The organism is Bradyrhizobium sp. SZCCHNR2028 (assembly GCF_032380995.1).
Classification (GTDB): Bacteria; Pseudomonadota; Alphaproteobacteria; order Rhizobiales; family Xanthobacteraceae; genus Bradyrhizobium.
In genome coordinates this window covers 56,996-113,840 of record NZ_JAUHJF010000006.1, presented here as the reverse complement: position 1 = coordinate 113,840, position 56,845 = coordinate 56,996, and the positions used below count along the sequence as shown (strand labels likewise).

The following is a 56,845-nucleotide window of genomic DNA, read 5'->3' as shown; positions in this document are numbered from 1 at the left end:
GCCTTGCGCCCCGATGGTCTGCTGCTGGCGGCCATGATCGGCGGCGATACGCTGACCGAGCTCCGGCAATCCTTCGCCGCCGCCGAGGCAGAGTGCGAGGGCGGCGTGTCGCCGCGCGTCGCGCCGTTCGCCGATCTGCGCGACATCGGCGGCCTGCTGCAGCGGGCCGGCTTTGCGCTTCCCGTCACCGACCTCGACCGCGTCGTGGTCCGCTATGCCAGCGCGTTCGGCCTGATGCAGGATCTCCGTCGCATGGGTGCCACCAACAGTCTGGTCGAGCGCCGCCGCACGCCGCTGCGCCGCGCGACCCTGCTGCGCATGGCCAAGATCTATGCCGAACGCTTCGCCGACCCCGACGGCCGCATCCGCGCCACCTTCGACATCATCTGGTTATCCGGCTGGGCCCCGCATGAGAGCCAGCAGAAGCCGCTGAAGCCGGGGTCGGCGACAGCGAGCCTCGAGGCGGCAGTGAAGCGAAATGTGCAAGGGCCGTCCAACGTCGAGTGATCACCCGATGATCGTCGGTCTTGACCTTCTGCGATTGCGCGCATAGATTGTACGAGCCTCGCCATGACGGCAGGCTCGTTTTGTAGGGCTGTTCCCTCAGAACGATATCAGCACAGGGCAATGTCCCTTGCGAACCTGGAGACTTAAAATGCAGCTCTCTAAGCTGACCTTTCCGGTTGTCTCGTTCCGGAACCTCGAAGCCCCCGCCCATATTCATAAGCTCGGATACCGCGATTACTTCGCGATGGTTGACGTGCGCGATCTTCCTGATCTTTCGGAATGGCGAAAGATTAACGTTCGCGATCCAAAGCTGACTGGTGCGGTCCCAAACAAGATCCGCGCGAGCGTGAGCGATAATCCCGATCTTTTCGTTTTTATGAACCGCGGGATCGTTGTCTCGGTCGAGTCGGTTCAGTTCGATAACAAGAACGGTAGAGTTACCATCGGCTTGCGCGATCCCGTTCTTCATGGACTGCTCGATGGGGGGCACACCTACAATATTCTTTTGGAAGAGCGGGATGCGCTTGAATCGCCTCAGTATGTAAGAATTGAGATCCTCGAGGGATTTAAGCCTGAAGATATCCCGCAAATGGTGGACGCGCGTAACACTTCGAATCAGGTGCGCGATCAAAGCCTAATGAATCTCAGTGGTGAGTTTGACAGGTTGAAGAAGGCCTTGGCTAAGGCGCCTTATGCGGATTTGATTGCCTATAAGGAGTATGAATTGTTGCCCAACGGTGATCAGAAGCCCATCGACGTAAGGGACATCATCGCAATTCTGACGGCATTCGAACGCGACCATTTCGACGATAAGACTCACCCGATCAATTCGTATCGATCAAAAGCGGCATGCCTGCAGCACTTCAAGGAGAATACCAAGTCGTATCAAAAGATCTATCCGCTGGCAGCCGATATTCTAGAGCTATACGACCTTATCCAGCTTCATCTGCCCGATCTTTACAATAAAGTTCGGGGAGGCAAGTTTGGCCACTTGACGGGAGTTACTACCTACAAGGGGAAGCATAAGGCGCATTTGGACTTCATTGACAAGGAATCGAAGTATGGTGTGCCTGCCGGATTTACCTACCCGATACTTGGTGGTTTCCGCGCGCTCGTGGAAGAAAAGGGGGGGCGCTACGTTTGGGGAAAAAATTTAGATCCCCGGCAAATGCTCCAGAATGGACTTGGAGAGACCCTCGCGGATACGATCGGAAATTTTGCGCTCGACGCTCGTAACCCTTCCAAGACCGGAAAGTCTCCATTGGTTTGGCAGGCCTGCTATCAAGCAGCTCGTGTCGCTTACCTAGAAGCAAACTAGTCAAACTAGTTGACAAGGGTGCTGGGAGCGCTAGCTCCCAGCACTGAAGTCGTTATGACCGTCACATCAGCAAATCCATCAGATGCGGCAGCAGCGGAATATCCGCCGGCGGCATCGGGTAGTCGCGCAGCTTGTTGGGCCGCACCCAGGCTAGTTGCTGGCCCTCGCGCGCGGTCACCAGGCCTTCCCAGCGCCGGCAGATGTAGAGCGGCATCAACAGATGGAACGTCTCATAGGCGTGGCTCGCAAAGGTCAACGGCGCGAGGCAAGCTTCGCGCACGGTGATGCCGAGCTCCTCGTCGAGCTCGCGGATCAGGCTGGCTTCCGGGCGCTCGCCGGGCTCGAGCTTGCCGCCGGGAAATTCCCAGAGGCCCGCGAGCGCCTTGCCGGGCGGCCGCTGCGCCAGCAGCACGCGATTGTCGGCGTCGACGAGCGCGCAGGCGACCACGAGCGTGAGTTTCAGGTCGGGCATGGTCCGATCGGGTTTCGAGAGGGATGGGCCGGTCCGAGAACCAGGCGCGCCTGTTGAGGGAGTTTTAACCTAGGCCGTTTTGAGCCCCGTTTCCACGGTTGAAATAAGCCAACCTTAATGGCCGCCCGCGTATTTTCACGGGTGAACGCCGTGACCCCCTCATGGTTCGTTAGGCATCATTCATGCGAATTGTATCCAGCCTGCTTGCCCGCCTTCGCCGCGACGTCAGCGGCAACGTCGCGGTGACGTTCGCCATCGTCTGCGTTCCGCTGATCACGGCGGTCGGCTGCGGCGTCGACTACAGCCGGGCCAACCAGATGCGCGCCAAGCTGCAGGCGGCGGTCGACGCCGCATCGGTCGGCGCGGTGTCCCGGACGGCGCCGGCCTTCATTGCCGCGGGCGCGATGACCTCGGACGGGGTGATCGCCGCCGGCAATGACGACGCGGCGAAGATCTTCAACGGCAACATGTCCGGCACATCGGGCTATACGCTGACCAGCCTGACGCCGGAGGTGAAGAAGGCCGGCTCGGTGCTGAGCGCCACCGTGTCGTTCTCGGCCACCGTGCCCATGATGTTCATGAACATCGTTGGGTTCAAGACCATGACCCTGAACGGCTCGTCGACGGCGAAGGCCTCGATGCCGCGATACATCGATTTCTACCTGCTGCTCGACAATTCGCCGTCGATGGGTGTGGCGGCGACGCCGGCGGACGTGACCAAGATGGTCAATGCGACCTCCGACAAATGCGCCTTCGCATGCCACGACTACAACGACTCCAACAATTACTATAATCTCGCCAAGACGCTCGGCGTGACCACCCGGATCGACGTGCTGCGCAGCGCCACCCAGCAGCTGATGGACACGGCGCAGCAGACGCAGACCTATACGAACCAGTTCCGCATGGCGATCTACGATTTCGGCGCGGCGTCGAAGACGATCGGATTGCGGGCGCTGTTTTCGCTGTCGTCGAGCCTGTCCAGCGCCAAGAGCGCCGCGGGCAACATCGACCTGATGGGCGTCTACGGCAACAACGACTCCTACACGGCCGACAAGGATACGCCGTTCACCACGGTGTTCCCCGCCATCAACAACGAGATCTCGACGCCGGGCGACGGCACCACCGGCTCACCGTTGAAATACCTGTTCTTCGTCTCCGATGGCGTCGCGGACGAGAGCAACGCCGCCTGCCTGAAGCCAAAGGCCAGCGGCAACCGCTGCCAGTCGCCGATCAATCCGGCGCTCTGCACCACGCTCAAGAACCGCGGCATCAAGATCGCGGTGCTCTACACCACCTATCTGCAGCTGCCGACCAACAGCTGGTACATGAGCTGGATCGATCCTTTCAACAAGGGGCCGTTCGGCCCGTCGCCGAACAGCGAGATCGCGCAGAAGATGCAGGCTTGCGCATCGGACGGGTTCTATTTCGAGGTGTCGCCGACCCAAGGCATCGCGGAGGCGATGAAGGCGCTGTTCCAGAAGGCGGTCGCCGACGCACGGATCGCGAGCTGATCGACTTGGCCCGGAAGCGCGCCGGCCTTGCGCGCTTCCCCGCTGTGGTCGGTTGCGGAATCAGGACCGGTAGTCGCCGTTGATCGCGACATACTCCTTGGTCAGGTCGCAGGTCAGCACGCGGTCGCGGCCCTTGCCGAGGCCGAGCGCCACCTTGATCTGCACCTTCTGCGCCTTCATCGCCTCGGAGACTTCCGTCTCGTCATAGGACGGATCGCGCGCGCCCTTCGATGCGACGCGGATGCCGTTGAAGGAGATCGAGAGCTTGTCGCGGTCGGCCGGCTCGCCGGCCTTGCCGACGGCCATCACGACGCGGCCCCAATTGGCGTCCTCGCCGGCGATCGCGGTCTTGACCAGCGGCGAGTTGGCGATCGACATCGCGATTCTGCGCGCCGACGGCTTGCTCTTGGCGCCCTCGACGATGATCTCGACCAGCTTGCGGGCGCCCTCGCCGTCGCGCGCGACCTGCTCGGCGAGGTCGGCCAGCACGGCATTGAACGCCTTCACGAACGCTTTCGCGCGCGGATCGCTGGCGCGGCTGATCTTCGGTGCGCCCTTCGCCGCGGCGGTCCCGGTGGCGAAGGCGAGCAGCGTGTCGGAGGTCGAGGTGTCGCCGTCGATCGTCACCGCGTTGAAGGTGTCCTCGACGCCGGCCTTGAGCAGGGCCTGCAGCGCGGGTGCCGAAATCGGCGCATCGGTGAAGATGAACGACAGCATCGTCGCCATGTCGGGCGCGATCATGCCGGCGCCCTTGGCCATGCCGTTGATCGTCACCTTGGCCTTGCCGAGCTTGACGGTCGCGGTCGCGACCTTCGGGAAGGTGTCGGTGGTCATGATGGCGCGCGCCGCGCCCATCCAGTCCTCAGGCGCCGCGGTGCCGGCCAACCCTTCGAGCACGCCGTCGAACTTGGTCGCATCCAGCGGCTCGCCGATCACGCCGGTCGAGGCGAGAAAGATCTCGTCCTGCTTGCAGCCGACCGCCTTGGCGGCGATCGCCGCCGTCAGCGCCGTCGACTGCTTGCCGGTCTTGCCGGTGAAGGCGTTGGCGTTGCCGGAGTTGACCACCAGCGCGCGCGCCTTGCCGCCCTTCAGCTTGGCCCGGCACCATTCGACCGGCGCCGACGGGCATTTCGACAGCGTGAACACGCCGGCCACGGCGGTGCCGGGATCGAGCAGCGCCAGCAGCACGTCGGTGCGGTTCTTGTAGCGGATGCCGGCCGCCGCGGTCGCGAGCTTGACGCCCGCAACGGCGGGCATGTCGGGGACATCGGTGGGGGCGAGCGGGGAGACGGCTGAGGACATCGAGAGCTTCCGGCAGAGGATGAGCGGGAAGCGCTCTGTATCATCTCGGTCGTCGTTGTGGGAGTGGATGTCACTGCACCCACTGCTGTCATCCCGGCGAACGCCGGGATCCATAACCACAGGGTCCAGTTGGGAGCCCCGGTTTCGGCCACGTGCCTGTTTCAAACATCACGCGGTATGGGTCCCGGCTTTCGCCGGGACGACACCATTTATGACGCGACCATGTCGCGCCTCAAGCCAAGTAGCCGAGCCGCTTACTTCTTCGCCGGCTCGGCGGCCTTGGCATCAGCGGGCTTCGCCTCCGCCGGCTTGGCAGCGTCGCCAGCGGGCTTGTCCAGGCGCTCGATCTTGGCGGTCTCGCGCAGCTTGCCGACATAGTCGGCCTGGGCCTTGCGGGTGACGTAGGTCTCGATCTGGCTCTTGACCTGGTCGAACTCCGGCGGCTTGCGGCTGCGCTTTTCCTCGACCTTGATCACGTGCCAGCCGAACTGGGTCTTCACCGGGTCCGAGATCTTGCCCGGCTCCATCGCGAAGGCGACGTTGGCGAATTCCGGCACCATCTGCTCCTTGGTGAAGAAACCGAGATCGCCGCCGTCCGAGGCGCCGGGGTCCTTGGACTTCTTCTTGGCGAGTTCTGCGAAATCGGCGCCCTTGGCGAGCTCGGCCTTGACGGCCTTGGCCTCGTCCTCGGTCTCGACCAGGATGTGGCGGGCATGCACCTCCTGCTCGCCGCCGATCTGCTTGGCGGCCTCCTCGTAGACCTTCTTCATCGCGTCCGGCGTGGTCGCGGCCTTGCCCTCGCTGGCAAGCAGGCTGTCCATCAGCAGCCGGTTGCGGGTGAAGGCGAGGCGCTTCTTGAACTCCTCGCTGTCGGCGACCTTCTTGTCCTCGGCCGCCTTGGCGACCAGCTTCATGTCGATCAGGAACGACAGGACGTTCTCGTCCTTGGTCGCCGGATCCATCTGCGCGAGGCTCTGTCCGAGCTCCTCCTCGGCGAGCGTCACGTCGCTCTTGCGGATCTCGGCGCCGTTCACCTTGGCCAGCACCGGGTTGGCATCGTCGGCGGCGCGTGCGGGCGCGGCAAGCAGGGACAACGCGAGACTTCCGGCGAGAGCGGTGGCAAGGCCGAGGCGCAGGCCGGTTTTCGTAACCGGGAACGACGTGGTCATGGAAAATCCTTGTTGAGAAGAGGGGGCTCGAGGGGGGAGGCCTCAGGGCGGCCGGGACACTCGCCCAATCGCCGTGCCTTGGCAACGCGAAAAGTCTGTCAATTTCGTGAAATCGGCGACAGGTGGGCGGCGACGGCCCGGCTGTCGGGCGCCGTTGACAACGTTCCCCCCCAGCCATATCTCTCCCCGGTCGCTTCAAGGGCGATAGCGCTTATTTTGCTGCGTTTTTGGCCGTTGAACCCTGGTTTGCCTGTCTCCCACTCATCTGGCGGACGCCGCCCGGCGCCGAAGGTCGAGGCTGGCGCGGGTGCTGCGGTGCATCACGTCGGGAACAGCAAACCCAAACCATGAGTTACGGCTGCAACGCAGACCCATAGAGGCAGGATTTCAGCAATGATCGGCGCGCTCGCCCGTAAGCTATTCGGCTCCGCCAACGACCGTCGCGTCAAGGGCTATCAGTCCCGTGTCAACGCCATCAATGCGCTGGAGCCGGAGCTCGCAAACCTGACCGACGAGCAGCTCAGGGCGCGCACCGAGGAGTTCAAGAAGCAGCTCGCCGACGGCAAGACGCTCGACGACATCCTGGTCCCGGCCTTCGCCACCGTCCGCGAGGCCTCCAAGCGCACCCTCGGCCAGCGCCATTTCGACGTCCAGCTGATCGGCGGCATGGTGCTTCACGAGGGCGACATCGCCGAGATGAAGACCGGCGAAGGCAAGACGCTGGTGGCGACGCTCGCGGTCTACCTGAACGCGCTGGCCGGCAAGGGCGTCCACGTCGTGACGGTGAACGACTACCTTGCCCGCCGCGACGCCGGCTGGATGAGCCAGATCTACGGCTTCCTCGGCCTGACCACAGGTGTGATCGTGCACGGCCTCGACGATGCCGAGCGCAAGGCGGCCTATGCCTGCGACATCACCTACGGCACCAACAACGAATACGGCTTCGACTATCTGCGCGACAACATGAAGTACCGCCTGGAGGACATGGTCCAGCGCGGACACTTCTTCGCGATCGTCGACGAGGTGGACTCCATCCTGATCGATGAAGCGCGCACGCCGCTGATCATCTCCGGCCCGCTCGACGACCGCTCGGAGTTCTACAACACCATCGACACCTTCGTGCCGAAGCTCGACAAGACCGACTACGAGGTCGACGAGAAGCAGCGCACGGTGACGCTCACCGAAGCCGGCATGGAGAAGATCGAGACCCTGCTGCGCGATGCCGGCCAGCTCAAGGGCGAGTCGCTCTACGACGTCGAGAACGTCTCCGTCGTCCACCACATCAACCAGGCGCTGCGCGCGCACACGCTGTTCACGCGCGACAAGGACTACATCGTCCGCGACGGCGAGGTCGTGATCATCGACGAGTTCACCGGCCGCATGATGCCGGGCCGGCGCTATTCCGAAGGCCTGCACCAGGCGCTCGAGGCCAAGGAGCACCAGCCGGTGCAGCCCGAGAACCAGACGCTGGCCTCGATCACCTTCCAGAACTACTTCCGCATGTATGCCAAGCTCGCCGGCATGACCGGCACGGCCGCCACCGAGGCCGACGAGCTGTTCGACATCTACAAGCTCGAGGTGCTGGAGATCCCGACCAACCTGCCGGTCGCACGTCTCGACGAGGACGACGAGGTCTACCGCACCCAGCAGGAGAAATACGCCGCGATCCTGGCCGAGATCGAGCGGGCGAACTCCCGGTTGCAGCCGGTGCTGGTCGGCACCGCCTCGATCGAGAAGTCGGAAGTGCTGGCCGCCTATCTCAAGCAGCATGGCTACAAGCAGATCGACTTCGGCAGCGAGCGGGCGCTCGACAAGCTCTATGCGGCGGCCCGCGCCGGCAAGCCGGCCAAGCTGTTCGCGGTGCTGAATGCGCGCTTCCACGAGCAGGAAGCCTATATCGTGGCCGAAGCCGGCGTGCCCGGCGCGATCACGATCGCGACCAACATGGCCGGCCGCGGCACCGACATCAAGCTCGGCGGCTCGCTCGAGATGCGCCTGCAGCAGGAGACCGCCGGGATCACCGACGAGGCCGAGAAGGCCGCCAAGATCGAGCAGATCAAGGCCGACATCGCCCGCTTCCGCGAGATCGTGCTGAAGGCCGAGGAGACCGTCGAGATCGAGCCCGCCAAGGGCTCCAAGCCGGCCAAGACCGTGACCAAGCCCGGCGGCCTCTACATCATCGGCTCCGAGCGCCACGAATCCCGCCGCATCGACAACCAGCTGCGCGGCCGCTCCGGCCGCCAGGGCGATCCCGGCCGCTCGAAGTTCTTCCTGTCGCTGGAAGACGATCTGATGCGGATCTTCGGCTCCGACCGGCTCGACAGCATGCTGACCCGCCTCGGCCTCAAGGAAGGCGAGGCCATCATCCACCCCTGGATCAACAAGGCGCTGGAGAAGGCGCAGCAGAAGGTCGAGGCGCGCAACTTCGACATCCGCAAGAACCTCCTGAAGTTCGACAACGTCCAGAACGACCAGCGCAAGGTGATCTTCGACCAGCGCGTCGAGCTGATGCAGGACGAGAGCGTGGTCGAGACGATCACCGACATGCGTCACGCCTTCATCGACGACCTCGTCGCCAAGCACGTGCCCGAGCATGCCTATGCCGAGCAGTGGGACGTCGCCGGCCTGAAGGAGGAGCTGAAGCGTGTGCTCGACATCGACCTGCCGGTCGACGAATGGGCGAAGGAAGAGGGCATCGCCGACGAGGAGCTGCTCAAGCGCATCGAGACCCATGCCGACGAGCGCATGGCCGCCAAGGTCGCGCAATGGGGCCCCGACGTGATGCGCTACGTCGAGAAGACCATCCTGCTGCAGACGCTCGACCACCTCTGGCGCGAGCACTTGGTGATGCTCGACCATCTGCGCCAGGTCATCGGCCTGCGAGGCTACGGCCAGCGCGATCCGCTGCAGGAGTACAAGTCGGAAGCCTTCACGCTGTTCGAGGCCATGATCGCGCATCTGCGCGAGGCCGTCACCGCGCAACTGATGCGCGTCGAGATCGTGCCGCCGGAGGAGCAGCAGCCGGTGCTGCCGCCGATGCAGGCGCACCACGTCGATCCGAACACCGGTGAGGACGAAATGGCCTTCGCCAACGTCTCCGTGGTGCCGTCCTCCGGCGTCGCTCCGGTCCCGGCCGAAGCGCGTAACCCGAACGACCCCACCACCTGGGGCAAGATCGGCCGCAACGAGGACTGCCCCTGCGGCTCGGGGAAGAAGTACAAGCACTGCCACGGCAGGTACGCTTAAGCGCGGACTGAGGCAGTCTCTCCATCGTCATTGCGAGCGCAAGCGAAGCAATTTCAGAGTCTCGCAATCAGCTCTGGATTGCTTAGCTGCGCTCGCGTTGACGAATAATTCGTTCTGGGTTGGAGCGGATGTCGAAACCTGCCTAAGGAATGCGTCATAAGCCCTTGTGAAGGGCCACGAGTAGCGATGCGGCAGCAACCATCAGCGAGATTATTGAAGTAAGAGCTGCGATCCTGAGGGCGGAAGCTTGTTGGGTCTGCTGAGCTGCCTTCTCTGAAACCAAACGAAGAAGAGCGAATAGATCTTCAGTATTGAGCGGGGGGCGTTCCTGCTCTTCGTCAGCAACGACGAATCGAGAATGTCTCAAATGAAGTGAGTAGAGCGGTTCTCCATGATCTCGCGACACGCCTCTCGACTCTCGAAAGAGCCCTTTGAAGGTCCTTAACACACCGCGCACCGCATCGACATTCTCTATCGATAGATCTTTCGCAATGCCTTTCGGTTGGCGAGCTGGCCACTTGTTCACTGCAAGATGGGTGACTACCGCCATTAAAGTTTCGTAGTTCGCCGCGTAGTCGGGTCGTTGCATGATCCGTCAACTCACCAAAAAAGATTACAGAGGCCTCCGCCGAATATTGGCGGAGGGAGTCCGATCGCTGGAATACTGTGCAGTGGGGTCCTGCGGAGCTTGACTTGCCGGCCAACCGTTGGGTCCCAATCGATGCTGCGATCTACACTGCCCAACTCATAAACTCTAACTCTGCCAGCAACAAGTCATGGAAGGTCAACAGTCGCGCTGCTGCGTCGCGTGCTTGCTCGTGGCATCAGCTGAGTTCGGATCAGGCGGCCTTCACCACCTCAACGCGCGCGCCTTCCGCAATCGTCCGCGGCGCCGCGTTCAACTGCTCGATGGCGAATCCCGCGGCCTTCTTGTAACCGGCCATGAACGCCTCGCGCTCGGCCGGTGGGATGACGTCGTCGATGTTGGTGAAGGTGCCGCCGCAGCGCTCGTCGACCAGGTTGAGCAGACCGAACGGGCCGGCGCCACGGTTGCGCAGGATGACTTGCGAGATCGGGCCGCACAGCTTGTCGTCATAGGCCGCGAGCGCGGCCGGCGTGACGCCGTGCGCCAGCAGCGAGGCGCCGAGCACGCGGGCGTCGACGATGGCCTGGCTGGCGCCGTTGGAGCCGGTTGGATACATCGCATGGGCGGCGTCGCCCATCAGCGCCACCGGGCCGTCGACCCAGGTCGGCACGGGATCGCGGTCGATCATCGGGTTCTCATAGGCGCCGTCGGCACCGGCGATCAGCGCGGGCACGTCGAGCCAGTCATAGGTCCAGCCGGCGAAATGATGCGCGAACTCCTTGACCGGCACCTGGCGGAACCAGCCCGTCTGCTTCCAGCCCTCGGTGTTGTCCATCGTCACTTCCGCGATCCAGTTGATCAGCGCCAGCCCCGTTTTCGGGTCGGGATGCGAGATCGGATACACCACGACGCGATGGCGATGGGTGCCGAGCCCGACGAAGGACGATCCGGTGCGCATCGGCTTCGCCCAGGTCACGCCGCGCCACATCACGGCGCCGCCCCAATGAATCGGCGGCTGTGTGGGGTGCATCTGCGCGCGCACCGCCGAGTGGATGCCGTCGGCGCCGATCAGCAGCCGCCCGCGCGTCTCGATGCGCGATCCATCGGCATGCTCGATGCGGGCCGTTACCGATCCGTCCGAGTTCTTCTCGTAGCCCGCAACGCGACTGCCGAGCCGCACGCTTCCAGCGCCGGCGCGTTCCACCAGCCGGCTGTACAGCAGCATGTGCAGCTTGCCGCGATGCACGGCATATTGCGGCCAGCCATAGCCGGCGAGCAGGCCGCGCGGCTCGGAATAGATGTCGTTGCCATTCAGCCCGACCAGCGCCCATTCGCGCGCGGGCACGCCGACCTGGTCGAGATCATCGGCCGAGATGCCGAGGTCATACAATTCCCGCACCGCGTTGGGCTGCAGGTTGATGCCGACCCCGAGCGGCCGCATCTCGCGCACGCTCTCGTAGACGATGCAGGGCACGCCGATCTGCTGCAATGTGAGTGCGGTCGCGAGGCCGCCGATGCCGCCGCCGGCGATGATTACGGGAAGATCGGTCATGGGCATGGTCCGTCGCACGTGAACTCGAAAGCAGAACGCGAAAGGAGGGGCAAAGGGATGCAGGCACGGCGCTGCTGCGCGTGCGGATCGCCTCCCTTCGATCCGTCCTTGGCCAGCGTTGTCGGCTGGTCCGATGGTGAAAGGCCTAGTTCAGATGCCCGGCGGAGACAAGGGGAATGGGCATTCCGCGCTGCCGTGGTAGGCTGGTGCCATGCACCGTCCCACCCTGTTCCTCACCGCCGCTCTGTTGCTGCTCGGGCTTGCGAGCCCTGCCATGGCCTTTGACATCGAGGCCCATCGCGGCGGGCGCGCGCTGTATCCGGAGAACACGCTGCAGGCCTTCAAGATGTCTCTGGCCTTTCATGTCGACACGCTCGAGCTCGACGTCGGCGTCACGAGGGACGGCGTGCTGGTGGTCTCGCATGAGCGACGGCTTAATCCCGATCTCGTCCGCGCCCCCGATGGCAACTACGTTGCGCCGCCCGGGCCGCTCCTGATTGATCTGCCGCTTGCGGAGGTGCAGTCCTACGACGTCGGCCAGATCCGTCCGGGCAGCGACTACGCCAGGCAGTTTCCGGAGCAGCAGGTGATCTCTGGGGACGTCCCGCCGCCGCGCATTCCGACCCTGAAGCAGGTCATCGATCTCGTCAGGGGCTCGGGCAAGGATCGTGTGCGCCTCAACATCGAGACCAAGCTCGATCCAGCGCTCCCGAATGAAGCGCCGGACCCCGATCGGTTCGTATCCCTGCTGCTCGGCCTGATCGAGGCCGAGCACTTCACCGACCGGGTCATGATCCAGTCGTTCGACTGGCGCACCTTGCAACTGGTGCAGCAGCGCGCGCCAAGGATCTCCACCGTCTATCTGTCACGGCAAAGCGGCAAGACGCCCACGGTGTCGCCGACCGAGGCGACGCGCTGGACCGCGGGCTTCAACCCCGCCGATCACGGCGGCTCGCTGCCGCGGACGATTCACGCGGCCGGCGGCAAGGTGTGGTCGCCCTTTTTTACCGATGTCACGCCGGAGCTGATTGCCGAGGCGCATGCGCTTGGCCTGGAGGTCGTGGTCTGGACGGTCAATAAGCCCGCGGACATGGCGCAACTGATCGATGACGGCGTCGACGGCATCATCTCCGACCGGCCGGATGTGCTGCGCAAGGTTGCTGCCGACAAGGGGGTGGCAAATCCGACAGGCGAGCTGCGGCTGCAATCGACGAAGCCAAAGGCGCATCCGGAGTAGCGGAGCCGAGAGTTCTCACGCGTCGGGGTGAGGCGCCGCCGCGCGGGGGATACTTTGTTGTCCGATCTTTCGTCACTCCCCCTGACTGCACGTTCGATGCATCCGGACACCCAAGCACCGTTCGGGTCAGCCTGGTCAAGCCACCAGCCGTTTGGTCATGAAGAGGCTGAGCGGATCGAGTCGGTAGATCCCGAACGGCCCGCAATCCTGATAGCTGGAGCTGCGATAGAGCTGGATCGCCTGCGGCTGTCTGATGCCCACTTCGAGGCTTACGCGGCCAAGCCCGCGACCTTGGGCCTCGTCTTCCAATGTCATGAGGAGCCTGCGTCCGAGCCCACAGCCGCGGGCGGTTTCGCGGACGAACAATCGCTTGATCTCGGCATGTCCTGGGCCAATGAGCCGAAGGGCGATCGATCCGAGCAGCGTCCCGTCACGGCGGGCGGCAAAAAATGCGGCTCCGGGCACCGAGAGCGCGTGGGCATCGACGGGATGATTGCTTTCAGCAGGGTATAGCGTCCGCAGGTAGGCATTGGCCTCCGCGATCAGGTCGGCGACATCAGCCTGTCTGGCATCTTCGATCGCGACGGTGACGTCGGTTGGGTTCATCGTCTCCGGCCTGGCAAACGTGACGAAACGCGTCAGCATCGTGCCAGAGCACCACCGTCCCGATCAAATGCCGAGACGGCTGTCTCACGCGCAATCGCGGCTCACCCCATCACCACCTCGTGCCGGATCACGAACGGCGCCAGCAAGGTGTGCACCTCGTTCTCGACCGCCTCGCGGGTCTCCGCAGGCACGTTGCGCAACGTCACCGTCGCGATGCTGCCGTGGCTGCCGTGCGGGCCGACCTTCACACTGCAATCGATGCCGCGGTCGGTGACCTGCGACAGCACCTTGGTGAACACGCGCGTCGCGGCGTCCCAGCGCAATTGCGGCTTGAACACCTTGCCGACACCCGTGACCGGCATCGGGTCGATCGGGATGATCTGCACCGGCACGGCGGCGCGCTCGGGCGTGCGGGCGCGCACCCAGTCCTCCAGCTCGCCCGGCTGCACGGCAGCCCCCGGCTTGAGCTGGACGTAGCCGATCGGCAGCTCGCCGGCATAGGCGTCGGGTTGGCCGACCACGGCGGCGAAGCCGACCGAGGGATGCTGAAACAAAATCTCCTCGATCGGCGCCGGATCGATGTTGTGGCCGCCGCGGATCACGAGGTCCTTGGCGCGGCCGGTGATCCAGAGGAAGCCGTCGGCATCGAGCCGGCCGAGATCGCCGGAGTTCACCCAATGGCCGTCGATGAACGCGCCCTTGTTGTGGGCGTCGTCGAGATAGCCTGAGAACACGCCGGGCCCGGCCATGATGACGACGCCGATCTCATCCGCCGCGCAATCGCGCTCATAACGGCCGTCGGCATCGAGCTTGACGATCCGCACCTTGGCGTAGGGCAGCGGCAGGCCGACCGAGCCGAGCCGGATCGGCTGGTCCGGATAGGCCATGGTGTGCACGCTCGCAGTCTCGGTCATGCCATAGACTTCGATCACCGGCAGCTTCAGCTTGTCCATGATCGCCTGCCCCACGGCGACCGGAATCGCCGAGCCGCCGCCCGCGGCATAGCGCAGGCTGGAGATGTCGGCCGCGCCTTGCGGCACAGCCAGCGTCGCGGCGAGCACGGTCGGCACGCTCGACAGCGTCTCCGGCTTGAAGCGCTCGACCAGGCCCCAGATGTTGCGCACCGCATTCGGGTTGCGCCAGCCGGCACCGGAGAGCACGACGAGGCTGCCGCCCGCGGAGAGGGTCTGCAGCGCCTGCGTCAGTGATCCCCCGACATGGAATAGCGGCATGCCGAACAGCAGCGTCCCGCCGGGCTTGGCTTTCAGGACCAGGTTGATGCCCCAGGCCTGGTAGACTTGGTTGCCATGGCTGTGCCGCACCAGCTTCGGCGTGCCGGTGGTGCCGCCGGTGTGGAAATAGGCCGCGGTATCGCTGGCCTTGATCTGCCGGCCGCTGACGAGGTGATCGCCCGGCTGCGGCTTGATCAGGTCGTTGAAGGCGTGGATGCCGTTCGCCGGATCACCGCCGCCGCCATGGACCTGCACGATCGCCTTGAGGTGTTTGAGGCCGCCACGGACCTTCTCGACCTTCTGCCAGATGTCGGTGCCGGGCAGGGGGCCCAGCGCCACCAGCACCTTGGTCCTCGCGGCATCGAGAATCTCGGCGATCTGGTGCGGCTCCAGCAGCGGGTTGACCGGGTTCGCGATCCCGGCGGCCTCCGCGCCGAACAGCGTCACGAAGGCGTCGGGCACCAGGGGCAGCATGAAGCTGACGACATCGTTGGGGCCGACGCCGAGCGCATGAAACATGTTCGCGGCCTGCGTCACCCTGGCGACGAAGTCGCGATAGGAGATCACGACCGGCGCGTCGGCCGGGTCGGCATTCTGCAGAAACTGGATCGCCGGCGCGTCCGGGTTGGCTGAGGCACCGCATTTGAGCGCCTCGAAGGTGCTCTGCGCGGCGATCCGTTCATTGTACGGCATCTGTTCGAAGGCGCGGATGTCAGCCGTGCTGGCGAATGTCGGATAATCGCTGCCGATGGCGCGATCGAGCAGATGGATGCCCATGGCCTGTCCTCCCTGTGTCGTGTCCTCGTCCGGTCACGCATGCCCGGTGATCGCGCGCGGGCTCTGTGGTCCGTTCAACGCGATCGTCACAGGACAGGATGAGGGAGGATTCGTCTTGCGTCTATCCCGGCGTTGCCGGGGCGAGCAGACACATTTGCCGCAGGCGGGATGCGGTAGGGTGGGCAAAGGCGCGTCCACCGGTGCTGCTCCGCGGTATGCAGTCAACGCGCCATGCCCACCGTCCATCGGCGTGCTCGGTGTGCAATGGTGGGCACGGCGCGAGAGTCAGTCTTAGTCAAATCAGTAGCTCGGCGCGCCTTTGCCCACCCTACAGCAGCCGCTCAGCTCGCCGCGTCGATCAGATTCTCCAGCAGCCGCTTCAGCTCGCCGGTGGCCTTGTCGCCGTAATTCTCCAGGATGTGCGCCTCCTGGCTGGCGGCGAGCGAGTTCAGCCGCTTGCACAGCGCCTTGCCATGATCGCTGATGAACATCAGCACCTTGCGGCGGTCATGGGCGTCCTGGCGGCGGTAGACCAGCGAGTCCGACACCATGCGGTCGATCATCTTGGTCAGGGTCGGGTGGTTCAGCAGCACCGCGTCGGCGAGATCGCCCATCGAGTGCCCCTCGCCGTCCGAGAGCACCTTGAGGATGCGCCACTGCTCGACGGGCACGCCCTCGGTGCTCAGGCGCGACTCCAACTGCCGGTTGATCTCCCGGTTGGCTTGCGCGAGCAGGTAGGCGAGATGCTCGGTGAGGGGGGTGTTGGGATGGGGCGGTTTGGCCACGGTGAATTTCGCTTGCGGTCCCGACTTGAATGAATGTCCGGCAGTTGCTGCCCGATCTATATGCATCCCAATTCTTGAACATTCAACATTTTCGAATAGGATATTTGCCGAACACGTGCTGATTTTGACGGCGTATGACCGCCGGTCCACAATGGGCCAGACACGGTTGCGGCCAAGGAGTGGGTGTGCTCTCGACAGGATCTGTCACGGCCGGGCGTCTCAGTCTGCCGCCATCCCTGCTGTTCAGGAGCCCGCCCCGGCGGGCCGGCCTTCCCGCACTCGCCCCGTTCGATCCTGACTGTCTCCAGCGGCGCCGCTCCCAGAACAGGCTGCGCATCGGCAACTTCCTCACCTTCTCCGGCTCGCCCGGCATCTGGGGGCCGGCCGCGACCAACAGCGCGCTGCTCGCGGTGTCCGAGATCAACCGCCGCGGCGGCATCCTCGGGCGCGAGATCGAGTTGTCGTTCTACGATTCCGGCGGGCCGGTGGACGAAGTGACCGATCGTGCCAGGGACGCGCTCGAATTCGGCGACATCGACGTCGTCATGGGCTCGCATATCAGCGCCGTCCGGCTGGCGCTGCGCCGGCTCACGCGCGGCCGCACCCCTTATGTGTATACGCCGGTCTATGAAGGCGGCGAGCGCACGCCCGGCGTGATGGCGATCGGCGAGACGCCGCACAGCCAGACCCGCCCCGCGATCCACTGGCTGGCGGAGAACAAGCGCGCCCGGCGCTGGTATCTGATCGGCAGCGACTATGTCTGGCCCTGGCAGTCCCACCTTCAGACCAAGACCTACATCACCGAGGCCGGCGGCCAGGTGGTCGGCGAGGAGTTCGTGCCGGTCGGCGAGGATGATCACGAGGCGCATCTGGCGCGCATCCGCGCCGCCAGGCCCGATGTCGTGCTGATCTCGTTGATCGGCACCGACAGCATCACCTTCAATCGCGCGTTCGGCGAGTCCGGCCTCGCCGCGACCACCCTGCGTCTCGCCGGCGCGGTGGACGAAACGGTGCTGCTCGGCATCGGCGCCGACAACACCGAGAACCTGTATTCGGCCTCCGGCTACTTCAGTTGCATCGGCTCCAAGGCCAATGACGCGTTCATGAGCCGGTACACGGCCATGTTCGGCGCCGATGCGCCGCCGGTCGGATCGGTCGGCCAGTCGAACTACGAGGGCCTGCGTTTTCTCAAGGCGGCCGCCGAGCGCGCCGGCTCGCTGTCGCTGCGCCCGCTCGCCGCCGCCGGCCGCAACATCGTCTATTCCGGCGCGCGCGGTGAGGTGACGATCCGCCAGGGCCGCGCCGGCATGGCGATGCATCTCGCCGCTGCCGACGGACTCGATTTCAAGATCATCCGGACGTTCTGAGTAACGCTGCGCCGAGCTTGGCCGGGCTGCGTGCCGCGGTCACCCTCCCCTGGAGGAGGCGGGGTGGGGTGATCTCTCCTCTGGAGCCGGCGCGCGTGGAGACATCACCCCACCCCGCTCGCCCGCTTCGCGTGCGATCGACCCTCCCCCTCCAGGGGAGGGTGAGCCATCACATTCGCGGCCGCCTGTTCAGTTCAGCCGCAAGGCAATCACGATGACAAGATCTGCCGTCACGCGGCCGCAGCCTTCTTGGCCTGCACGTCGACGGCAGCCGCCGGCGTACCTCCGACCAAACGAATCATCCTGCTGATGGCCTCCTGCGGCATCGGCTTGCCGAACAGGAAGCCCTGTACGCTGGCGCAGCCTTCCTCGCGCAGGAAGGCGAGGTGCTGCTCGGTCTCGACGCCCTCGGCCAGCACGGGAATGTTGAGGCTGCGCCCGAGCAGCCGGGTGGCCTTGATGATGGCTGCGGCGTGCACGCTGGTCTCCACCGACTGGATGAAGCTCTTGTCGACCTTGATCTTGTCGAAGGGAAACACCTGCGGCGACGAGTAGCCGGTGCCGAAATCGTCCATCGCCACGGTGACGCCGATCGCCTTCGGGTTCCTGCAAGGAACTCGGGCATCGTGGCGAAACTCCCAACGCCGGCCGCAGGGCTCGCCGGCACACGGCCTTTTGCGCCCCCGGTGGCCGGAACGGGTTGCCGCTCCGTGACGGAATTAATACGATCGGATGTCAGTCACATGAAAGTTGGAGTGCCCGGATGCATGCGCAGTCGCGAGCCCTGTCGAACCCGGTCGGTCTGTGGTGGGCGATGCTGACGCTCGTCAGCCTCGCCAACATCGTGTTCTGGTTCATCCTGTACCGCCAGCTCAACGGCGGCAGCAATACCCTGGGCCAGGCTTCCCAGACCGGTTCGATGCTGGCGCTATCGGCGGCCTATGTGTTCGGCTGCGCCTTCCGCTCGGTGCTGCCGCGCGCCGACGTGCAGCGCATCTGTCTGGTCGACAGCTGGCTGTCGAGCGTGTTCGTCGGCCGCACCGTGGCGACCATCGCCGAGATCGCCTTCGCGGCGCAATGGGCCATCATCCTGGCGCAGCTCGGCGCGATCGCGGATGCCGAGACCGCGGTCAACATGGCCCGCATCATCGTGCCGCTGATCGTCGTTGCCGAGATCTGTTCCTGGTATGCGGTCGTCACCAGGAATTTCCTCTACAACGCGATCGAGAACTCGCTGTGGGCGGTGGCCTTCCTGTTCGTCGGCATCGGCCTCGGCCGGCTGCTGCCGGAGTTCGACGGCATGGTTCGCGGGCTTCTGATCGCGGGCCTCGTCGGCATCGCCTGCTATCTCGCCTTCCTGGTCGTGATCGACGTCCCGATGTATGTGAAGCGCTGGCGCATCGAGCGCGCCGCCGGCACGCCACTGCTGCATCCGCTCGCCGGTTTGCGCGACTCCGCCACGCGCTGGACCGTCACCCACGAGTTCGAGCACTGGAAGGAAGAGATCGCCTGGATGTCGCTGTATTTCAGCGCCGCTGTCTGGGGCTCGCTGGCGCTGTGTGCGCTCTCGGCGATGAACGATCAGCCGCATGATCGCGCGCAGGCGATCGGCGCGCCGCCGGCCATCGTCCAGCACGACGCCGATCGGTCCTGACGCGACATCCCGCCGTGACGGTCACGGCGGGATGCCTGCCGGCTGAGCGCCGGTGTCTCAGCCATGCATCGCGAAGTGATGCGAATCGTCCATCTGGACGATGTGGCTGTAGTCGGCGTGCGGCGCGTCGTGCACGGCCACCGGCGCGTGGTCGAAATTCGGCGGCACGATGCCGGTGTTGCCCCCATGGCCATGGTCGCCGAAATTGTCGACGATGATCGGGTTGTGCGACGAGCCCTCGCCGTGCAACGGGCCGGGGAAGCCGGGGCCGGGGCCCTGGCCGCCCTGGACGTTGTCGCCGGACTGATGGATCGCCTGCGCGATCGAGTCCCAGAACCCGCCATGGCTGCCGCCGTCCTGTCCCGCATGAGCGATCTGGATGCTGCCGTCGCTGCGCAGGCCGTCCTGGGCCAGCTTGAAGACGTCGCCGATCGCCGCGCCGAGATCGCCATGGCTGAGGTCGTTGACCAGCGAGCCCAGGTCGTGGCCGATCGCGTCGAGCTGCTGCCCCAGCGAGTGGCTCAAATCGCCGGCGGTCTGCGCCAGCCCGTTGAGCCCCTCGCCGACGAAATGGCCGACGCCATCGACGATGCCGGTGCCGACCGCATCGGCGCCGTGGGCGATGCCGGAGATCGCTTCACCGATCGGTCCGCCGATCAGGTGGCCGGCCGCGGAGGCGCTGTCGGTGACCACGCCGATGGCGCCGTCGGCCACCGCCACGCCGGCGTCGAAGCCGCCCTTCACCACCGCGCCTGCGGCGTCGAGCGCGTCCATGCCGACCTCGCCGGCCGTTCCGACGATGGTGCCGGCCATGCCGAGCGCGCCGTGGCCGACCGCGCCGGCCGCCTCCAACCCGGCCTCGCCGAGGCCGACCGCGGTGTGTGCGAGGTCGCCGGCGACGTCGAGGGCGCCATGCGCCACGTCGCCCCCGACCTTGAGTCCACCATCGACGATGTCGCCGCCGATATGCTTGACGTCGTTGATGACGCCGTCGATGTCACCATGCACCAGATGGCCGACCCCGGACGCCACGTCGCCGGCGACGTTGATCCCGGTATGGAGGACGTCGCCGCCGACATGGACCACGGTCGAAGCCACGTCGCCTACGGTGTGAAGCAGCCCGCCGCCGATCGCCTCGGCACCGTGCCCGATCGCGCCGAGCACGCCGCCCACGGTATGGATGGCCTCGCCGCCGAGCGCACCGATGCCATGCACCACGCTGCCCACGGCATGGGCCGCATCGCCGGCGACGTGCTCGACCGTGTGGACCACGGCGCCCGCCGCGCCACCGACCGCACCCGCCACATCCTTCGCGACGTCCTTCACGTCGTCCACGGCGAAACTGACGGCATCTCCGATATCATCCCAAAAGCTCATGACCTGCTCCTCTCGGTTGCGTCACCTCGCCTCGGGTGACGCGCCGTTTGTCGCAGATCGCGTCCCGGCGCTCCGTGCGCGACATCACGCAAGCTGAGACGTGGCAGGGCTCCGGCGCGAAGCCTGTCCGTAAGCCGAGTCATCCACCTCTTCGGGGGCCGCAGGGAGGGACATGCGCGGATGCCGGCGCAGGCCGGGCAACTAATTAGCAGGCTCTGATCGCGATCGTTCGGGGAGCATAGGTGTGATGCTCGGCGGCGGTTCAGGCGTGACCGATCCAGCCATGCCAGGTCAGCGCCGTGAAGAATGGACGAACATCGCGAAAGCCGCCGTCACGCAGGATGGCTTCATCCTCCCCTGGGCTCAGCATGTTGACGCTGGCATCGACGGTCGCGCGCATCGTCTTGGCCCTCTCGGGGTCCGTGCCGGACGCAACGGCATAGGCCGCGTACCGATCCAGCCACAGCGACCTCTCGACTGGCTCGTTGGGCAGGCAGCTATGGGCCACCACGAAAGGCGCTCCAGGGTGGAGCCGGTCGTGCACGGCGCGGACTGTCCGCAAACGTTCCGATGCTGCCAGAAAATGCAGCGTCAGCAGGCATGTCGCCGCGTCAAACGGGCCGGCCGGCGCATCGTCGATGGTGCCCTCGATCAGTTCGACCCGGCTCGTCCGCGCGCCGAGCGTGCGTTCGGCGAGTCGCAGCATCTGCGGTGCCGGATCGACGCCGACGAAGGTCCACGATGGTTGCGCTTCCGCCAACGCATTGAGCTCGAGCCCGCCGCCCGCGCCCAGCACGAGCACCCTCGCATGTTCGGGCGCCCGCTCGGCCAGCAGGACCGCCGTCATGCGGTGCAGCCCGTCGAGACCGGGCACGAAGCGACGCGGACCATCCGTGTAGCGCGCGACGAATTCGGGATCGGAAAACGCGCGGATGAACTGCTGGGCGCCGTCGGCAATGTCAGCCGGCATGACAAATGTCTCCTTTGCGAGGTCGCTTCCGTCGTTCGAGGCGGTCGTGGAAATCAGCGCTCAGCACCGCCAGCGTGATGGCGCCGAGACGCGACAGCAGCAAGGTCTCGGCGGCCCGGATGGAGGTGTCGAGCGCCGCATTGACCGCCTGCTCGACGAGGCAGTCGGGAGTCTCGCTCCGATGGCCGATGGCGAACAGCGACGGGCGCCCGAGTGAATCGTAGACGTCGCGCAGGGTGACGGTCGCCAGATCGCAGGCGAGCGTCCAGCCGCCGCCATGGCCTTTCTCGGAGCGCACATAGCCGCTGTCCCGGAGGCCGGCCATGATCCTGCGGATCACGACCGGATTGGTCTGCATCATCGCTGCGAGCGCCTCGGACGTGACCGGACCGTCGTGCTCCGCCATGTGGAGCAGGACGTGCAGGATGCCGGACAACTGGCTGTTGGGTCTCATGTAACTTTTAATATGGCATGATATTCCAGCCGTCAACCGGCCGGCCCAGCCATGAAGGCTTGGGCGACGACGCCGGCGCCTCTGCCCGTCGGGCGATTCGGTCCTGCGTCCCGCGTGCGGCGGGCGGGTCCATGCCTCGCAGCGATGAGAAATGTGCCGCGCGTAAAAACTGAATTTTCCTGCGCGTTCAAGCTGATTTCGGCTGTCCAGTCCCCTTAGCAAAAATATGCCGCTTCTCGTTTTCGGAATTTCGTGATTTATTCCGTTCGTCCCGCCTCATCGACGAGGGGCGCTGCGCGGTCGTCACGAAGCGTGGAGTGCGGGATGCGATGGGCGGGCCGGTTTGCAGCGTGATCATTCGCGCGGACGAACAACATCGGCTCGCACGGTCAAGTCGCGTGGTCCTGGCCTCCCGATGCTGAGGTCAAGTCGGCTGATGATGCCCCGCGCATCTCGCCGGTGATGGGGGCAAGACAGCCCGGTCCCCAGGGAGATCGCGAAGCAGCCGTTAAGACTATCGCGCAGGGAGGGCCGGGTCGTCCGGCTGGACCTGTGGTACCTGCCGCCTGCATTTTTTTCGCAGGCGGGCCACGGGCCTCAGTCGAGGTCCGGCCTTCCCTGCACCCTCGCTTCGGAGGAGGGTGAGATCGATGCATCACTCAGACGCCAAGAGCGCCGCGAGGACAATGACGCGCATCCCCAAATGCAGTTTGAGATTGCTGACCACGACGGCACCACAAACGCGGTGCTCACCCTCCCCTGGAGGGGGAGGGTCGCCTCACGAGGAGCGAAGCGAAACGTGAGGCGGGGTGGGGTGATGTCTCCGCGCGCAAAAGCATGCGTGGAGAGATCACCCCACCCCGCTCGCCCGCTTCGCGTGCGATCGACCCTCCCCCTCCAGGGGAGGGTGGCACCGAGCGCGCGGCTAGCTTGCGCGCGTCCGGCGGCCCTCGGTGTCTCGCAAAAAAGCGGCGCTCGATGGACGGCTTACTACTTGAATCCCGAGAACCGGCTGTCGAACGAGTTCGACTGCAGCACCGGGACGGCGCCGGAGACCAGTGCGGTCTGGGTCTGTGCCGGCGCCGACGCCGTGGTGGTAGGCGCGTCGCTGCTGGCGGGCTTGAACGGCGGCCGCGCGGCAGCCTGCCTGGCCTCGGCCGGCTTGGCCGCGACCGGCTTGGGCGCAGGTTTGATCTCGGCGGGCTTGATCTCCGAGGGCCTGGCCTCCGCGGTCCTGGTCTCGGGCTTCGCCGTCGCAGCCTTGGTGTCGGCCGCCGCATTGCCGCCGATCCCAACCTTGCGGGCGAGGCTCGACATGAAGCTCGGCTTCTCCGGCGCACTGACGGCTGCCACGCGGGTGGAGGGCGCCGCTGCGGGAGCCGGAGTCGCACTGGCCGGCATCGCGGCGACCTCGTCGGCGCCGGGCGCGCGCGGCGGGTTGACATGACCGGGGATCGTGCCTGGCGCCGGCGAGAAGTTGGCGAGCGACAGTCCCGGCGCTTCGCCGGCATCGGACAGGCCGGTGGAGGCGCCCGGCACGCGGCTGGCGAAGATCGGATTCATGCCGCCATCGATGCCGGTGTTGAGCTTCGCGACCGGCGTGCCCTTGGCGACGAGCTTGGCGTATTCCACCTCGTCCGCCTGCTGCTTGTCGCGCACGGCGGCGGTGATCTCGTCGGGAACGACATAGGCCGGGCACTTGGCGGCGGCGTCGAACACCGGATCATGCGTCGCGCCCGGCGGCTTCTGGGCGTCGAAGACGTACTTCTTTTCGCAGAAGTCGACCTTCGGCTCCTGCCGGGTGACTTCGAAATGGTCGTAGCCTTCCTTGATCATGCGCCAGAACGGCATGTTCGGATTGTTGCGGTGCCTGGCCATGTTCACCGGCGTCATCCGGAACGGATAGGCCTGGAACTGGAAGGCCCGCTGGCCGCCGAAGAACGACTCGCGCCCAAGCGCATAGATCTCGGCGATCTGCTCGTCGGTCATGGCGAAGCAGCCGCGCGAGGAGCAGTCGCCATGCACCATCAGCTGCGAGCCGCTGCGGCCCAGCGCCTTGTCGAAGGCGTTCGGATAGCCGGTGTTGAAGGACAGGTAGTAGGCCGACTGCGGATTCATCTGGCTTGGATTGATCGAGTAGAAACCCTCCGGCGCCTGGCGGTCGCCCTCGCGCACCTTGGGTCCGAGGTCGCCGGACCAGCGGCAGATCGGATAGGTCTTGAGCAGCGCGAACTTGCCGGAGCGGTCCTGCTTCCAGACCTCGAGCTCGGCCTCCTGCTTGAACACGCGGACCAGGATCGGCGACTGCAGATCCATGTCCTTCTCGCCCATCGTCGCGACGAGCTTCGGCGACACCGGCTGGTTGGCCTTGGCGTTGGTGGCGAGCGCGACCTGATCGCTGTTGCAACCCGTCAGCAGCGCACCGGCGGCCAACACCGCCGAGGTCATCAGAACCCGGACGAAAGCGCGGTTGATCAAGACAATGCTCCCCGCAAACCCGGCATGCCGCAACACCCCAGTCTCATCTCACCCGATCGGCCCGAAAGCTGGATAAATCACGGGTCGACCCTGCGTCATGCCGTCAAACCATTGATTAAAATTGTAGCCTTTGACCCCACGACCCGCAACCCGCGCTCCGGTGGAGCCGCGAGGCCCTGGCCGCTTTGGTCAACAACTTCTAAACAGCAGAGCCCGCCGGCGGGGCCGAAATGCGGCCAAACGGCTGGAAAGACTCACAAAACCGCGAGCGCCGAGCGCTCGGCTCCCGCCCGCTCAGCCGAGCTTGCGGCCGATCTCGATGAACTTCTGCCGGCGCTGCTTGCGGATGGCGTCGGCGTCGAGGCCCTTCAGCTCGTCAAGCGCCTGGGCGATCGCCTCGCCGGTGGCCGCGATCATCGCCGCGGGATCGCGGTGGGCGCCGCCGACCGGCTCCTTGAGAATGGTGTCGACCACGCCGAAGCGCAGCATGTCCTGGGCGGTGATCTTCATGCTGTTGGCGGCTTCCTGCGCCTTGGTGCCGTCGCGCCAGAGGATCGAGGAGGCGGCTTCCGGCGAGATCACGCTGTAGATCGCATGCTCCAGCATCAGGACGCGGTTGGCGGTGGTCAGCGCGATGGCGCCGCCCGACATGCCCTCGCCGGTGATGATCGCGACGTTGGGAACGCCGAGCGCCAGGCAGGCATCGGTCGAGCGCGCGATGGCCTCGGCCTGGCCGCGCTCCTCGGCGCCGATGCCGGGATAGGCGCCGGCGGAATCCACCAGCGACAGCACGGGGATGCCGAACCGCTCGGCCATTTCCATCAGGCGGACCGCCTTGCGGTAGCCTTCCGGGCGGGCCATGCCGAAATTGTGCTTGAGGCGGGATTCGGTGGTGGCGCCCTTTTCCTGGCCCATGACGCAGATCGGCTCGCCGCGGAAGCGGCCGAAGCCGCCGAGCAAAGCGGCGTCTTCGCCGAACTTGCGGTCGCCGGCGAGCGGGGTGAACTCGGTGATCAGCCCGCCCACGAAGTCCGTGAAGTGCGGCCGCTGCGGATGGCGGGCCACCATGGTCTTCTGCCACGGCGTGAGCGTGGCGTAGAGCTCGGCCAGCGCCTGGCCGGCCTTCTCCTCGATCCGGCTGACCTCCTCGCCGATATCGGTGCCGGAGGCGGCCATCGCCCGGAGTTCGTCGACCTTGGAATCGAGCTCGGCAACAGGCTTTTCGAAATCGAGGTAGCTGCGCATGGGATCCGGCATGGAAGAGCTGAAGGAAGAGCGCTGGGAGACGAAATCGGTTCGGCCTTCGGACCTGAAGCCGAAGGACTTCAGGAGCTTAGGGTACGATCGGTGCCCAGCCTCCCGGCATCGCGCCGGGATCGCGGGCAGGATGGCGCTCTTTCAGGGCAGACGGGCGCGAAGTCAAGCCGGCCGGGCGTCACGCCGGCGGATTTGGTTTCGGGAAGGTGTGAAGCGACGTCAGGTCTCGGCCAGCGGGTGCAGGTCGCGCACCAGGCTCTTGAGCCGTTCCTCGACCACATGGGTGTAGATCTGGGTGGTCGAGATGTCGGTGTGGCCGAGCAGGGTCTGGACGATGCGCAGGTCGGCGCCGTTGTGCAGCAGATGGCTGGCGAAGGCATGGCGCAGCACGTGCGGCGACACCAGCCGGGCTGGCAGGCCGCTCGCCACCGCCAGCTCCTTGAGGTCGCGGGCGAAGTGCTGGCGGGTGAGGTGGCCGCTCTCGCCGAACGAGGGAAACAGCCATTTGCCGAACGTCGCGCTGGCCTTCTTCTCGGGCTTCAGCGCATCCAGGGCGGCGAGATAGTCGGCCATCGCCTGGCGCGAGGCCTGGTTCAGCGGTACCAGCCGCTCCTTGTTGCCCTTGCCGCGCACCACGATCATGCGGGCATCGTTGCGGGCGGCCGTCCGCGGCAGCGCCACCAGCTCGGAGACGCGCAAGCCGGTCGCGTAGAGCACCTCGAGCAGGCAATACAGCCGCAGCGCGCGCAGCCGCTGCGCCGGCGAAGCGTCCGTGCCCTCGCTCAGCTCCTTCGCGCGGGTCAGCATCCGGTCGACATCGCCGATCGACAATACCTTGGGCAGCGGCCGGCCGCGTTTCGGGCCGGACAGGATCGCGGCGGGATCGTCGCTGCGGATGCGCTCGCTCAGCAGGAAGCGAAACAGGTGTCGCATCGCCGACAACCGCCGCGCCACGCTGGAGGACTTGAAGCCCCTGGTGTCGAGATCGGCGAGATAGTCGCGCAATGCCTGGGTGTCGGCCGTGGCGAAGCCGTTGGCCTTGCCGCCGAGAAAGTCGGAGAGATCGGTGAGGTCGCGGCGATAGGCGTCCAGCGTGTTCTGACCGGCGCCCTGCTCGGCGGCCATCATGTCGAGGAACAGGCTCATCAGCCTGGCGTCGGAGGCCTTGACCTTCATGTCGTGAAATCCGCTGCGTCCGAGGCGATCGAATCACTACGAGGTATTCGTGCCGGCACGTCGAGCGGTGACTGCAAATCTGGCCGATATCGCGGCGCCCGGCCGCCTCAGACAATCGTAAAATTCTTAATCAATGCCCTGTGGCTTTTCGGTTCGCCGCAGCGGTGCCGATCATCTCTTCTGGAACCTGTCCGGCGGGATCGTCACCGTCATCTCGCGCGGCTTCGGGTTGACGAAATTCGCCAGCGCGTAGATCGCGCCATAGACCACGCCGACGATGATGGCGATGACGGTCAGGAAGCGGAACAGGCTGGGCATGTCGGTCGCGCAGGCCACCAGAAAGGGAATAGTTTCATCCAACATGTTCGCATCGGCCTTGCAAGCCCGTCGGGCAGACCGGGCAGCTCGCCTTGGCTCGGGGAGCGGAACAGGATGCCTTTGAAAGCAGCAGGGCCTGGGTTAGAAGCGGAGAAATGACCGAACCGACGCAACCAGCATCTGGACCTGTCGCCCAGGAGGCCGCGATTCTCGCAGGCCTCGGCAAGCGGCTGATCGTGCTGGTCGGCATGATGGGGGTCGGCAAGTCGACCGTGGGCCGGCGGCTCGCGGCGCGGCTCCGGCTGCCGTTCGTCGATGCGGATACCGAGATCGAGACCGCAGCCGGCATGACCATACCGGAAATCTTCGAGTCGCGCGGCGAGGACTATTTCCGCAACGGCGAGGCGAGGGTGATCGCCCGCCTGCTCGAAAATGGTCCGGCGGTGCTGGCAACCGGTGGCGGCGCCTTCATGCGCGAGGATACGCGGCGGCGCATCCAGGAGAAGGCGGTCTCGGTGTGGCTGAAGGCCGATGCCGACGTGATCATGCGCCGCGTCCGGCGGCGGGCCGACCGCCCGCTGCTGCAGACGGCTGATCCCGAAGGCACCGTCGCGCGCCTCCTGACCGAGCGTGAGCCGGTCTACCAGCTCGCCGACCTCACGATCTTCTCGCGCGACGTGCCGCACGACCGGGTCGTCGAGGACTGCCTGGAGGCGCTGCAGGCGTTCTTCTCTCCACCGGAGACCGCGGCGAGGCCCACCGGACCACAACCCGATCCAGTTCAATCCGATCCTCCGCAGGCGATGGGCGCGCTCCGATGACGGCACCACTGAAGCATTCCGATCCGATCATCGTCGACGTCGCGCTCGGCGAGCGCGCCTATGACATCGTCATCGGCCGTGGCGTGCTCGCCTCGCTTGGCCAGCGCATCTCGGCGCTGCGGCCGGGTGTCCGGACGGCCATCGTCACCGACCGCACCGTGGCCGCGCACTGGCTGAAGCCGACCGAGGCGATCCTGGCGGAGGCGGGAATCCCGTCGTCCACGATCGTGGTCGAGGAGGGCGAGGGCTCCAAGACCTATGCCGGCCTCGAGAAGGTCAGCGAGGCACTGATCGCCGCCAAGATCGAGCGCAACGACCTCGTCGTCGCGCTCGGCGGCGGCGTGGTCGGCGATCTCGCCGGCTTCGCGGCCGCCATCCTGCGCCGCGGGGTCGACTTCGTGCAGGTCCCGACCTCGCTGCTGGCGCAGGTCGATTCCTCCGTCGGCGGCAAGACCGGCATCAACTCGCCGCAGGGCAAGAACCTGCTCGGCGCCTTCCACCAGCCGGTGCTGGTGATCGCCGACACCGCGGTGCTCGACACGTTGTCGCCGCGCCAGTTCCGCGCCGGCTATGCCGAGGTCGCCAAATACGGCCTGCTCGGCGATGCCAGCTTCTTCGCCTGGCTGGAAGCCAACCACGCCGACGTCGTCAAGGGCGGTGCGGCGCGCGAGCACGCGGTTGCAACCTCCTGCCGCGCCAAGGCGGCGATCGTCGCCCGCGACGAGCGCGAGACCGGTGATCGGGCGCTGCTCAATCTCGGCCACACGTTCGGCCATGCGCTGGAGGCCGTGACCGGCTTCTCCGACCGGCTGTTCCACGGCGAGGGCGTCGCGGTTGGCGCGGTGCTGGCGGCGCAGTTCTCGGCCGAGCTCGGCATGCTGCCGCCCGACGACGTCACACGCATCGAGCGTCACCTTGCCGCGGTCGGTCTGCCGACCCATCTGCAGGACATCGCCGGCTTCGCCCAGGAGGGGATCGGCGACGCCGACCGGCTTTTGGCCTTGATGGCGCAGGACAAGAAGGTCAAGCGGGGCAAGCTCACCTTCATCCTGATGGAAGCCATCGGCCGCGCCGTCATCGCGAAGGACGTCGATCCGGCGCGCGTTCGCGACTTCCTGCAGGCCAAATTGCGCAGCAGAAGCTGATCCTGGGCTTTACGCCGTGTTGAGCAGTGCCAACGGATCATCGGCGGCCTCCCTACAGAGCGACATCGGCGTCATGGACTGGATCACACTCTCCGTCGTCATCATCCTCCTCGCCGCCTCGGCCTTCTTTGCGCTGAGCGAGACCGCGCTGACCGGTGCCTCCCGCGCCTCGATGCTGCGGCTGTCGAAGCAGGGCAATCGCGACGCCGATGTGGTGTCGAGCCTGTTCGACATGCGCGAGCGGTTGATCGGCGCGCTGCTGCTCGGCAACAACATCGCCAATATCGCCGCGTCCGCATTGGCGACCGGCATCTTCACCGCCTGGTTCGGCGAGGTCGGCGTGCTCTATGCGACCGGCGTGATGACCGCGCTGGTCGTGATCTTCGCCGAGGTGCTGCCGAAGACGATCGCGATCAATGCGCCCGATCGCGTCTCGCTCACGGTTGCCAGACCAATGCGGGCCGCCGTGATCGTGCTCGGTCCCGTGCTGGCCGTGATCGAAGCGATCGTGCGTGGGCTGATGCGGCTGATCGGCTTCAAGGTCGGGGCCAATCAGCCGATCCTGTCGCCGACCGAACGCCTGCGCGGCGCCGTCGATCTCCTGCATCATGAAGGCAAGGTCGAGAAGCAGGACCGCGACATGCTCGGCGGCCTGCTCGACTTGCGCGAATTGCAGGTATCCGACGTGATGGTCCATCGCACCGAGATGGTGATGGTGAATGCGGACCTGCCGCAGGAGGAACTGGTGCGCGAGGTGCTCGCCACCGAGTACACCCGCATCCCGCTGTGGCGCGGCACGCCGGAGAACATCATCGGCGTGCTGCATGCGAAGGACCTGCTGCGTGCGATCCGCGCCGCCGAGGGCGATGTGTCGCACATCGACGTCGCCTCGCTGGCGCTGCCGCCCTGGTTCGTGCCGGAGATGCGTTCGGTGTCGGAACAGCTGAAAGCGTTCCGCCGCCGCAAGACGCATTTCGCGCTCGTGGTCGACGAGTATGGCGAGGTCGAAGGCATCGTCACGCTCGAGGACATCCTGGAAGAAATCGTCGGCGACATCTCCGACGAGCAGGACGTGCAGGTCGCCGGCGTGCGCGTGCAGCCGGACGGATCCGTCGTCGTCGATGGATCGGTGCCGATCCGTGATCTCAATCGCGCGATGGATTGGACGCTGCCGGACGAGGAGGCGACCACTGTCGCAGGTCTCGTGATTCACGAGGCGCGCTCGATCCCCGAGCGCGGCCAGAGCTTCACGTTCTACGGCTTCCGCTTTCGCGTGCTGCGCCGGGAGCGCAATCGCATCACCGCGCTGCGCATCGTACCGGTGCCCCGCGGCGAAACCGAGGAGACGCGGCCGCGCCGTGCAGGCACGGCGTTCTAATTGGGGATCAAGCCTCGCCCGGCGCCTTCGCATGCAGCGCGAGCGCGTGCACCGAGCCGGCAAGTTCCGCTGCCAATGCGGCGTTGATCAGGCGGTGGCGATCGACACGGCTCTTGCCGGCGAAGGCCTGCGACACAATATACACGCGGAAATGGGTCTCACCGCTCGGCTGATGGCCCATATGGCCTTCGTGCAGATGTGATTCGTCCTGAACATCGAGGCTTTCCGGCGAGAAAGCTTCGCGCAACTTTTCGATGATAGCATCTCGGGTCCGCATGGTCTCTGGAAATACGCATCAAATTATTTTTCGTCAATCGGCGGTCCCCGCCAGAGGTATTCGCAATGTCAAGACTTGAAGCTTTCGGCGTTGCGTAGTCAAAGTCCGCCATGGCGATCGATTCAAACAAATTCTTCGACTCCATCCGCATCAAGCCCAAGAAGCAGGCTGCGCGGCAGCCGGTGGTGCGCGAGGAGGCCCAGCCCTGTCAGTGGCCGGATTGCAAGAACAAGGGCTCGCACCGCGCGCCCAAGGGACGCGAGAACGTGCGCGAGTATTGGCACTTCTGCCTCGACCACGTGCGCGAGTACAACCAGTCCTATAATTTCTTCTCGGGGATGAACGCCGAGGCGGTCGCGCGCTATCAGAAGGATGCGCTGACCGGGCATCGCCCGACCTGGAAGATGGGTGCCAACACATCGGCCAAGCGCGGCACCGGCAGCGCCGAGGGCGATCTCGGCGATGCCGCCGATCCGTTCAGCGTCTTCGCCGAGATCAACGGCCGCGGCAGCTGGCGTCCGGATCCCCAGTCGGCCCCCAAGGCCGAGACGCGCAAGGTCTTCAACGCCGAGCGCAAGGCGCTGCAGGTGATGGGCCTTGGTCCCGATGCGACGCTCGAAGACGTCAAGGTCAAGTACAAGGCGCTGGTGAAGCAGCACCATCCCGACGCCAATGGCGGCGACCGCTCCACCGAGGATCGCCTGATCGAGATCATCAAGGCCTACAACTACCTGAAGACGGTGGTGAAGGGCTGACGCGCGGCAGCGCGCGAGGCTGCCGCGCGTCGCGCTCGACGGTTCAGGGCTTCGGCCCGATATAGGCCGAGCTGGGCCGGATCAGCCGCCCCGTCCGCTGCTGCTCGCGGGCATGCGCCGTCCAGCCCGCCGCACGCGCCACCGCGAAGATCGGCGTGAACGCCTGGCGCGGAATCTTCAGCGCATCGAGCAGGATGGCGGTGAAGAATTCGACATTGGTGTCGAGCACCCGCTCCGGATTCTTCTGCCGCAGCGCTTGGCGGATGTAAGCCTCTACCTCGCTCGCAAACGGCAGATCGGCCCCGCAGCCCGCCAGCCGCTCGATCGCGCCCTTGAGCACGTCGGCGCGCGGATCGCGCACGCGATAGATCCGATGCCCGAAGCCCATCAGCCGCTCGCCGCGGCCGAGCGCCGCATCGACCCACGGCTTGATGTGGTCGCGCGTCCCGATCGCATTGAGCATCTCCAGCACCGGCTCCGGCGCTCCGCCATGCAGCGGGCCGGTGAGCGCGCAATAGCCGGCGGTCACCGACGCGAACAGGTCGGCCTGGGTCGACGCAACGACCCGCGCGGCGAATGTCGAGGCGTTCATGCCGTGATCGCTGACGGTGACGAGATAGGTGTCCAAGGCCGCCACCTCCCCGCTCTCGGGCCTATCGCCACGCACCATCCGTAACGTATCGGCGGCGTGGCTGGCATCAGGGTCGGGGGCAATCGGCTGCGCTCCCTGGGCGCGCTGGACCAAGGCGCCGGCGATCACCGGGCAGGCGCCGACGATCGTGGCTTCGTCGTCGAGCCCGGGTTCGTGGCGCAGCGCCGCGACCGCGGCGCGGAAGCCGTCGATGATCGACAGGCCGGAGGTCGCGGCGAGCAGCTCGGGCAGCCGGGCAAAGGCACGCTCGCGGGCACGACCAAGGCTGGCGCGGACCTCGGCCTCGCCGACGGTGCGCTTCGTGGCTGCGCTCCATAGCCGGGCCGTCACGCCCTCGAAGCCGTTGGCGGCGGCGAGATCGGCCACACGGGCGCCGGCGATGATGAGCTCTCCCTGCTGGCCGTCGACGTGGCTGAGCACGGTCTCGGCGGCGGCGATGCCGTCGAGGCCGATCGGGGTCTTGCCGAGGTGGATGGTCATGGCGGGTCTCCTTCACGAATGGTCACGCCGGCAAGATCCGCCCAGTCGACAACTTGATCAATCTTGATTAAGCTGATCAATATGAAAAAAGACAGCGGACTTTACCTATCTGCCCGTGAAGCTTCGGCCGAGCTCGCGATCTCGCCGGCCACCCTCTACGCCTATGTCAGCCGCGGCCTGGTCCGCTCCGAGCCGTCGCCGAACTCGCGCAGCAGCCGCTATCGCGCCGAGGACATCCGCGCCCTGAAGGAGCGTCGTGCGCCGGCCCCCGAGCCGCGCGCTTTCCGCAGCTTCGATGCGGATCTCCCCGTGTTCGATTCCGCCGTGTCGACGATCACCGAAGCCGGTCCGATCTATCGCGGCGTCAATTGCGTCGACCTGGCCGCGCGCGACACGCTGGAGCATGCCGCGACACTGTTGTGGGACGTGACCGCGCTCGATCCGTTTGCGCCAGACAACCTTCCGGCCGTGTCGGAGGAGATGAGTCTCATCGCCGATGCCGCGCGGCGCGCGGCGCCGATCGACCGCGCCATCGCGGTGCTGGCGCTGGCGACACATGCTGATCCCGCGGCCTTCAACCGCGCACCCGACGGTCGGGCGCTGGTCGGCGCCCGCATCGTTCGGCTTGTGGTCGCAACCATGCTGAACCAGCCCGCGTCAGCCGATCCGCTCCATGTTCAGGTAGCGCGGAGCTGGGCGCCCGGACACGAACATGCGCCGGACCTGATCCGCCGCACCTTGGTGCTGCTTGCCGATCATGAGCTGAACGCGTCGACCTTCACCGTCCGCTGTGCGGCGTCGACGGGCCTCAGCCTCTACGATGCCGTCATCGCGGGTCTTGCGGCGCTCAAAGGGCCGCAGCACGGCGGTGCCGGCGTGCTGGCTTCGCAACTGGTGAAGGCACTCATCGATCGCGATGTCGCGCCGCTGATCCGCGAGCGGGTGGCGCTGGGCGAGCGCTTCGCCGGGTTCGGGCATGGCGTCTACAAGCGCGGTGATCCGCGCGCGATCTCGCTGCTGGAGGCGCTGACGCGGGCCGGCGCGCCGCGCAAATTCACCCGCGAGGTGCCGGAGCGGATCGCAGAGGCGACCGGCGAGTTCGTTAACACCGACTACGCGCTTGCGGTGCTGGTGCATAGTCTGCGTCTGCCCGCCGGCAGCGAGCTGGCGCTGTTCGCGATGGCCCGCTGCGTCGGCTGGATCGCCCACGCCTGCGAGCAGCTGCAGCATGGCCGCCTGATCCGCCCGCGCGCCCGCTATATCGGACCCGCACCCGGCCGCGGCGCCATGTTGGATTCGCTGTAGCCGTTCTAATCCGCGGCGCCGGCCGCCAGCTGCGTCTCGCGCCGCTTCCGCGTCAATCTGAGGACCAGCCAGACCACGATCGTTCCGGCGATCGCCGCGATGATCCAGGTGGATTTGGCGATATGGCTATGATGCGGAATGCCGCCATAGCGGTGCAACAGCTGCACGGCGAATACTCCGGGCAGGACATGGGCGCAGGCCCACAGCACGATGGCAGGGATGTTCACGGCGTAGAAGCGCGGCGGAGGGATGTCGAGCGCGCCGGCCGTGATCGGCACGACGGCGCGGATCGGCGCGACAAAGCGGGCGAAGAAGATCGCCAGGGTGCCGAAACGGTGGAAGAAGGCCTCGCTCTGCGCCACTAGGCGCGGATAGTTCGAGAACGGCCAACTCGTCAGGATCTCGCGCTGCCTGCGATGGCCGATCCAGAACGCCCCGCCGTCCCCCAGCACCGCGCCCAGGATGGCCGCCGCCAGCACCCATTGCAGGGTCAGCTCGCCGCCCGGAATCAACGCGCTCAGCGCCAGGATGATGGTCGTGCCTGGAACCACCGAGCCCATGATCGGGATCGCCTCCAGCAGGGCGGCCAGAAACAGGGTGAGATAGGCCAGTCCCGCATGCGCTGAGACGAAGGCAATGAGGGGATCGAACAGATGGGCCACGCGGTTCCTGTTGGTGGAGAGGGTGGGCGGGAGCTCCTCGATAAGTAGGAACCCCGGCTCCGGGTGCCACGTCGAGATCCTGGGAAGAGCCGGTGGGCGAAAAGGTGGCACGATTCGCAGGGCAGCCTTTCGAAAACGGCCACTCATGCCTATCTCGATGATATAACGACGGAACTTTGATCAAGGCTTAGGCTTCTGCCCGCGCGTGCTCTCTGCTAGGCTGGCGTCGAAGCCCTTCAACCGCAGCCAAACATGAAATCTGGTTTCGGGAATGCCCGGGACCCCGGAGGATGAATGACGACCGCCGCTACGACCAATGCGCAGGAGATGACCGGTGTGCCCGACATGAAGGTGTCGGTGCGGCAGGTGTTCGGGATCGACAGCGACCTTGAGGTGCCGGCTTTTTCCGCAAGCGACCCGCATGTCCCCGAGGTCGACGCCGACTACCGCTTCGACCGCGCCACGACGCTTGCGATCCTGGCCGGCTTCGCCAAGAATCGCCGTGTGATGGTGACCGGATACCATGGCACCGGCAAGTCGACCCATATCGAGCAGGTCGCGGCGCGACTCAACTGGCCGTGCGTGCGTGTCAACCTCGACAGCCACATCAGCCGTATCGACCTCGTCGGCAAGGACGCGATCGTGGTCAGAGACGGCAAGCAGGTCACCGAGTTTCGGGATGGCATCCTGCCCTGGGCGCTGCAGCACAACGTCGCGCTGGTGTTCGACGAATATGATGCCGGCCGTCCGGACGTGATGTTCGTGATCCAGCGCGTGCTCGAAGTGTCGGGCCGGCTGACCCTGCTCGACCAGAACAAGGTGATCAAGCCGCACCCGGCGTTCCGTCTGTTCGCGACCGCCAACACCATCGGGCTCGGCGACACTTCGGGCCTCTATCACGGCACCCAGCAGATCAACCAGGGCCAGATGGACCGCTGGTCGATCGTCACCACGCTCAACTACCTCGCCCATGACGAGGAGGTCGAGATCGTGCTGGCCAAGGCCAAGCACTATCAGAACGCACAGGGCCGCGACACCGTCAACAAGATGGTGCGGCTCGCCGACCTCACGCGCAACGCCTTCGCCAATGGCGATCTGTCGACGGTGATGAGCCCGCGCACGGTGATCACCTGGGCCGAGAACTCCGAGATCTTCGGCGACATCGGCTTCGCCTTCCGTGTGACGTTCCTCAACAAGTGCGACGAGCTCGAGCGTCCGCTGGTCGCGGAATTCTATCAGCGCTGCTTCAATGCGGAGCTGCCGGAATCCTCCATCAACGTGGCGCTGAGCTGACACACCGGCGTCGTCCTGGCCTCGGGCCGGGACCCATACGCCGCGGCCTCTCTCGTCGGGTGATGCGGGAGAGCGAGTGCGAACAAACGAACGCCGGTGGTTATCGGGCCTGGCGTTCGCCGGGACGATAGCCGCAGGAATCAGATGACCACACCGAGCAACAAGCCCCGTCCTGGCGTCAAGGAAGCACCAACCGAACCTTTCAAGAGGTCGGTCACGGGGTGCCTGCGCGCGATCGCCAGGGCGCCCGAGCTCGAAGTCTCCTTCGCGGCCGAGCGTCCCGGCCTTGCGCCGGGCAAGGCCCGGCTGCCGGAGCCGGCGCGCAAGATGACCAAGCGCGACGCCGCCGTGGTGCGCGGCCATGCCGACTCGATCGCGCTGAAGCTCGCCTGTCATGATCCGAAAATCCATCGCAAGCTGATCCCGGGCAATCCGCAGGCGCGTGGCGTGTTCGAGGCGGTCGAGCAGGCCCGCGTCGAGGCGATCGGTGCAAAACGCATGGCCGGCGTCGCCAGGAATCTCACGGCGATGCTCGATGATCACTTCCATCGCGGCAAATATGACGAGATCACCGACCGTGCCGACGCGCCGCTGTCGGATGCGCTGGCCATGATGGTGCGCGAGCGCCTCACCGGCATGGCGCCGCCGAATGCGGCGCGTAAGGTGGTCGATCTCTGGCGTCCGTTCCTGGAGGACAGGATCGGCCAGCGTCTTGATGAGCTCGGCCGCTTCACCGAGGACCAGGCCAAGTTCGGCGACCTCGTCCACGATCTCTTGTCGGCGCTCGATCTCGGCGATGAACGCAACGCCGATTCGGAAGAGGACGAGGACAACGACGACAACCGCGACGGCGACAATGAGCAGTCCGGCGCCGAGGGCTCGCCCGAATCCGACGCTGCGCAGGAGATGAGCGCAGACCAGGCGCAGACGACGTCGGACGAGATGTCGGAGAGCGCCATGGAGGCGGCACAGGCCTCGGCGTCCGACACGCTCGATGACGGCGAACTCGGCGACGACGAGACGCCGGGTGAGGCGACGCGTCCGAACCGCGGCGGTGCCAACGAGCCGCGCGGCCCCGAATATCACGCCTTCGCGCCGAAGTTCGACGAGATCATCGCGGCGGAGGACCTGTGCGACCACGACGAGCTGGAGCGCCTGCGCTCCTATCTCGACAAGCAGCTTGCGCACCTGCAAGGCATCGTGGCGCGGCTCGCCAACCGGCTGCAGCGCCGGCTGATGGCGCAGCAGAACCGCGCCTGGGAGTTCGATCTCGAGGAAGGCGTCCTCGATCCGGCGCGGCTGTCGCGCGTGGTCATCGATCCCTATCAGCCGCTGTCGTTCATGCGCGAGAAGGAGGCGACCTTCCGCGATACGGTCGTCACGCTGCTGCTCGACAATTCCGGCTCGATGCGCGGACGCCCGATCACGGTGGCCGCGACCTGCGCCGACATTCTCGCCCGCACGCTCGAGCGCTGCGGCGTCAAGGTCGAGATCCTCGGCTTCACGACGCGGGCCTGGAAGGGCGGGCAGTCGCGCGAGGCGTGGCTCGCCGCCGGCAAGCCGGCCAACCCCGGCCGCCTCAACGATCTCCGCCACATCATCTACAAGTCGGCCGATGCGCCGTGGCGGCGGGCGCGCAAGAATCTCGGCCTGATGATGCGCGAGGGGCTGCTGAAGGAGAACATCGACGGCGAGGCGCTCGACTGGGCGCACAAGCGCCTGCTCGGGCGTACCGAGCAGCGCAAGATCTTGATGATGATCTCGGACGGTGCGCCGGTCGATGACTCCACGCTGTCGGTCAATCCGGGCAACTATCTGGAGCGGCATCTGCGCCACATCATCGAGGAGATCGAGACTCGCTCGCCGGTCGAGCTGATCGCGATCGGCATCGGCCACGACGTCACGCGCTACTACCGTCGCGCGGTGACCATCGTCGACGCCGAGGAGCTCGGTGGCGCCATCACCGAGAAGCTCGCCGAATTGTTCACGGAGACCCACGCGGCGCCGCAGCCTGCGCCGGGGCAGAAGCGCAGGCTGCATTCGTAAGCGGCCGTCGGCCGGCTGCGTCCCTCCTCCGCCTCGGAGGAGGTGGGGGAGGGGGCTCCGCTGACGATGTCGCTGCAGGCGATTGCCGACCGCAGGCGCTTTCTCGCGCTGACCATCGGCGGAGTGTCGGCATTCGCATGGTCCACGACGGCTCGTGCGCAACTCGCGCCGACGCCTGTCCGCAGACGCGCAGCTTCCGACGAGCACTCCGTCACGTCGCCGGTGAAGATCGAGGTCAATGCGCGACCGCTGCCTGCGTTCGACCTCCGCGATAGGACCCATCTGCGCTTCGGGATGCTGCAGTATCGCAGCGGCGTGGCGCTGACCTCGTCCTATCCCGGCTTCGGCGGCCTGTCCGGCATCCGGCTCGATGCCAAGGGTGAACGCTTCCTCGCGGTCAGCGACAAGGGCGGCTGGTTCACCGGCCGCATTGCCTATTCCGGCCGCGAAATCGCGGGGCTCGCCGATGTCGAAGCGGCGCCGCTGCTCGGTCCGGACGGACGGCCCATCACCGATCGCGGCTGGTATGATTCCGAGTCGCTCGCTCGCGATGGCGACATCGTCTATGTCGGCCTCGAGCGCGTCAACCAGCTCCTGCGCTACGATTTCGCCAAGGGCGGAACCGGCTCGCGCGGCGAGATCGTGCCGCTGCCGCCGGCCGCCAAGCGGCTGCCCCACAACAAGGGACTGGAAGCGTTGGTAGTCGTGCCGAAGGGACTGCCGCTCGCCGGCGCCCTGATCGCGCTCTCTGAGCGCGGTCTGGACCCGAACGGCAATCTGCTCGCCTTCCTGATCGGCGGACCCGCGGCGGGACAGTTCAGCATCGTCCGCAGCAACGAGTTCGACGTCAGCGATGCCGTGCTGCTGCCGTCGGGCGATCTGCTGGTGCTCGAACGCAAGTTCTCGCTGTTCAACGGGGTCGGCATTCGAATCCGCCGGCTGATGCTTGCGCAGATCGCGCCGGGCGCGCTGGTCGATGGTCCGGCGATCTTCTCCGCCGATCTCGGGCAGGAGATCGACAATCTCGAGGGCATCGATGCGCATGTCACGCCGGAGGGCGAGACCGTGCTGACGCTGGTGTCCGACGACAATTTCTCGATGATCCAGCGCACGCTGCTGCTGCAGTTCACGCTGGTGGAGTGAGCCGCGGCGCCGCTGCGGCGCCTCGCGTTGACCGCGCCTCGTCCATGATCGACACTCGCCGCCATCAGATCATCGCGTCCACCGTCGCAACCTGGAACTCAGCATGAGCGCCCTGTTTTCTCCGATCAAGCTGCGCCACCTCGAACTCGCCAACCGCATCATGGTGTCGCCGATGTGCCAGTACTCGGCCGAGAATGGTGCGGCCAATGACTGGCACTTCACCCACATCAACACGCTGGCGCTGTCGGGTGCGGCGATGTTCTGCATCGAGGCGACGCATGTCGAGCCGATCGGGCGCATCACCCCCGGCTGCCTCGGGCTGTGGGACGATGCGACGGAAGCTGCGCTGAAGCCGATCCTGACCTCGGTTCGCAAACATGCGAAGGCTGCGGTCGCGATGCAGCTCGCTCATGCCGGACGCAAGGGCTCCAGCCACAAGCCGTGGGATGGCGGACAGCAGATTCCGCTCGCGGACGGCGGATGGCAGACGGTCGCGCCCTCGGCCCTGCCGCACAAGGATGGCGAACTCGCGCCGCAGGAGCTCGATGCAGCCGGACTGAAGCGGGTGTGCGATGCGTTCGTTTCCGCAGCCCAACGAGCCGCGCGCCTCGGCATCGACGCGATCGAGCTCCACGGCGCGCATGGCTATCTGCTGCATCAGTTTCTGTCGCCGATCGCCAACCAGCGCAGCGACGCCTATGGCGGCTCGCTCGAAAACCGCATGCGGTTTCCGCTCGACGTGTTCGATGCGGTGCGGGCGGTATTTCCGGCGGACAGACCGGTCGGCGTGCGCGTCTCGGCGACCGATTGGGTCGACGGCGGCTGGGATCTCGATCAGACCATCACGTTTGCGCAAGAGCTGAAGCGCCGCGGCGCCGATTGGATCGACGTCTCCTCGGGCGGCGTGTCGCCGTTGCAGAAGATCACGCTCGGACCCGGCTATCAGGTGCCGTTCGCCGCGGCCGTGAAACAGGCGACGGCGCTTCCCACCATTGCGGTCGGTCTCATCACGCAGGCGCAGCAAGCCGAGGAGATCGTGGCCTCGGGCAAGGCCGACATGGTCGCACTGGCCCGCGGCATGCTCTATGACCCGCGCTGGGGCTGGCATGCCGCAGCGGAGCTCGGCGGACAAGTCGCCGCACCTCCGCAATATTGGCGCTCGCAGCCGTCGACGCAGAAGGAGCTGTTCGGCAGGACGACGTTCGGCGCACGCTGACGTGCAATTGATGACCGCAATGTTGCGCATCAGCGTTGCAAAATTCTGCGGTCATCATTCCGCCCGCGACACGGCTGACGATTGTCGCTGTCGGACGAAGTGCTAGACTTCGCAGACCACGTGCGGCGATGCCGACTCGTCTGGTCGTGTTTCGTCTCGCGTGACGATGAGCGCATCGCAAAGATGCGCCGCAATATAAACGCGAGAGGAAAGCGCCATGGAAATCGGATATTTCACGATGCCCTCGCATCCGCCGGAGTGCGGATTGAAGGAGGGGCAGGAGTGGGACCTGCAGGTCCTGCGGTGGCTCGACGAGCTCGGCTATCAGGAAGCCTGGATCGGCGAGCATCACACCGCGCCCTGGGAGCCGCATCCGGCGCCCGACCTGATTCTGGCGCAGGCCTTCCGCGAAACCAAGAACATCCGGCTCGGGCCCGGCGGCTTCCTGCTGCCCTATCATCACCCGGCCGAGCTCGCCAATCGCGTCGCGATGCTCGATCACCTCTCCGACGGCCGCCTCAATTTCGGCATTGCCGCATCCGGCCTGCCGAGCGACTGGGCGATGTTCAACGTCGACGGCATGAGCGGCCAGAACCGCGAGATGACGCGCGAGGCGCTGGAGATCATCCTGAAGATGTGGTCCGAGGACGCGCCATGGACGTACAAGGGCAAGTACTGGACGGTGACCAAGCCCGATGTGATGTTCGACTTCCTCAAGCCACACATCAAGCCGATCCAGACGCCGCATCCGCCGATCGGCGTCGCCGGCCTGTCGAAGAACTCCGACACGCTGAAGCTCGCCGGCGAGCGCGGCTTCATCCCGATGAGCCTCAACCTCAACCCCGCCTATGTGTCGTCGCACTGGGACTCGGTCGAGGCCGGCGCCGCCAAGTCCGGCCGCAAGCCCAGCCGCAGCGATTGGCGGCTGGTGCGCGAGGTATTCGTCGCCGATACGGACGAGGAAGCCTGGCGCTTGTCCTCCGGCGACATGATGGGACGGATGATGGGCGAATACTTCCTGCCCCTGCTCGGTCATTTCGGCTTCAAGGACTATCTGAAGCACTCACCCGATGTGCCCGATTCCGACGTGACGGTGGATTATTGCGCCAAGCGCAACTGGATCGTCGGCTCGCCGGCCACGGTGACCGAGAAGATCGAGAAGATCTGGCATGAGGTCGGCGGCTTCGGCACGCTGTGCGTGTTCGGCTTCGACTACAAGCACAGGCCGGAAGCCTGGCACAACTCGCTGCGCCTCTTGAAGCAGGAGGTCATGCCGAGGTTGAGCCACCTCAATGCCGACCTGACCAGGGCCGCCTAATATGTTGACGCCAGCATTCGCCCTCCCTTTCGGGCAGTGCTGGCGTCAAAAGAAATGTAGCTAAAATTTTCGCGCGAGTGCAGCTTCAGATTTGACGTTTGGGTGACGGTCTTGCCGTTAGGACGGTCCAGGCGTCGAATCCGCTGCATGCGCGTGGCGGGTCTGACATTTGGGGGCAGGTCATGCGGTTTCGCGTCAGGAAGTTTGCCCATATCCTCGAACGCTCGGGTTTGGCTCTGGCGGGGGCCGCCTGCGGCGTCTTCGTCGGGGCGCATGTCGGCTCCAGCGTTCCGTTGCTGACCACGCAGGGCTTCCTGATCGTGATGATGCTATCTGGGGCACTGGGCTTCTATCTCGGCATCGACACGCCGCAACTCCCTTTTCATCCGCATGACGAGGACTCACCTGCGGAGACGAAGATCGATACGGCCGAATTCCTGAGCGCCGTCGGGACCTTCCTTGCGACCCTGACGGCGTTCTTCGCCGTCGCCATCATTATCCTGCGCGAAGATCCGCACATCGTCTGGACGTCGCTGATCATGGTCGGCTGGATCATCGGCGTGATCATGCAGATCGTTTCCGGCGCGATCGCGCGTCTGCGGCGCTGATTTTCCCTGTTCAATTTTTGGGCTAACGCTGTCGCGAGTTTCATCTTGCGGCCGCGATCGCGATTGTGTGAGCCTTTGCATCGGGGGGCTCGACCTGTGAGCCGCGTCGTCCGGGGGGCGCATTGCGCGACTGACACAGGTCCTGGCGACGTTTCCAAAGCGTTGCCCGCGGTCGTATTGGAGTCCGTTCTACGGCGCTGCGCGCGGACGATCCAACAGTCCATGCGCCCAGAGCAGGCATCACATCAGAAGCCGCATGGCGATATCGCGCACCTTGGCGCGCTTGATGCATCGCGGCCCGCAATGACATTTGGGAAGTTCATCATGTTGAAACGGGTGCTGCTGGGTGTAGTCATTGGCTGCGGACTGTCCGCGGCGCAAGCGGAGGAGCCGAAGATCGGCGGCGTGGTCAACGCGGTGATTCAGCCCGAGCCGCCCGGCCTGATGCTCGCGATGGTCCAGAACGGCCCGACGCAGATGGTCGCCGGCAACATCTTCGAAGGCCTGCTGCGCTACAGCCCCAAGCTCGAACCGCTGCCCGGCCTCGCCGAGAGCTGGACCATCAGCCCGGATGCCAAGGTCTACACTTTCAAGCTGAAGCCCGGCGTGACCTGGCACGACGGCAAGCCGTTCACCTCGGCCGACGTGCTGTTCTCGATCGAGATGCTGAAGCAGACGCATGCGCGCGCCCGGAACAACCTCGTGATGGTCGAGAAAGTCGAGGCGCCGGATGATCTCACGGTGGTGTTCACGCTGAAGGAGCCGTTCGGTCCCTTCATCGGCATCTTCGAGGTCGGCTCGATGCCGATGGTGCCGAAGCACCTGTATGAGGGCACCGACTACAAGACCAATCCGAACAATAACGCGCCTGTCGGCACCGGCCCCTTCATGTTCAAGGAATGGCAGAAGGGTTCCTTCATCCGGATGGTGAAAAATCCGAACTACCATGAGAAGGGCAAGCCCTATCTCGACGAGGTCTACTGGCAGATCATTCCCGACGCCGCCGCGCGCGCGGTCGCCTTCGAGACCGGCAAGGTGGACGTGCTGCCGGGCGGCTCGATCGAGAATTTCGACGTGCTGCGCGTCTCCAAGCTGCCCGGCGCCTGCGTCACCGGCGCCGGCTGGGAGTTCTTCTCGCCGCTGGCCTGGATGTGGCTCAACAACCGCAATCCGATCCTGGCCAACAAGAAGGTGCGCCAGGCGATCATGTACGCCATCGACCGCGACTTCGCCAAGGACGTGATCTGGAACGGCCTCGGCAAGGTGGCCACCGGCCCGTCGGCGTCGACCATCAAGTTCTACAGCGACGACGTGCCGAAATATCCGTATGACCCGGCCAAGGCGAAGGCGCTGCTCAAGGAGGCCGGCTACAAGGGCGAGAAGATCCGCATGCTGCCGCTGGCCTATGGCGAGACCTGGCAGCGCTGGGGCGAGGCGGTGAAGCAGAACCTGCAGGATGTCGGCATGAACATCGAGACGATCGCGACTGACGTCCCGGGCGGCAACCAGAAGATCATGGAGTGGGACTACGACATCGCCTTCACCTATCTGTATCAGTACGGCGATCCCGCGCTCGGCGTCTCCCGCAACTACATCACCTCGGCGATCGCCAAGGGCCAGCTGTTCAACAACGTCGAGGGCTACTCCAACTCGGAGGTCGACAAGCTGTTTGCAGAGGGCGCCACGGCGCCGACCGACGCCAAGCGCAAGGAGGCCTATGACAAGGTGCAGAAGATATTGGCTGAGGACATACCCGTGGCCTGGCTGCTCGAGCTGCAGTTCCCGACCATCACCAAGTGCAAGGTGAAGAACCTCATCACCACTGGCATCGGCGTCAACGACGGCTTTCGCGATGCCTGGCTCGACAAATAGCGGTGCGTTCCGGGGCGCGGCCATGATCCCCGCGCTCCGGTGTTTCGCTGTCTTGCCGAGCTGACCTCCACGGACCTTTCATGCTCTCCTTCATCGCCCAGCGCGTCGTGAAAGGCGTCATCGTCCTTCTCGCCATCATCGTGCTGAATTTCTTCCTGATCCGGCTGGCGCCGGGCGATCCGGCCGTCGTCATGGCCGGTGAAGCCGGCGCCTCCGACCAGATTTTCGTGGCGCAGTTGCGCGAAAAATTCGGCCTCGACCGTCCGCTGCCGGAACAGCTCCTCATCTACGTCAAGGGCATCGCCAGCCTCGACCTCGGCTTCTCGTTCCGCCAGCAGGCGCCGGTCGCCAGGCTGATCGCCGAGCGGCTGCCGGCGACCCTGCTGCTGACGCTCACCGCGTTCGCGATCTCGCTCGGTCTCGGCATCCTGTTCGGCGCGCTCGCCGCGCGCTTCGCTGGCACGATCCTCGATACTGCAATTACCGTGCTCGCGCTGATCTTCTACGCGACGCCGCTGTTCTGGATCGCCCTGATCGCGATCCTGCTGTTCTCGGTCTGGGTCGATTGGTTGCCGAGCTTCGGCTATGAAACGGTCGGTGCCGGCTATACGGGAGTCCGCCACGCGCTCGACGTCGCCGCACATCTCGCCATGCCGGCTGCCACGCTCGGCCTGTTCTTCATGGCGACCTACACCCGCATGACCCGCGCCTCGATGCTCGAGGTCAAGCGGCTCGACTTCGTCAAGACCGCGCGCGCCAAGGGCCTGCGCGATGGCGTCATCCTGCGCCGCCACGTGCTGCGCAACGCGCTGCTGCCGGTGGTGACCCTCGCCGGCGTTCACGCCGGCACCCTGGTTGGCGGCGCTGTGCTGACCGAGACGGTCTTCGCCTGGCCGGGCATCGGCCGGCTGATGTACGACGCGCTGATCCAACGCGACTACAACCTGCTGCTTGGCGTGTTCGTGGTCTCCTCGGCCATGGTGCTGATCTTCAATCTCGTCACCGATCTCGTCTACCGACTGGTCGATCCGCGCATCGAGTACGCCTCATGAGGCAGTTCCGGCGCACCATGCTGCGCAGCCCGAGCGGCATCATCGGGCTGATCATTCTCGTTCTGGCGATCGTGATCGCGGTGGCCGGGCCGGTCTACTTCCCCAATTCACCATGGCGCATGGTGCAGCGGCCGTTCGTTCCGCCGTTCACGCTGTCGAAGGTCCCGCTCGGCACCGATGCGCTGGGACGCGACGTGCTCGCCGGCCTGATCTTCGGCGCCCGCGTCTCGTTGCTGGTCGGTCTCGTCTCGACACTCGTTGCGCTGATCGTCGGCGTGCCGCTCGGCGCCATCGCCGGCTATTTCGGCGGCCGCGTCGATGATGCGCTGATGCGCTTCACCGAGTTCTTCCAGACCATCCCGAGCTTCGCGCTCGCCATCGTGCTGGTCGCGATCCTGCAGCCGTCGATCTATTCGATCGTCGCGGCGATCGGCTTGGTCAGCTGGCCGCCGGTGGCGCGTCTCGTCCGCGGCGAGGTGCTGAGCCTGCGTACCCGCGAATATGTCCAGGCGGCCATCGTCACCGGCCAGAGCAATGCCTGGATCATCTGGCGCGAGATTCTACCCAATGCGCTGTCGCCGGTGATCGTGCTGGCCTCGCTGATGGTCGCGACCGCGATCCTCCTGGAATCCTCGCTGTCGTTCCTCGGCCTCGGCGATCCCAACCTGATCTCCTGGGGCTACATGGTCGGCGCCGGTCGCACCGTCATTCGTCAGGCGTGGTGGATCACGGTGTTTCCTGGCGTCGCGATCCTGCTGTCGGTGCTCGGCCTCAATCTGATCGGCGAGGGGCTGAACGATGCGCTCAACCCGCGCCTGTCGCGCGAGGGCAGGTGAGAAGATGGCCGATCCCGTCGTTGCCATCAGGAACCTCCGTATCGCCTTGCCGACGGGCGCAGAGCGCGCCCATGCGGTCGACGGCGTCTCGTTCGATCTCACCGCCGGCAAAATCGTCTGCGTGGTCGGCGAATCCGGCTCGGGCAAGTCGATGTGCGCGCATGCGCTGCTCGGCCTGCTACCGGATACTGTCAGAGTCGAAAGCGGCGAGATCCGCTTCGAGGGACGCGACCTGCTTGCCGTCGATGCCGAAGGCTGGCGCGATCTGCGCGGCCGCCGCATCGCCATGGTGTTCCAGGAGCCGATGACCGCGCTCAATCCGCTGATGCGGATCGGCGAGCAACTGATGGAGGTGTTCGAGGCGCATGATCTGCTGAGCCCCCGGGAGCGCCGCGCCAAGGTGCTGGAGCTGGCGCGTGAGGTCGGGCTGCCAGATCCGGAGCGGATCATCCGCGCCTATCCTCATCAGCTCTCCGGCGGCCAGCGCCAGCGGGCGATGATCGCGATGGCACTCGCGCTCGAGCCGGCCGTGCTCGTCGCGGACGAGCCGACCACCGCGCTCGACGTCACGACCCAGGCGCAGATCCTCAAGCTGATCCGCAACCTGCAGGCCAGCCACAACATGGCGGTGATGTTCATCACCCATGATTTCGGCGTCGTCGCCGATATCGCCGACCAGGTCGTGGTGCTGCGCCATGGCACGGTGGTGGAGGAGGGCACGGCCGCCGCCGTGCTCGGCCAGCCGCATCACGACTACACCAAGGCGCTGCTCGCGGCCGTGCCGTCGTTCGACCCGCCACCGCGTCAATCACGCGAGGATGCGCCTCGGGCGGTGGAGGTGATCGGCCTCGACAAGACCTATGTGACGCTGACCGGCTGGTTCCGTCCGAAGCGCGAGACGCGCGCGGCGCATGCGGTCAATTTCGCAATCCATCAGGGCGAGACGCTCGGACTCGTCGGCGAGTCCGGCTCAGGAAAGTCGTCCGTTGCGCGTCTGGTGATGCGGCTGATCGAGGCCGATCGCGGCACGGTGCGGATCGGCGATGTCGATCTCACGGCGCTGGACGGCCGCGCATTGCGCGCGCAGCGTCATCGCATCCAGATGATTTTCCAGGATCCGTTCGCCTCGCTCAACCCGCGCCGCAAGGTCGGCCGCATCATCGCCGACGGCATGGTCGCCCGCGGCACCGCGCTCGACGCAGCGCTGAAACGCGCGCAGGAATTGCTCGGCATGGTCGGGCTCGACGCCGGCGCCATCGGCCGCTACCCGCATGAATTCTCCGGCGGCCAGCGTCAGCGCATCGGCATTGCGCGCGCGCTCGCGCTCGATCCGGAGATCATCGTCGCGGATGAAGCGGTGTCGGCGCTCGACGTGTCCGTCCAGGCGCAGGTGCTGCGGCTGCTGGAAGATTTGAAGGCGCGCCTTGGTCTGTCGATGCTGTTCATCACGCATGACCTGCGGGTGGCCGCGCAGATCTGCGATCGGATCGCCGTCATGCAGAAGGGCGAGATCGTCGAGCTGAAGCCGACCGCGGCGCTGTTCGCCAATCCCGAACACGCCTATACGCGCGAGCTGCTCGCTGCCGTGCCCGGCCGCAAGCACGGGATGGCGTGATTGTGCGCAAGCCGTCGGCCGGTCGGAACGATGGAGCACCGGGTCGGGTTCAATTCCTTGCAACATCTTCGGCGTATTTGGATTATAATAGAAAGGGCCCCGATGAGGCCGCAGGGTGGTCGTCCAAGCCGGTCCGCGCCAAGACAGCGGGCTCCGTCTACCCGAGGCCGTCATTGAACCGTGCCTATGCTATGCCAGTCTCGACAGGATGTCGCAGCGGCGTTCACCATTCCAACGAGGACTGTCATCATGTCGGAGCGCAAGCCAACGGCCGCCGTGCGCGAGGCTCACAAGGCCTTCAAGCCGGCCGAGCCGCCGAGGAGCGACTATGAAAAGGCTCAGACCGCGTTCGATCAGAACCGCGAGCGACTGAAGGCCGAGCGCCTGGCGCGCGAAGCGGCCGACAACGCCGGTAAACAACCGAAAAAGCTGGCGTGAACGCCAGCCTCTTTCCGTCGGGTCCGTCGTTTTCGGCGGACATGCCGTCGTTCGCTCAGCTGCGCGGCGTTGCAGAGGTGAGTGAATCCCGCGGCCGATCACGATCGGGGCGCGTCGAGGTCGCGGAGGGCAGCACGCCCGGCCGCGACGCAGGTACCTTCTTGACCGGCGCAGGCAGCAGGCCTTCGCGGATGGCCAGCTTGCGCGCGACTTTGCGTTGGCGCCTGATCGCATCGGATTTCTCGCGCGTCTTGCGTTCCGATGGCTTCTCGTAGGATCTGCGGCGCTTCATCTCGCGGAATACGCCTTCGCGCTGCATCTTCCGCTTCAGGATGCGCAACGCCTTCTCGACGTCGTTGTCACGAACAAGAACCTGCAAAAGTGTCCTCCTTGTCTTCATCTCTATCGATGAAATTAGGTTGGCGAAGCCGATCGGCGCTGCGGCGGGGGAGCGGCGCGCTCAGCAGAGCGGCGTCAATGAAACGTGTTGCTCACAATGTGATGAGCACAATACGTGCGAGACACGATGATCCCCTTCGTCGGAAGGCGGGAGCACGAGTGTCTCTCAGCCATCGATGGCCAGGCCGTTACCGATGGTCCAGTGAAGATAAGGGCAATTTGCTGATATTGCCAGCGTGAGCCGACTCACGGTTCCGGCTCTCGGCAAACTATATTTGCCCCGTGGCCTTGTATTCCCCCAGAAAATCTCTACCTTGAGGTAGTTCGATTAGCCGCTGTGCCTTTCTGAATGTGCCTGTGGGCTATTTCCAAAAGTCATCGCTCAGTTGAATGAGGATCGCGTGATGGTCGCGCGATTAATGATTTGGAGATAGACATGCAGGGTACCGTCAAGTGGTTCAACGGCCAGAAGGGCTTTGGTTTCATTCAGCCGGAGGATGGCGGGAACGACGTGTTCGTTCACATCAGCGCGGTTGAACGCGCTGGTCTCGCTGGCTTGGCTGAAGGCCAGAAAGTCAGTTTTGAGGTCAAGACGGACAAGATGCGCGGTAAAACCAGCGCAGAAAATCTCGCGCTGGTCTGATCGTACTGATCTGACGTCTTGGGCCATTTCACGGATGTACTGAAATGGCTGGTTTGCCCGCTCGATCCTGTATTGAGCGGGCTTTCTGCGTCTCGACGGTAACCCGCATCTCCGGAAGGATCAGTCGATGGCCACCAAGAAGATGTCAGAACGCTCCCCCGAAAGCATTGCGCGGTCAGAGCGCCAGCGCGTCGCCGCCGAGGACGGGGCGAAGGCGCGCGCCGAATGGGATCAGCGCGCGACGGCGGTCCGCAAGAACATGGAGCGGCTGCGCGTGTTGCGGCTCGCCAAGGAAGCGGAAGCTGCGCAAGCGGGTCCTGTTGCTGCGCCTGCGCCGAAGCGGCGGAAGAAGGTCGCTCGCTAGGGCTGCTTCATCTCGCCTTCCGACGTCGGCTGCCGGTGGAACTATCGGAACTTCAGATCCGTTGCTGGTGCTCGAACACACGGGCGATCCATGCCTGATCATTACGCCTCAACCGCGTCCCGCGTACAGATCCGACCTTCGTACCGAGGAGGCTGACGTGGCCAAGTTGACAGCTACAGACGTTCGCATTGCAAAGGACGAGACGCAGCGTGGAGGCCAGACGATCGCATTTGCGCTTGCAATCGGCGCTACGCGGCAGGTCTGTCATCTCGAGACCTGCTTCGGCACACGCAATCAGGCGTTCGCTTATCTGCAGCGAAACCGCACGGCGTTCGAGCAGATGGCGCGCGAGCAGTTCGCCCGTGGCGAGGTGACCGACGGCGTCATCCATCTGCGCATGATCTGAGGCGATCCGCCACGCGCGAGCCTCCGAAGACGCTGCTCGACCCGCAACGCGCTGTTGCTGCTACTCCGCCTTCTGTTTGACCGGAAGCGGTACGCGCTCATAGGACGCGGGCAGATTGACGGGCCGGTAGTCCTGCGCTTCCGCGATCCGCATCAGCACGCTCTCGTGGATGAACGCGCCCTCGGGAATGAAGCGCGGCTCGCAATTCGGAATGTAGAATCCGAAACGCGCCTTGCGCTCCGGCCACTCCTTGTACGTCGCGCTCTTCGGCAGCCATTCGAGCAGCCGCCAGGCCGGCCTCATCGAATCGTGCAGGGGGCCCTGGATGCTCGGCGCCACATAGGAGAACGGGCTGTTCTTGCGCTGCACGCCCCAGGCGAGCTGGTTCACCGTGCGCGGATTGACCGCCAGCCCCGCCTCGACCGCCTCGTCGATCATCCACAGCAGCGGATACTTCGAGACCGCCGACTGCGCCTCGGGATAACCGCCGCCGACGTCGCAATGTACGCCGGCGAACCACACCTGCTTGGCGTCCTGCGGTCCAGCATGCGCCTTGTTGAAGCGGTTCGGCGTGAAGGTCTGCGGCATGTTCCACGGCTTCAGCCGGAACATGCAGCGCCGTTCGTCGATCGCAGCGGCCTGCCGGAAAATCTTCACGCTCGGGTTCTCGATCGAGAAGGCGAGCTCCTCGAGGCTGGGGAGGGCGAGGAACCGGTCGGTGCGCGGCACGATGACGCTGGCCACCGTGTCCCACACGCCGACGAAATGGATCGTTGGCCAGCGTGTCGAGGTGATGCGCGCGAATTGCGCGGCCTGGTCGTCGCGGCTCTCGGGAATCGGCCCTTCCTCCTCGGTGCTCTCGACCTCGGTGGTGATGCCGCGTCCGGCCTTCGGATTGTCGGAGGAGTACTTCTTGTAGGCGATCACGCCCGAGCCGGCGAGATTGATCTGATCGGGCGAGATCAGCCCGACCTTGTGGATCAGTCCGGCAAGCACGCGCACGGTGTAGGCGCCGCGTGAGAAGCCGAACATGAAGATGCGGTCGCCTTGCTGGTAATGCGTGGCGAGGAAGCAGTAGGCCCTGATGATGTTGTCGTCGAGGCCGTACCCGGTGGCGAGCCCCAGCACCATGTTGAAATTGGCCCTGAAGCGATGCCAGCTGTCCGGCTGTGTCAGGGTGCCGACGCCAGGATCGTAGAACACGGCCTGGAGTGGCGTCGTCTTGTCGGTCTTGCGCAGGCAGCGATAGAGCTTGAGCACGTTCGAGATGTTTTCGCTGATCTCGTTGCCGGTGCCGTCGCAGCAGATGACAATATTCTTCATGACAAAGGAATGTCCGCGATAATGCTACCGCAACGAGTGTAGAGCATCGGGCTGGTGTTGGGGAGGTCGGTTCCTATGGCACTTCGTCTGGGTCGCTGTTGCGCGCCGCGCGACGGACATAGCGAAGTGATTGAATGGCGCCGCCGTACGAACGGATGGTCACTCGACGTGTCCGGTCGCCCCGCGCCGGCTGCCGTGTCCAGAGTTGTCGGCTGGTCACGGCATCCGCAAGCAAAACGGCCGGATCTCTCGATCCGGCCGTTTCGATATCTCGCTTCGCTCGAAGCCCCGCCTGTGACGCGTCCGGCTTCTGCATCAATCGTGGATTTCGGCTTGCTCTCTCAGCTCGCCTTGGCGACCGGGGCAGCGTCCGCCGCTTTCTTCTCGATGGCGCGCTTCAGCTCCAGCGCGCGCGGCGACAGCGCCGCAGCGTTGGCCTTGAGCAGATAGGCGTCGAGGCCGCCATTGTGGTCGACGCTCTTGAGCGCGTTGGTCGAGACGCGCAGGCGCACGTTGCGGCCGAGTACATCCGAGATAAAGGTCACGTTGCACAGGTTCGGCAGGAAGCGCCGCTTGGTCTTGATGTTGGAGTGGCTGACCTTGTGGCCAACCTGGGGGCCCTTGGCCGTCAGTTCACAGCGCCGCGACATGGCAGTAAATCCTCTCTCATCCCCGCACCCTTCGTCCGCCTGTGTCGGCGGGCCGCGGGGGTCCAAAACTCGTCCAGCTCGTCTCTGGGAGATGCGGTCCTATAGGGGGGATGCGGCTTTTCGTCAAGGTTTTGAGGGATGGGGCCGGTGGCCCCTTAGCCACGCGCCGAATCGCAGGGCTGCCTCGCTTCACGGCGGCGGTATTTGCGCCCGCGGCACGGCGTCCGGCCATAGGCGTCCGCATGGCCGTTTTTCTCCGAAAGACGTCGTACAATCAACATCATAGCCGATCGCCGGAGACCACATAAAGGGCGTATTCGGGCGTGATGAGTGGACGTTCGCGCGATGGCGCGTCAAATCGGCCCGTCGAGCCCGGCGGATTGCAGGGGCTCACGGGGAGTTTGGGCCGCCCGATGCGGCTTCGCCGGAAGCGGAGCCGGACGTAAAGCGCTGGACAATCGGCCAGGATGTGACCGGTTCGCGTTGTTCAGGAGCGTTTTTGGCGTAAGTAACAGCAGTGGCGCGGCACAGGGGCCGGGGCCCGACAAGCGGATCGGCAGGACCATTTCGACGTGACCAACAGCACGGCCTTCTTCCGTTTCCGGCGCCTGGCGGTGGCCGGCTCCATCGCGGCGCTCCTGCTGCTGGCCCCCCACGGCGCCTGGGCACAGGCCCGGCTGGACGCCCAATATGAGGCTTCGCTGGCTGGCATCCCCGTCGGCAAGGGCACCTGGGCGGTCGAAATCGGGGATGATCAGTACGGCGCCGCAGCTCAGGGCGGCACCGCGGGCCTGCTCAAGAGCTTCTCCCAAGGATCGGGCACCGGGTCGGTGCAGGGGCGCGTCGTCAACGGCGCCCTGGTCGGGCAGAGCTACCAGGCCTCGACCACCACGGGAAAGAAGTCCGAGCAGATCCGCATCAATCTGCAGAACGGCACCGTGAAGGATTTCGCCATCGAGCCGACGCCGCCGGTCGATCCCGACCGCATCCCGGTAACGGATGCCCACAAGCGCGGCGTGCTCGATCCGATGACGGCCTCGCTGGTGCGGGTGCCGGGCAATGGCGAGCTGCTGTCGCCGGACTCGTGCCGCGGCGCTGCGCCCGTGTTCGACGGCCGCATGCGCTACGAGCTCAAGCTCGACTACAAGCGCATGGAGAACGTCAAGGCAGACAAAGGCTATCGTGGTCCGGCGCTGGTCTGCGCGGTCTACTTCACGCCGGTTGCGGGCTACATCCCGGACCGGCCGGTGATCAAATATCTCGCCCAGGCCCGCAACATGGAGATCTTCTTCGTGCCGCTCGCGGGCACGCGCATCCTGGTGCCGTTCCGGGTCGTGATTCCGACCTCTTTCGGCAAGGCGATGCTCGAGGCGACCTCCTTCATCACCCAGGCCTCGCCGCACGTCGCGAAAACGCAGTAGCGCGCGGCGGAATCCTCGTTGTCCAGCCGGCGCCGTCATTGCGAGGCCGCCCGGAAAGCCAGCATGTGTCCGGCGCGCGGCCTGAACGACGGCTCGCGTGAATCCGTTTGACTCTTCGCCGATTCTGATTCGACTCGGGTCTGCTCGAAAACAGCGCCAGTTCCCTCGCGAAAGCGTTGCTTGTCGAGACCGTGAAAACTTGATCTAGTGCTGCCTTGATCGCGCGGCGCGAGATGTTGCGGTGAACGAAGCCGGAAAGGCGCTGGAGTCAGCGATTCGGGCGTGATTCGTTCTCAAGGCGTTCCGAAGCTTAAGCTGCGTCCCTATATGCGTAGCAATGTGACACAGGTGTGAGGATCGCAGCCTCTCAGAACGACGATAAATCCAGCATCCATCGCGCCTGACCCGCGCGCCTGCAACGCCGGCCTCGAGACCCAATTTAACGAATGGCTTTTTCGTCTTCTTCGGCAGCCTCGCCTTTCGAGCGCGCGTCCGACCGTGCTCCCGGAAGCGGCGTTACCGCCGTTCTCGGCCCCACCAACACCGGCAAGACGCATCTGGCGATCGAGCGCATGCTCGCGCATTCCTCCGGCATCATCGGACTGCCGCTGCGGCTGCTCGCGCGTGAGGTCTACAACAAGATCGCCGATCGCGTCGGCAGCGAGGCCGTTGCGCTGATCACCGGCGAGGAGAAGATCAAGCCGAAGAACCCGCGCTACTGGGTGTCGACCGTCGAGGCGATGCCCAGGGATCTCGACGTGTCGTTCCTCGCCGTCGACGAGATCCAGATCGCCGCCGATCTCGAGCGCGGCCACGTCTTCACCGACCGCATCCTCAACCGGCGGGGCCGCGACGAGACGCTGCTGCTCGGGGCTGCGACGATGCGCCCCATCATCGAGCGGCTGCTGCCGGGCGTATCGACCGTGACGCGGCCGCGGCTGTCGCAGCTCGAATTCGCCGGCGACCGCAAGATCACGCGACAGCCGCGCCGGACTGCCATCGTGGCCTTCTCGGCCGACGAGGTCTACGCCATCGCCGAGCTGATCCGCCGCCAGCATGGCGGCGCCGCTGTGGTCCTGGGATCGCTGTCGCCGCGAACCCGCAACGCGCAGGTGGCGATGTTCCAGAACGGCGACGTCGACTATCTCGTCGCCACCGACGCGATCGGCATGGGGCTCAACCTCGACGTCGACCACGTCGCCTTTGCGTCCGACCGCAAATATGACGGCTATCAGTTCCGCCGGCTCACGCCGTCGGAGTTTGCCCAGATCGCGGGCCGTGCCGGACGGGCGACGCGCAACGGCACGTTCGGCACCACCGGGCGTTGTGCGCCGTTCGAGCCCGAGCTGGTCAATGCGCTCCAGAACCACACCTTCGATACCGTGAAGGTGCTGCAATGGCGGAACTCCAGGCTTGATTTCGCGTCCTTGAGCGCGCTTCAGGTCTCATTGGCGATCGCGCCGGGGCATGAGGCGCTGACGCGCGCGCCGATCGCGGAGGATCTGCGCGTGCTCGATCATGCCGCGCGCGACGCCGAGGTGCGCGACATGGCGCATGGCGCGGCCGCGGTCGAGCGTCTCTGGGAGACCTGCCAGATCCCCGATTATCGCAGGCTGTCGCCGGCCGCCCATGCGGAGCTGGTGACCACCGTGTTCGGCTTCCTGATGCAGAAGGGGCGTATTCCGGACGCCTGGTACGCCGCACAGGTCGATCAGGCCGACCGCGTCGATGGCGACATCGACACGCTGTCGGGGCGGATTGCACAGATTCGTACCTGGACCTTCGTGGCCAACCGGCCAGACTGGCTGCGCGACCCTGATTATTGGCAGGGGATTACCCGCGAGCTCGAAAATAAATTGTCAGACGCCCTTCATGAACGGCTCACGGAGCGTTTCGTTGATCGTCGTACCAGTGTATTGATGCGGCGCCTGCGGGAGAACAGTGTTTTGAATACGGAAATCGGCAAGACCGGCGAAGTGATCGTTGAAGGGCACGCGATCGGCCGTCTGGATGGATTCACCTTCGCGCCCGACGCCGCCGAAGCCGGCTCGGAGGCCAAGGCCTTGCAGGCTGCTGCCCAGAAGGCGCTGGCCGGCGAGATCGAGGCGCGCGCCGAGAAGCTGTCCAGCGCGCCCGACGAGCACATCGTGCTCACCGCCGACGGCACGGTGCGCTGGACCGGCGACGCGGTCGCGAAGCTGGTCGCGGCCGACGACGCTCTGCATCCGCGCCTGCGCATCATCGCCGACGAGCGGCTGACGGGTGCTGCGCGTGACAAGGTGCAGGCGCGGCTCGATCTCTGGCTGAAGACGCATATCGAGAAGCTGCTCGGCCCGCTGTTCGAATTGTCCAAGGCCGAGGACATCACCGGTATCGGCCGCGGCATCGCGTTCCAACTGGTGGAGGCGCTCGGCGTCATCGAGCGCGCCAAGATCGCGGCCGAGATGAAGGATCTCGACCAGCCGTCGCGCGCCACGTTGCGCAAATATGGCGTGCGCTTCGGCGCCTATCACATCTACGTCCCGGCGCTGCTCAAGCCGGCGGCGCGCGCGCTCGCTGCGCTGCTGTGGGCCGAGAAGCAGGGCAATGTCGACATGTCCGCGCTGACCGGCGCGCAGCATCTGGCGAGCTCGGGCCGGACCTCGTTCCCGGTCGACAAGGCGCTGCCGCGCGATGCCTATCGCGTGCTCGGCTACAAGCAGGCGGGCGAGCGCGCGGTGCGCGTCGACATCCTGGAGCGGCTGGCCGACCTGATTCGTCCCGCCCTGGCCTGGCGCGACAATGCACCGGGCGAAAAGCCCGCCGGCGCCTTCGACGGCCGCGGCTTCGTGGTGACGCAGGCGATGACCTCGCTCACCGGCTCGGCCGGCGAGGACTTCGCCTCGATCCTGCGCGCGCTCGGCTATCGCATGGAGAAGCGTCCGCCCCTGCCGCCCAAGCCGATTGAGAAGCCCGTCGAGGCTGCTGCTGCCGAGGCTGCTGCTGTGGAAACCGCTCCGGCTGAGTCGGCAGAAGCGCAGGCCGTGCCGGGCGAGGACCTCGCGCCTGTCGCCGGCGAGCCGGCCGACGAGCAGGTTCCTACCGTCGCGGAGGCCGCCGTCGCTCCGGTGACCGAGCAGACCGTCGCCGTGCCCGCGGCGGTCGGCGAGGAGCAGGCGGAAACCGCGTCGGTGTCGGCCCTGGCATCGCTGCCGACCGTCGATTTCGTCACGCCGGATGCGGCGGACGAGGCGTCCGTGGCCGAGACGGTTGCCGAAAGCGTCGTCGCCGAGGCGGAAACCGCCGTTGCTGCGGATGCGCCGCAGCCAGAAGCCGCTGAGGTCGTCGCGCACGAGGCAGCAAGCATCGGCGATGCTTCGGCTGAAGCTGCCGGGAC

General features: G+C 65.6%; 50 protein-coding genes (2 of these 50 cut by a window edge). 28 read left to right on the top strand and 22 right to left on the bottom strand.

The features are described 5' to 3' along the window. A protein-coding gene (locus tag QX121_RS12530) for a methyltransferase domain-containing protein (RefSeq protein WP_315812075.1) crosses the window boundary here: on the top strand, window positions 1-507 show its 3' portion. It extends 354 nt beyond the left edge of the window; only the last 507 of its 861 coding nucleotides appear in the window; the start codon falls outside the window, past its left edge; it ends in the stop codon at window positions 505-507. A gap of 148 nt (window positions 508-655) precedes the next feature. Further along, a complete protein-coding gene (locus QX121_RS12525; RefSeq protein WP_315812074.1) occupies window positions 656-1,825 on the top strand; it encodes an AIPR family protein in 1,170 nt (389 codons plus the stop codon). Between the two features lie 61 nt (window positions 1,826-1,886). Here QX121_RS12525 and QX121_RS12520 read toward each other — a convergent pair whose 3' ends face one another. Beyond that, window positions 1,887-2,297: a (deoxy)nucleoside triphosphate pyrophosphohydrolase gene (locus QX121_RS12520; RefSeq protein WP_315812073.1), complete on the bottom strand. Its 411-nt coding sequence runs from the start codon at window positions 2,295-2,297 to the stop codon at window positions 1,887-1,889. A gap of 182 nt (window positions 2,298-2,479) precedes the next feature. Here QX121_RS12520 and QX121_RS12515 point away from each other — a divergent pair, with 182 nt between their 5' ends. Continuing rightward, a complete protein-coding gene (locus QX121_RS12515; protein ID WP_315773186.1) occupies window positions 2,480-3,808 on the top strand; it encodes a TadE/TadG family type IV pilus assembly protein in 1,329 nt (442 codons plus the stop codon). Between the two features lie 60 nt (window positions 3,809-3,868). Here QX121_RS12515 and argJ read toward each other — a convergent pair whose 3' ends face one another. Together argJ and QX121_RS12505 are read right to left on the bottom strand one after the other, a co-directional pair. Continuing rightward, window positions 3,869-5,110 carry a bifunctional glutamate N-acetyltransferase/amino-acid acetyltransferase ArgJ gene (gene argJ, locus QX121_RS12510; protein ID WP_315812072.1) on the bottom strand — a complete coding sequence of 414 codons (1,242 nt, stop codon included), beginning with the start codon at window positions 5,108-5,110 and terminating at the stop codon, window positions 3,869-3,871. A 254-nt stretch (window positions 5,111-5,364) separates the two neighbouring features. After that, window positions 5,365-6,279: a peptidylprolyl isomerase gene (locus QX121_RS12505; RefSeq protein ID WP_315812071.1), complete on the bottom strand. Its 915-nt coding sequence runs from the start codon at window positions 6,277-6,279 to the stop codon at window positions 5,365-5,367. 393 nt (window positions 6,280-6,672) lie between these two features. Between QX121_RS12505 and secA the strand changes: the two genes are divergently transcribed. Then, on the top strand, window positions 6,673-9,525 hold the full coding sequence (secA, locus tag QX121_RS12500) for a preprotein translocase subunit SecA (RefSeq protein ID WP_315812070.1): 2,853 nt from the start codon (window positions 6,673-6,675) through the stop codon (window positions 9,523-9,525). 154 nt (window positions 9,526-9,679) lie between these two features. On the opposite strand, the gene QX121_RS12495 is transcribed toward secA, so the two are convergent. Together QX121_RS12495 and QX121_RS12490 are read right to left on the bottom strand one after the other, a co-directional pair. Further along, window positions 9,680-10,114 carry a hypothetical protein gene (locus QX121_RS12495; RefSeq protein ID WP_315775699.1) on the bottom strand — a complete coding sequence of 145 codons (435 nt, stop codon included), beginning with the start codon at window positions 10,112-10,114 and terminating at the stop codon, window positions 9,680-9,682. Window positions 10,115-10,364: 250 nt separating this feature from the next. Further along, entirely contained in the window at window positions 10,365-11,663 is a 1,299-nt protein-coding gene (locus QX121_RS12490; protein WP_315812069.1) for a flavin-dependent oxidoreductase, read from the bottom strand. Window positions 11,664-11,874: 211 nt separating this feature from the next. Between QX121_RS12490 and QX121_RS12485 the strand changes: the two genes are divergently transcribed. Next, window positions 11,875-12,900: a glycerophosphodiester phosphodiesterase gene (locus tag QX121_RS12485; RefSeq protein WP_315812068.1), complete on the top strand. Its 1,026-nt coding sequence runs from the start codon at window positions 11,875-11,877 to the stop codon at window positions 12,898-12,900. 135 nt (window positions 12,901-13,035) lie between these two features. Here QX121_RS12485 and QX121_RS12480 read toward each other — a convergent pair whose 3' ends face one another. The 3 genes from QX121_RS12480 to QX121_RS12470 all read right to left on the bottom strand — a co-directional run bounded on the left by QX121_RS12480 (window position 13,036) and on the right by QX121_RS12470 (window position 16,300). Then, complete coding sequence (locus tag QX121_RS12480) at window positions 13,036-13,545, bottom strand: GNAT family N-acetyltransferase (protein ID WP_315812067.1); 510 nt, start codon at window positions 13,543-13,545, stop codon at window positions 13,036-13,038. 62 nt (window positions 13,546-13,607) lie between these two features. Next, window positions 13,608-15,515 carry an acyl-CoA synthetase gene (locus QX121_RS12475; protein WP_315812066.1) on the bottom strand — a complete coding sequence of 636 codons (1,908 nt, stop codon included), beginning with the start codon at window positions 15,513-15,515 and terminating at the stop codon, window positions 13,608-13,610. Between the two features lie 341 nt (window positions 15,516-15,856). After that, window positions 15,857-16,300 carry a MarR family winged helix-turn-helix transcriptional regulator gene (locus QX121_RS12470; RefSeq protein ID WP_315735215.1) on the bottom strand — a complete coding sequence of 148 codons (444 nt, stop codon included), beginning with the start codon at window positions 16,298-16,300 and terminating at the stop codon, window positions 15,857-15,859. Between the two features lie 185 nt (window positions 16,301-16,485). Between QX121_RS12470 and QX121_RS12465 the strand changes: the two genes are divergently transcribed. Further along, window positions 16,486-17,667 (top strand): substrate-binding domain-containing protein, encoded by a 1,182-nt coding sequence (locus QX121_RS12465; protein ID WP_315812065.1) that lies wholly within the window; start codon window positions 16,486-16,488, stop codon window positions 17,665-17,667. Between the two features lie 230 nt (window positions 17,668-17,897). On the opposite strand, the gene QX121_RS12460 is transcribed toward QX121_RS12465, so the two are convergent. Next, complete coding sequence (locus QX121_RS12460) at window positions 17,898-18,260, bottom strand: EAL domain-containing protein (protein ID WP_409999334.1); 363 nt, start codon at window positions 18,258-18,260, stop codon at window positions 17,898-17,900. 170 nt (window positions 18,261-18,430) lie between these two features. Between QX121_RS12460 and QX121_RS12455 the strand changes: the two genes are divergently transcribed. After that, complete coding sequence (locus QX121_RS12455; protein WP_315812064.1) at window positions 18,431-19,321, top strand: hypothetical protein; 891 nt, start codon at window positions 18,431-18,433, stop codon at window positions 19,319-19,321. A gap of 57 nt (window positions 19,322-19,378) precedes the next feature. Here the strand turns inward: QX121_RS12455 and QX121_RS12450 are convergent, their stop codons facing one another. The 7 genes from QX121_RS12450 to QX121_RS12420 all read right to left on the bottom strand — a co-directional run bounded on the left by QX121_RS12450 (window position 19,379) and on the right by QX121_RS12420 (window position 27,351). Next, window positions 19,379-20,698, bottom strand: coding sequence for a hypothetical protein (locus tag QX121_RS12450; RefSeq protein WP_315812063.1), 1,320 nt, complete (start codon window positions 20,696-20,698; stop codon window positions 19,379-19,381). A gap of 262 nt (window positions 20,699-20,960) precedes the next feature. Beyond that, the gene (locus QX121_RS12445; protein ID WP_315797290.1) at window positions 20,961-21,668 is read right to left on the bottom strand and encodes a class I SAM-dependent methyltransferase; all 708 of its coding nucleotides are present in this window, start codon (window positions 21,666-21,668) and stop codon (window positions 20,961-20,963) included. After that, entirely contained in the window at window positions 21,658-22,122 is a 465-nt protein-coding gene (locus QX121_RS12440) for an Rrf2 family transcriptional regulator (RefSeq protein ID WP_315812062.1), read from the bottom strand. The genes QX121_RS12445 and QX121_RS12440 overlap by 11 nt, the downstream gene beginning before the upstream one ends. A 990-nt stretch (window positions 22,123-23,112) precedes the next feature. After that, window positions 23,113-24,600, bottom strand: a complete 1,488-nt coding sequence (locus QX121_RS12435) for a L,D-transpeptidase family protein (protein ID WP_315812061.1) — start codon at window positions 24,598-24,600, stop codon at window positions 23,113-23,115. 294 nt (window positions 24,601-24,894) lie between these two features. Continuing rightward, window positions 24,895-25,857 (bottom strand): acetyl-CoA carboxylase carboxyltransferase subunit alpha, encoded by a 963-nt coding sequence (locus QX121_RS12430; RefSeq protein ID WP_315756907.1) that lies wholly within the window; start codon window positions 25,855-25,857, stop codon window positions 24,895-24,897. 219 nt (window positions 25,858-26,076) lie between these two features. Beyond that, window positions 26,077-27,033 carry a site-specific tyrosine recombinase XerD gene (xerD, locus tag QX121_RS12425; protein ID WP_315735196.1) on the bottom strand — a complete coding sequence of 319 codons (957 nt, stop codon included), beginning with the start codon at window positions 27,031-27,033 and terminating at the stop codon, window positions 26,077-26,079. A gap of 171 nt (window positions 27,034-27,204) precedes the next feature. Then, a complete protein-coding gene (locus QX121_RS12420) occupies window positions 27,205-27,351 on the bottom strand; it encodes a histidine kinase (RefSeq protein ID WP_315735738.1) in 147 nt (48 codons plus the stop codon). A gap of 155 nt (window positions 27,352-27,506) precedes the next feature. Between QX121_RS12420 and QX121_RS12415 the strand changes: the two genes are divergently transcribed. From QX121_RS12415 to QX121_RS12405, 3 genes are all read left to right on the top strand, one after another. Continuing rightward, window positions 27,507-28,172 carry a shikimate kinase gene (locus QX121_RS12415; protein WP_315735194.1) on the top strand — a complete coding sequence of 222 codons (666 nt, stop codon included), beginning with the start codon at window positions 27,507-27,509 and terminating at the stop codon, window positions 28,170-28,172. Then, window positions 28,169-29,317, top strand: a complete 1,149-nt coding sequence (gene aroB / locus QX121_RS12410; protein ID WP_315812060.1) for a 3-dehydroquinate synthase — start codon at window positions 28,169-28,171, stop codon at window positions 29,315-29,317. Before QX121_RS12415 ends, aroB begins: the two co-directional genes overlap by 4 nt. A gap of 73 nt (window positions 29,318-29,390) precedes the next feature. Beyond that, complete coding sequence (locus tag QX121_RS12405; RefSeq protein ID WP_315735190.1) at window positions 29,391-30,695, top strand: HlyC/CorC family transporter; 1,305 nt, start codon at window positions 29,391-29,393, stop codon at window positions 30,693-30,695. Between the two features lie 7 nt (window positions 30,696-30,702). On the opposite strand, the gene QX121_RS12400 is transcribed toward QX121_RS12405, so the two are convergent. Next, the gene (locus QX121_RS12400; RefSeq protein WP_315797294.1) at window positions 30,703-30,972 is read right to left on the bottom strand and encodes a BolA family protein; all 270 of its coding nucleotides are present in this window, start codon (window positions 30,970-30,972) and stop codon (window positions 30,703-30,705) included. Window positions 30,973-31,082: 110 nt separating this feature from the next. On the opposite strand from QX121_RS12400, the gene QX121_RS12395 reads away from it, so the two are divergent. Continuing rightward, the gene (locus QX121_RS12395) at window positions 31,083-31,727 is read left to right on the top strand and encodes a J domain-containing protein (RefSeq protein ID WP_315756912.1); all 645 of its coding nucleotides are present in this window, start codon (window positions 31,083-31,085) and stop codon (window positions 31,725-31,727) included. A 43-nt stretch (window positions 31,728-31,770) separates the two neighbouring features. Here QX121_RS12395 and QX121_RS12390 read toward each other — a convergent pair whose 3' ends face one another. Beyond that, window positions 31,771-32,859 (bottom strand): citrate synthase/methylcitrate synthase, encoded by a 1,089-nt coding sequence (locus QX121_RS12390; RefSeq protein ID WP_315783302.1) that lies wholly within the window; start codon window positions 32,857-32,859, stop codon window positions 31,771-31,773. Between the two features lie 81 nt (window positions 32,860-32,940). Between QX121_RS12390 and QX121_RS12385 the strand changes: the two genes are divergently transcribed. After that, complete coding sequence (locus QX121_RS12385) at window positions 32,941-34,164, top strand: citrate synthase family protein (protein ID WP_315812059.1); 1,224 nt, start codon at window positions 32,941-32,943, stop codon at window positions 34,162-34,164. 5 nt (window positions 34,165-34,169) lie between these two features. Here QX121_RS12385 and QX121_RS12380 read toward each other — a convergent pair whose 3' ends face one another. Then, the gene (locus QX121_RS12380; protein WP_315783300.1) at window positions 34,170-34,826 is read right to left on the bottom strand and encodes a DedA family protein; all 657 of its coding nucleotides are present in this window, start codon (window positions 34,824-34,826) and stop codon (window positions 34,170-34,172) included. Between the two features lie 294 nt (window positions 34,827-35,120). On the opposite strand from QX121_RS12380, the gene cobS reads away from it, so the two are divergent. The 11 genes from cobS (at window position 35,121) to QX121_RS12325 (ending at window position 48,263) form a co-directional block, all read left to right on the top strand. Beyond that, entirely contained in the window at window positions 35,121-36,119 is a 999-nt protein-coding gene (gene cobS, locus QX121_RS12375; protein ID WP_315735178.1) for a cobaltochelatase subunit CobS, read from the top strand. A gap of 144 nt (window positions 36,120-36,263) precedes the next feature. Further along, a complete protein-coding gene (gene cobT, locus QX121_RS12370; RefSeq protein ID WP_315735175.1) occupies window positions 36,264-38,165 on the top strand; it encodes a cobaltochelatase subunit CobT in 1,902 nt (633 codons plus the stop codon). 66 nt (window positions 38,166-38,231) lie between these two features. Then, window positions 38,232-39,308: an esterase-like activity of phytase family protein gene (locus tag QX121_RS12365; RefSeq protein ID WP_315812058.1), complete on the top strand. Its 1,077-nt coding sequence runs from the start codon at window positions 38,232-38,234 to the stop codon at window positions 39,306-39,308. A 103-nt stretch (window positions 39,309-39,411) separates the two neighbouring features. Beyond that, window positions 39,412-40,524: an NADH:flavin oxidoreductase/NADH oxidase gene (locus QX121_RS12360; protein WP_315812057.1), complete on the top strand. Its 1,113-nt coding sequence runs from the start codon at window positions 39,412-39,414 to the stop codon at window positions 40,522-40,524. Between the two features lie 217 nt (window positions 40,525-40,741). Further along, window positions 40,742-41,842, top strand: coding sequence for an LLM class flavin-dependent oxidoreductase (locus QX121_RS12355; protein WP_315735169.1), 1,101 nt, complete (start codon window positions 40,742-40,744; stop codon window positions 41,840-41,842). 182 nt (window positions 41,843-42,024) lie between these two features. After that, window positions 42,025-42,450 carry a hypothetical protein gene (locus tag QX121_RS12350; RefSeq protein WP_315735167.1) on the top strand — a complete coding sequence of 142 codons (426 nt, stop codon included), beginning with the start codon at window positions 42,025-42,027 and terminating at the stop codon, window positions 42,448-42,450. A 324-nt stretch (window positions 42,451-42,774) separates the two neighbouring features. Next, a complete protein-coding gene (locus QX121_RS12345; protein ID WP_315812056.1) occupies window positions 42,775-44,322 on the top strand; it encodes an ABC transporter substrate-binding protein in 1,548 nt (515 codons plus the stop codon). An 80-nt stretch (window positions 44,323-44,402) separates the two neighbouring features. Then, on the top strand, window positions 44,403-45,374 hold the full coding sequence (locus QX121_RS12340) for an ABC transporter permease (protein WP_315735163.1): 972 nt from the start codon (window positions 44,403-44,405) through the stop codon (window positions 45,372-45,374). Then, window positions 45,371-46,210, top strand: a complete 840-nt coding sequence (locus QX121_RS12335) for an ABC transporter permease (protein WP_315812055.1) — start codon at window positions 45,371-45,373, stop codon at window positions 46,208-46,210. Before QX121_RS12340 ends, QX121_RS12335 begins: the two co-directional genes overlap by 4 nt. A 4-nt stretch (window positions 46,211-46,214) precedes the next feature. Then, window positions 46,215-47,825, top strand: a complete 1,611-nt coding sequence (locus QX121_RS12330) for an ABC transporter ATP-binding protein (protein WP_315812054.1) — start codon at window positions 46,215-46,217, stop codon at window positions 47,823-47,825. A gap of 249 nt (window positions 47,826-48,074) precedes the next feature. Continuing rightward, entirely contained in the window at window positions 48,075-48,263 is a 189-nt protein-coding gene (locus tag QX121_RS12325) for a hypothetical protein (RefSeq protein ID WP_315735157.1), read from the top strand. Window positions 48,264-48,318: 55 nt separating this feature from the next. Here the strand turns inward: QX121_RS12325 and rpsU are convergent, their stop codons facing one another. Then, window positions 48,319-48,642: a 30S ribosomal protein S21 gene (gene rpsU / locus QX121_RS12320; RefSeq protein WP_315812053.1), complete on the bottom strand. Its 324-nt coding sequence runs from the start codon at window positions 48,640-48,642 to the stop codon at window positions 48,319-48,321. A gap of 456 nt (window positions 48,643-49,098) precedes the next feature. Here rpsU and QX121_RS12315 point away from each other — a divergent pair, with 456 nt between their 5' ends. The 3 genes from QX121_RS12315 (at window position 49,099) to QX121_RS12305 (ending at window position 50,075) form a co-directional block, all read left to right on the top strand. Beyond that, the gene (locus QX121_RS12315; RefSeq protein WP_315735153.1) at window positions 49,099-49,305 is read left to right on the top strand and encodes a cold-shock protein; all 207 of its coding nucleotides are present in this window, start codon (window positions 49,099-49,101) and stop codon (window positions 49,303-49,305) included. 127 nt (window positions 49,306-49,432) lie between these two features. Continuing rightward, on the top strand, window positions 49,433-49,669 hold the full coding sequence (locus QX121_RS12310) for a transcriptional regulator (protein WP_315775676.1): 237 nt from the start codon (window positions 49,433-49,435) through the stop codon (window positions 49,667-49,669). 157 nt (window positions 49,670-49,826) lie between these two features. Further along, the gene (locus QX121_RS12305; RefSeq protein WP_315775675.1) at window positions 49,827-50,075 is read left to right on the top strand and encodes a hypothetical protein; all 249 of its coding nucleotides are present in this window, start codon (window positions 49,827-49,829) and stop codon (window positions 50,073-50,075) included. Between the two features lie 60 nt (window positions 50,076-50,135). Here QX121_RS12305 and QX121_RS12300 read toward each other — a convergent pair whose 3' ends face one another. Together QX121_RS12300 and rpmB are read right to left on the bottom strand one after the other, a co-directional pair. After that, window positions 50,136-51,398, bottom strand: coding sequence for a DUF2235 domain-containing protein (locus QX121_RS12300; RefSeq protein WP_315812052.1), 1,263 nt, complete (start codon window positions 51,396-51,398; stop codon window positions 50,136-50,138). A 341-nt stretch (window positions 51,399-51,739) separates the two neighbouring features. Then, the gene (gene rpmB, locus QX121_RS12295; RefSeq protein ID WP_315735146.1) at window positions 51,740-52,048 is read right to left on the bottom strand and encodes a 50S ribosomal protein L28; all 309 of its coding nucleotides are present in this window, start codon (window positions 52,046-52,048) and stop codon (window positions 51,740-51,742) included. A 641-nt stretch (window positions 52,049-52,689) separates the two neighbouring features. On the opposite strand from rpmB, the gene QX121_RS12290 reads away from it, so the two are divergent. Beyond that, window positions 52,690-53,469: a DUF3108 domain-containing protein gene (locus tag QX121_RS12290; protein ID WP_315735736.1), complete on the top strand. Its 780-nt coding sequence runs from the start codon at window positions 52,690-52,692 to the stop codon at window positions 53,467-53,469. A gap of 446 nt (window positions 53,470-53,915) precedes the next feature. Beyond that, a protein-coding gene (locus QX121_RS12285) for a helicase-related protein (RefSeq protein ID WP_315783282.1) crosses the window boundary here: on the top strand, window positions 53,916-56,845 show its 5' portion. 610 nt of this gene lie beyond the right edge of the window; 2,930 of the gene's 3,540 nt are visible here — the first part of the coding sequence; its start codon is at window positions 53,916-53,918; its stop codon lies beyond the right edge, outside the window.

Bases quoted from the DNA above. Each gene is read 5' to 3' on its own strand.
- cobS (WP_315735178.1), top strand. From the start codon at position 35,121: ATGACGACCGCCGCTACGACCAATGCGCAGGAGATGACCGGTGTGCCC.
- QX121_RS12395 (WP_315756912.1), top strand. From the start codon at position 31,083: ATGGCGATCGATTCAAACAAATTCTTCGACTCCATCCGCATCAAGCCC.
- QX121_RS12505 (WP_315812071.1), bottom strand. From the start codon at position 6,279: ATGACCACGTCGTTCCCGGTTACGAAAACCGGCCTGCGCCTCGGCCTT.
- QX121_RS12355 (WP_315735169.1), top strand. From the start codon at position 40,742: ATGGAAATCGGATATTTCACGATGCCCTCGCATCCGCCGGAGTGCGGA.
- QX121_RS12515 (WP_315773186.1), top strand. From the start codon at position 2,480: ATGCGAATTGTATCCAGCCTGCTTGCCCGCCTTCGCCGCGACGTCAGC.
- QX121_RS12440 (WP_315812062.1), bottom strand. From the start codon at position 22,122: ATGAGACCCAACAGCCAGTTGTCCGGCATCCTGCACGTCCTGCTCCAC.
- QX121_RS12455 (WP_315812064.1), top strand. From the start codon at position 18,431: ATGCATGCGCAGTCGCGAGCCCTGTCGAACCCGGTCGGTCTGTGGTGG.
- QX121_RS12485 (WP_315812068.1), top strand. From the start codon at position 11,875: ATGCACCGTCCCACCCTGTTCCTCACCGCCGCTCTGTTGCTGCTCGGG.
- QX121_RS12445 (WP_315797290.1), bottom strand. From the start codon at position 21,668: ATGCCGGCTGACATTGCCGACGGCGCCCAGCAGTTCATCCGCGCGTTT.
- QX121_RS12400 (WP_315797294.1), bottom strand. From the start codon at position 30,972: ATGCGGACCCGAGATGCTATCATCGAAAAGTTGCGCGAAGCTTTCTCG.
- aroB (WP_315812060.1), top strand. From the start codon at position 28,169: ATGACGGCACCACTGAAGCATTCCGATCCGATCATCGTCGACGTCGCG.
- QX121_RS12430 (WP_315756907.1), bottom strand. From the start codon at position 25,857: ATGCCGGATCCCATGCGCAGCTACCTCGATTTCGAAAAGCCTGTTGCC.
- QX121_RS12520 (WP_315812073.1), bottom strand. From the start codon at position 2,297: ATGCCCGACCTGAAACTCACGCTCGTGGTCGCCTGCGCGCTCGTCGAC.
- QX121_RS12310 (WP_315775676.1), top strand. From the start codon at position 49,433: ATGGCCACCAAGAAGATGTCAGAACGCTCCCCCGAAAGCATTGCGCGG.
- QX121_RS12415 (WP_315735194.1), top strand. From the start codon at position 27,507: ATGACCGAACCGACGCAACCAGCATCTGGACCTGTCGCCCAGGAGGCC.
- QX121_RS12405 (WP_315735190.1), top strand. From the start codon at position 29,391: ATGGACTGGATCACACTCTCCGTCGTCATCATCCTCCTCGCCGCCTCG.
- QX121_RS12385 (WP_315812059.1), top strand. From the start codon at position 32,941: ATGAAAAAAGACAGCGGACTTTACCTATCTGCCCGTGAAGCTTCGGCC.
- argJ (WP_315812072.1), bottom strand. From the start codon at position 5,110: ATGTCCTCAGCCGTCTCCCCGCTCGCCCCCACCGATGTCCCCGACATG.
- QX121_RS12450 (WP_315812063.1), bottom strand. From the start codon at position 20,698: ATGAGCTTTTGGGATGATATCGGAGATGCCGTCAGTTTCGCCGTGGAC.
- QX121_RS12390 (WP_315783302.1), bottom strand. From the start codon at position 32,859: ATGACCATCCACCTCGGCAAGACCCCGATCGGCCTCGACGGCATCGCC.
- QX121_RS12490 (WP_315812069.1), bottom strand. From the start codon at position 11,663: ATGACCGATCTTCCCGTAATCATCGCCGGCGGCGGCATCGGCGGCCTC.
- QX121_RS12350 (WP_315735167.1), top strand. From the start codon at position 42,025: ATGCGGTTTCGCGTCAGGAAGTTTGCCCATATCCTCGAACGCTCGGGT.
- QX121_RS12330 (WP_315812054.1), top strand. From the start codon at position 46,215: ATGGCCGATCCCGTCGTTGCCATCAGGAACCTCCGTATCGCCTTGCCG.
- secA (WP_315812070.1), top strand. From the start codon at position 6,673: ATGATCGGCGCGCTCGCCCGTAAGCTATTCGGCTCCGCCAACGACCGT.
- rpmB (WP_315735146.1), bottom strand. From the start codon at position 52,048: ATGTCGCGGCGCTGTGAACTGACGGCCAAGGGCCCCCAGGTTGGCCAC.
- QX121_RS12365 (WP_315812058.1), top strand. From the start codon at position 38,232: ATGTCGCTGCAGGCGATTGCCGACCGCAGGCGCTTTCTCGCGCTGACC.
- QX121_RS12300 (WP_315812052.1), bottom strand. From the start codon at position 51,398: ATGAAGAATATTGTCATCTGCTGCGACGGCACCGGCAACGAGATCAGC.
- cobT (WP_315735175.1), top strand. From the start codon at position 36,264: ATGACCACACCGAGCAACAAGCCCCGTCCTGGCGTCAAGGAAGCACCA.
- QX121_RS12340 (WP_315735163.1), top strand. From the start codon at position 44,403: ATGCTCTCCTTCATCGCCCAGCGCGTCGTGAAAGGCGTCATCGTCCTT.
- QX121_RS12495 (WP_315775699.1), bottom strand. From the start codon at position 10,114: ATGCAACGACCCGACTACGCGGCGAACTACGAAACTTTAATGGCGGTA.
- QX121_RS12325 (WP_315735157.1), top strand. From the start codon at position 48,075: ATGTCGGAGCGCAAGCCAACGGCCGCCGTGCGCGAGGCTCACAAGGCC.
- QX121_RS12345 (WP_315812056.1), top strand. From the start codon at position 42,775: ATGTTGAAACGGGTGCTGCTGGGTGTAGTCATTGGCTGCGGACTGTCC.
- QX121_RS12480 (WP_315812067.1), bottom strand. From the start codon at position 13,545: ATGCTGACGCGTTTCGTCACGTTTGCCAGGCCGGAGACGATGAACCCA.
- QX121_RS12360 (WP_315812057.1), top strand. From the start codon at position 39,412: ATGAGCGCCCTGTTTTCTCCGATCAAGCTGCGCCACCTCGAACTCGCC.
- QX121_RS12335 (WP_315812055.1), top strand. From the start codon at position 45,371: ATGAGGCAGTTCCGGCGCACCATGCTGCGCAGCCCGAGCGGCATCATC.
- QX121_RS12475 (WP_315812066.1), bottom strand. From the start codon at position 15,515: ATGGGCATCCATCTGCTCGATCGCGCCATCGGCAGCGATTATCCGACA.
- xerD (WP_315735196.1), bottom strand. From the start codon at position 27,033: ATGAAGGTCAAGGCCTCCGACGCCAGGCTGATGAGCCTGTTCCTCGAC.
- QX121_RS12525 (WP_315812074.1), top strand. From the start codon at position 656: ATGCAGCTCTCTAAGCTGACCTTTCCGGTTGTCTCGTTCCGGAACCTC.
- QX121_RS12420 (WP_315735738.1), bottom strand. From the start codon at position 27,351: ATGCCCAGCCTGTTCCGCTTCCTGACCGTCATCGCCATCATCGTCGGC.
- QX121_RS12315 (WP_315735153.1), top strand. From the start codon at position 49,099: ATGCAGGGTACCGTCAAGTGGTTCAACGGCCAGAAGGGCTTTGGTTTC.